General features: G+C 51.2%; 35 protein-coding genes. 14 read left to right on the forward strand and 21 right to left on the reverse strand.

Annotated elements, in window-relative coordinates; all coding sequences use genetic code 11:
* Positions 1-377: 377 nt before the first annotated feature.
* Together AACZ40_RS08785 and AACZ40_RS08790 are read left to right on the forward strand one after the other, a co-directional pair.
* Positions 378-2201, forward strand: coding sequence for a GspE/PulE family protein (locus AACZ40_RS08785; RefSeq protein WP_291171098.1), 1824 nt, complete (start codon positions 378-380; stop codon positions 2199-2201).
* A gap of 61 nt (positions 2202-2262) precedes the next feature.
* Entirely contained in the window at positions 2263-2925 is a 663-nt protein-coding gene (locus AACZ40_RS08790; protein ID WP_291171100.1) for a CvpA family protein, read from the forward strand.
* A gap of 27 nt (positions 2926-2952) precedes the next feature.
* Here AACZ40_RS08790 and rdgB read toward each other — a convergent pair whose 3' ends face one another.
* Positions 2953-3573 carry an RdgB/HAM1 family non-canonical purine NTP pyrophosphatase gene (rdgB, locus tag AACZ40_RS08795; RefSeq protein WP_291171102.1) on the reverse strand — a complete coding sequence of 207 codons (621 nt, stop codon included), beginning with the start codon at positions 3571-3573 and terminating at the stop codon, positions 2953-2955.
* Between the two features lie 151 nt (positions 3574-3724).
* Positions 3725-4795 (reverse strand): hypothetical protein, encoded by a 1071-nt coding sequence (locus AACZ40_RS08800; RefSeq protein ID WP_291171104.1) that lies wholly within the window; start codon positions 4793-4795, stop codon positions 3725-3727.
* Between the two features lie 342 nt (positions 4796-5137).
* Between AACZ40_RS08800 and AACZ40_RS08805 the strand changes: the two genes are divergently transcribed.
* A complete protein-coding gene (locus AACZ40_RS08805) occupies positions 5138-5833 on the forward strand; it encodes a YfcE family phosphodiesterase (RefSeq protein WP_291171106.1) in 696 nt (231 codons plus the stop codon).
* A gap of 16 nt (positions 5834-5849) precedes the next feature.
* On the opposite strand, the gene AACZ40_RS08810 is transcribed toward AACZ40_RS08805, so the two are convergent.
* Together AACZ40_RS08810 and AACZ40_RS08815 are read right to left on the reverse strand one after the other, a co-directional pair.
* Positions 5850-7274: a class II fumarate hydratase gene (locus tag AACZ40_RS08810; RefSeq protein WP_291171108.1), complete on the reverse strand. Its 1425-nt coding sequence runs from the start codon at positions 7272-7274 to the stop codon at positions 5850-5852.
* Between the two features lie 136 nt (positions 7275-7410).
* Positions 7411-10419 carry a PVC-type heme-binding CxxCH protein gene (locus AACZ40_RS08815; RefSeq protein WP_291171110.1) on the reverse strand — a complete coding sequence of 1003 codons (3009 nt, stop codon included), beginning with the start codon at positions 10417-10419 and terminating at the stop codon, positions 7411-7413.
* 333 nt (positions 10420-10752) lie between these two features.
* On the opposite strand from AACZ40_RS08815, the gene AACZ40_RS08820 reads away from it, so the two are divergent.
* The gene (locus AACZ40_RS08820) at positions 10753-11682 is read left to right on the forward strand and encodes an SMP-30/gluconolactonase/LRE family protein (protein ID WP_339674080.1); all 930 of its coding nucleotides are present in this window, start codon (positions 10753-10755) and stop codon (positions 11680-11682) included.
* An 84-nt stretch (positions 11683-11766) separates the two neighbouring features.
* Here AACZ40_RS08820 and AACZ40_RS08825 read toward each other — a convergent pair whose 3' ends face one another.
* The 8 genes from AACZ40_RS08825 to AACZ40_RS08860 form a co-directional block, all read right to left on the reverse strand.
* Positions 11767-12921, reverse strand: coding sequence for a PilT/PilU family type 4a pilus ATPase (locus AACZ40_RS08825; protein WP_291171113.1), 1155 nt, complete (start codon positions 12919-12921; stop codon positions 11767-11769).
* A 238-nt stretch (positions 12922-13159) separates the two neighbouring features.
* Positions 13160-13954: an imidazole glycerol phosphate synthase subunit HisF gene (gene hisF, locus AACZ40_RS08830; protein WP_291171115.1), complete on the reverse strand. Its 795-nt coding sequence runs from the start codon at positions 13952-13954 to the stop codon at positions 13160-13162.
* A gap of 276 nt (positions 13955-14230) precedes the next feature.
* Positions 14231-14752 (reverse strand): carboxypeptidase regulatory-like domain-containing protein, encoded by a 522-nt coding sequence (locus tag AACZ40_RS08835; RefSeq protein WP_291171117.1) that lies wholly within the window; start codon positions 14750-14752, stop codon positions 14231-14233.
* A 118-nt stretch (positions 14753-14870) separates the two neighbouring features.
* Positions 14871-15812, reverse strand: a complete 942-nt coding sequence (locus AACZ40_RS08840; RefSeq protein ID WP_291171118.1) for a DUF1559 domain-containing protein — start codon at positions 15810-15812, stop codon at positions 14871-14873.
* A 999-nt stretch (positions 15813-16811) separates the two neighbouring features.
* Positions 16812-17339 (reverse strand): carboxypeptidase regulatory-like domain-containing protein, encoded by a 528-nt coding sequence (locus AACZ40_RS08845; protein ID WP_291171120.1) that lies wholly within the window; start codon positions 17337-17339, stop codon positions 16812-16814.
* Positions 17340-17463: 124 nt separating this feature from the next.
* Positions 17464-18405: a DUF1559 domain-containing protein gene (locus AACZ40_RS08850; RefSeq protein ID WP_291171121.1), complete on the reverse strand. Its 942-nt coding sequence runs from the start codon at positions 18403-18405 to the stop codon at positions 17464-17466.
* A 1102-nt stretch (positions 18406-19507) separates the two neighbouring features.
* Positions 19508-20551, reverse strand: a complete 1044-nt coding sequence (locus tag AACZ40_RS08855) for a DUF1559 domain-containing protein (protein WP_291171123.1) — start codon at positions 20549-20551, stop codon at positions 19508-19510.
* Between the two features lie 674 nt (positions 20552-21225).
* The gene (locus AACZ40_RS08860; protein WP_291171125.1) at positions 21226-22296 is read right to left on the reverse strand and encodes a DUF1559 domain-containing protein; all 1071 of its coding nucleotides are present in this window, start codon (positions 22294-22296) and stop codon (positions 21226-21228) included.
* Positions 22297-23079: 783 nt separating this feature from the next.
* Here AACZ40_RS08860 and AACZ40_RS08865 point away from each other — a divergent pair.
* Both AACZ40_RS08865 and AACZ40_RS08870 read left to right on the forward strand, forming a co-directional pair.
* Positions 23080-24255 carry a sialidase family protein gene (locus tag AACZ40_RS08865; RefSeq protein WP_291171127.1) on the forward strand — a complete coding sequence of 392 codons (1176 nt, stop codon included), beginning with the start codon at positions 23080-23082 and terminating at the stop codon, positions 24253-24255.
* 184 nt (positions 24256-24439) lie between these two features.
* Positions 24440-25786 carry a right-handed parallel beta-helix repeat-containing protein gene (locus AACZ40_RS08870; RefSeq protein ID WP_291171129.1) on the forward strand — a complete coding sequence of 449 codons (1347 nt, stop codon included), beginning with the start codon at positions 24440-24442 and terminating at the stop codon, positions 25784-25786.
* Positions 25787-25852: 66 nt separating this feature from the next.
* Here the strand turns inward: AACZ40_RS08870 and AACZ40_RS08875 are convergent, their stop codons facing one another.
* Together AACZ40_RS08875 and AACZ40_RS08880 are read right to left on the reverse strand one after the other, a co-directional pair.
* Positions 25853-27091 carry an aminotransferase class I/II-fold pyridoxal phosphate-dependent enzyme gene (locus AACZ40_RS08875; protein ID WP_291171131.1) on the reverse strand — a complete coding sequence of 413 codons (1239 nt, stop codon included), beginning with the start codon at positions 27089-27091 and terminating at the stop codon, positions 25853-25855.
* Positions 27092-27327: 236 nt separating this feature from the next.
* On the reverse strand, positions 27328-28428 hold the full coding sequence (locus AACZ40_RS08880; protein WP_291171132.1) for a peptidylprolyl isomerase: 1101 nt from the start codon (positions 28426-28428) through the stop codon (positions 27328-27330).
* 665 nt (positions 28429-29093) lie between these two features.
* Here AACZ40_RS08880 and AACZ40_RS08885 point away from each other — a divergent pair.
* Entirely contained in the window at positions 29094-30185 is a 1092-nt protein-coding gene (locus AACZ40_RS08885; RefSeq protein WP_291171134.1) for an SPFH domain-containing protein, read from the forward strand.
* 95 nt (positions 30186-30280) lie between these two features.
* Positions 30281-31444, forward strand: a complete 1164-nt coding sequence (locus tag AACZ40_RS08890) for a glycosyltransferase family 4 protein (RefSeq protein ID WP_291171136.1) — start codon at positions 30281-30283, stop codon at positions 31442-31444.
* 19 nt (positions 31445-31463) lie between these two features.
* On the opposite strand, the gene AACZ40_RS08895 is transcribed toward AACZ40_RS08890, so the two are convergent.
* The 5 genes from AACZ40_RS08895 to AACZ40_RS08915 form a co-directional block, all read right to left on the reverse strand.
* Complete coding sequence (locus AACZ40_RS08895; RefSeq protein ID WP_291171138.1) at positions 31464-32678, reverse strand: VCBS repeat-containing protein; 1215 nt, start codon at positions 32676-32678, stop codon at positions 31464-31466.
* Positions 32675-33781 (reverse strand): hypothetical protein, encoded by a 1107-nt coding sequence (locus AACZ40_RS08900; protein ID WP_291171140.1) that lies wholly within the window; start codon positions 33779-33781, stop codon positions 32675-32677. Before AACZ40_RS08900 ends, AACZ40_RS08895 begins: the two co-directional genes overlap by 4 nt.
* Before the next feature lie 26 nt (positions 33782-33807).
* On the reverse strand, positions 33808-34140 hold the full coding sequence (locus AACZ40_RS08905; RefSeq protein WP_291171143.1) for a hypothetical protein: 333 nt from the start codon (positions 34138-34140) through the stop codon (positions 33808-33810).
* Positions 34141-35082: a DUF1559 domain-containing protein gene (locus tag AACZ40_RS08910; RefSeq protein ID WP_291171145.1), complete on the reverse strand. Its 942-nt coding sequence runs from the start codon at positions 35080-35082 to the stop codon at positions 34141-34143.
* A gap of 163 nt (positions 35083-35245) precedes the next feature.
* Positions 35246-35437: a hypothetical protein gene (locus AACZ40_RS08915; protein ID WP_291171147.1), complete on the reverse strand. Its 192-nt coding sequence runs from the start codon at positions 35435-35437 to the stop codon at positions 35246-35248.
* 165 nt (positions 35438-35602) lie between these two features.
* Here AACZ40_RS08915 and AACZ40_RS08920 point away from each other — a divergent pair, with 165 nt between their 5' ends.
* The 6 genes from AACZ40_RS08920 to AACZ40_RS08945 all read left to right on the forward strand — a co-directional run bounded on the left by AACZ40_RS08920 (position 35603) and on the right by AACZ40_RS08945 (position 42587).
* Positions 35603-36418, forward strand: coding sequence for a Nif3-like dinuclear metal center hexameric protein (locus AACZ40_RS08920; protein ID WP_291171149.1), 816 nt, complete (start codon positions 35603-35605; stop codon positions 36416-36418).
* Positions 36419-36628: 210 nt separating this feature from the next.
* The gene (gene lysS / locus AACZ40_RS08925) at positions 36629-38110 is read left to right on the forward strand and encodes a lysine--tRNA ligase (RefSeq protein WP_291171150.1); all 1482 of its coding nucleotides are present in this window, start codon (positions 36629-36631) and stop codon (positions 38108-38110) included.
* 65 nt (positions 38111-38175) lie between these two features.
* Entirely contained in the window at positions 38176-39771 is a 1596-nt protein-coding gene (locus AACZ40_RS08930; protein ID WP_291171152.1) for an FtsX-like permease family protein, read from the forward strand.
* Positions 39772-39852: 81 nt separating this feature from the next.
* On the forward strand, positions 39853-40599 hold the full coding sequence (locus tag AACZ40_RS08935) for an ABC transporter ATP-binding protein (protein WP_291171155.1): 747 nt from the start codon (positions 39853-39855) through the stop codon (positions 40597-40599).
* Positions 40600-40784: 185 nt separating this feature from the next.
* Entirely contained in the window at positions 40785-41642 is an 858-nt protein-coding gene (gene ilvE / locus AACZ40_RS08940) for a branched-chain-amino-acid transaminase (RefSeq protein WP_291171157.1), read from the forward strand.
* Positions 41643-41828: 186 nt separating this feature from the next.
* Positions 41829-42587 carry a YHS domain-containing protein gene (locus AACZ40_RS08945; protein WP_291171159.1) on the forward strand — a complete coding sequence of 253 codons (759 nt, stop codon included), beginning with the start codon at positions 41829-41831 and terminating at the stop codon, positions 42585-42587.
* Between the two features lie 118 nt (positions 42588-42705).
* On the opposite strand, the gene AACZ40_RS08950 is transcribed toward AACZ40_RS08945, so the two are convergent.
* On the reverse strand, positions 42706-43116 hold the full coding sequence (locus AACZ40_RS08950) for a hypothetical protein (RefSeq protein ID WP_339674103.1): 411 nt from the start codon (positions 43114-43116) through the stop codon (positions 42706-42708).
* A gap of 213 nt (positions 43117-43329) precedes the next feature.
* Complete coding sequence (locus AACZ40_RS08955) at positions 43330-43527, reverse strand: hypothetical protein (protein WP_291171162.1); 198 nt, start codon at positions 43525-43527, stop codon at positions 43330-43332.
* Positions 43528-43773: the final 246 nt, after the last annotated feature.

The raw sequence follows: 43773 nt of genomic DNA on the forward strand, positions 1-43773 counted from the left end.
CACGCGCGCGACCCAAAACAGCGCTTATCGCCAGCGGCGCGGCGGGGTCAAGTGCAATCTGCTCAGTATGACTTTCTGATTCCCCCCGTTGTGTGCCGAATTTACACTTTCCCTTTCGGGGGACTTACCGTTAAGATGTGTAGTATATACTTGTATTGTTAGAGCCGGAAAAATATTCGAGCCCCCACAAATGGCACAGTTCGTATAAACCACAGGGGAAAAGGGTGTTCTGCGGGAGAATTCCCGAGAATGCCGTTTCTTCCGAGGCAGATATTGATTAAATTCAACCCCTTGTAATATCTCATTTTATAGTGATCTAAGCCCGAATCCGGGTGGACCTGATTTGATTATCAGCCCAAAATTTGAGGAACAACAGCGTGAAATCTATCTGGGCCTATCTGTTCATCTTTCTGTGTGTGGTGCTCTGTTCGGCGGAACTGCCTGCACAATCGGAAACGGATGGTAGCAACGACAACCAGGGTCAGGCCGCGCGTCCTTCGACCTCCATGTCTGCCGCACGGGGTGAATACCCGCCGTTACCGGTTCCGTTCTTTCGGGGAAATGATCCCCGGTTTGTGGGTACGCAGGGCTTTTATTTCAGCCTGTGGAAGTTCATTCCGGTGGTGTTGCTGTTTCTGCTGTGGGCGAAGACTTCGTACTGGGTGGATGATGACAGCCGAAGCCTGAAGTGTAATACGGAGTTCTGGAGTTCGCTGATCCTGGTCATCGGCGGACTGGGTTTTCTGCTCGTGTTCTGTATGCCGAGTTTTGCCTTCGGGTTTGTGGTTCTGGCTTTGGCCTATGGGGGTCCCCTGGGCTTTTATATTCATGAGCGAAACGGGAAGGTACCTGCTTCCAGCCGCGTGATGACACCCAGTCATATTCGGAATATGACCCTGCGATATCTGGCGCAGATGGGGATTCGCGTGGGTGGTACCAAAACTCAGCAGTCGGCAGTGGGTCCTGATATCCGGTTTGTGGGCAAGTCCTCTACCGGTCGTGGGGATGACCCGACCAGTTCGCGACGGGTGGAAAACTCACGTGGTTTTCTGGCGGCTAAGGAACTGATTCACGATGCGATCATGCGTCGGGCGACGGACGTGCATCTGGAGCCGAAAGAAGATGAGTATGGTGTGCGTTTACGTATTGACGGGGTGATGTATCCCACGGAAGGCTTTGACCGGGGTGTCGGCGAGGCGGTGTTGAACATCTTCAAGGTGCTGGGTGCGATGGACATTACCGAGAAACGGCGTCCCCAGGACGGTAGTTTCCGGGCGATCATGCCTGACCGTGAGATCGACTTTCGTCTGGCCAGCCAGGGAACCCGGTATGGTGAAAAGATGAGTTTGCGTATTCTGGACCAGACGAACTCGATTGCCTCACTGGCCGAGCTGGGAATCCGCAAGCAACTGGTTGACAAGCTGAAGGGCATCGTCAAACAGCCGCATGGCCTGTTTTTATGCTGTGGTCCGACCGGTGCGGGTAAATCGACGACCCTGTTTGCCGCCTTGCATGAGATCGATCCTTACCAGCGAAACATTATTACGATTGAAGACCCGGTTGAATACCGGATTGATAACGTCTCGCAGATTGAGATCAACCAGAAAGCGGGCCAGACGTTTGCGGAATCGCTGCGAAGTATTCTGCGTCAGGACCCGGATGTGGTGATGATCGGGGAAATTCGAGATGCGGAAACCGCGCGGATTGCCTGCCAGGCAGCAAATACCGGTCACATGGTGTTTTCGACGGTTCACGCGAATGACACGTTTACGGCACTGTATCGACTGATTGACCTGGAAGTGGAGCCGTTCATGCTGGCCAGTTCTTTGTCGGCATTACTGGCACAGCGACTGGCGCGGCGGCTGTGCCCGGACTGTAAAGAAGAGTACCAGCCGAATCCGGAGTTTTTGAAGAAGGCCAATCTGCCTCCCGATAAAGTGAAGTCCTTTTATCGACAGCCGAAAAATCCGGAAGGGGTCTGCCCGACCTGTGGCGGCCTGGGATATATGGGGCGAATCAGTGTGGTTGAGCTGCTCGATTTTAACGAGCGGATGCGGGATATGATTCGCGATACGGCCAATATTTCTCAGTTGAAAGCGCAGGCCCGGAAGAACGGCATGTTGTATATGAAGGAAGAGGGTTTGAGGCTGGTCGTCAAGGGGGTCACTTCCATCGATGAACTGCTGCGTGTTGTGAAATAATTAACGTCGGCTTTATTTTTATTATACCTGTTAGCGAATATAGATATTCTGGACTGCAAACATGATCGACATCTTACTGCTGGCCATTGTGGGGATTGTAACCTGGTGTGTTGCCAGCGAAGGCGCCTGGGGCGCCGGTTTTATCTTCGTCTCCGTCCTGCTGGCAGGTCTGCTGGCGATGAACTTTTTTGAACCTCTGGCGACGTTTCTGTCAAATAATATCACGAATTCCTATGCCTGGCAGCAGCGGTGGGACATCATTGCGCTGGTCGGTCTGTTTGTGGGTTTCATCTTTCTGTTTCGAGAGCTCACGGTTCGCATTGCGCCCGCCTACATGCAGGTGCATCCGCTGGTTCACGAAGTGTCCCGCTGGGGCTTTGCCGTGATGACGGGTTATATTGCGATGGCATTTCTGCTGACGGCACTGCATACGGCACCCCTGCCGCGCGAGTTTGCCGGGTTCACTCCCGAGCGTAAGAACCTTCTGGGGATGGTTGCTCCCGATCGGGAATGGCTGGGTTTCACACAGTATGTTTCGGAAAAATCGATGCGTAAAGGAACGTTCGGGCATCTGTTTGACGGGCCGGAATACTCGTTTCCCCAGCAGGAAAACCAGATCTGGCCTTCGTTTCCGATTCGCTATGCGACACGCCGCGGGCAGGGGGGCGCCATGGGAGCCGCGGCGAAACCGGCGTCGGGAGACAAAGCAGACCGTTCATTCTGAGCCGGGTTGCCGGGAAGACCGGATGATTTAACTCTGCTGATTTTGAAACAGTCGCACCAGCTGCGGAATGAAACGTTCAAACGCCCGCGCACGATGACTGAGGTGCTGTTTGACGATGGGTGCCAGCTCGCCGAACGTTTTATGCAGCTCGATGATTTCGAAATAGGGATCGTAGCCGAACCCGTTCTGTCCGCGGGCAGCTTCGGTCATGCGACCCCGGCAGCGGGCTTCGACCTGCAGGCAGATTTCTCCGGTGGGATCGGCTAAAGCGACGTTGCAGATATAAGCGGCGGTTCGTTTTTCCAGGGGAACGCCACTCAGTTCCTGCAGCATCTTCTGGTTGTTCTTTTCGTCGGTGGCATCTTCGCCGCTGAAGCGTGCAGAATAGATTCCCGGTGCGCCATCGAGGGCATCGATCATCAGCCCGCTGTCTTCACCAATGGTCCAGTGAGAAAGCGTCCGCGCGGTCTGCGAAGCTTTTTTGGCAGCGTTCTCGCCGAAGGTATTGCCGTCTTCGACGACTTCTTCGGCCTGCGGGAAATCAGCCACGCTTTGAACCTGAATGCCATGCGGGGCCAGGAGTTCAGAAATTTCACCGGCCTTTTTCTGATTTCGACTGGCGAGTACGATGAGCGGATAGTGAGACATGGATCTGTTTTCAATAGAGACATCAATCAAAGGCGACAAACGGGGGAAAGCGCGGCGCAAAAAAAAGCCTTCCCGGGTAGAGGCACTTTATCAGGCCTGATTACTGGAGGGAAGGCTGCTGCTATGATTGAATGACGGGTTCCCGAAGCGTTTACTTTGCGCGGGGGACCTGCATCAGATTTGGTTTAGGATCGAAGACCCAGGATGCCAGGGGGGGCGCGCCTGCTGATGCGCCGGGAATGATGAAGTATTCGGACGTCATGGCTTCCACACCGGTTTCCGGGTGCGGTCTCATTTTTGAGCCAAACAGTTTGGCATAGGCTTCGATGCGGGGGTCCTGGGGAGAATCGAAAGACCCGACAGTGACGATCGAACGATATTTTTCATGCAGTACGTAGGCATCAATGTCAGTCGCATTACCGGCAGGGAAGCCATGTTTTTTCGCTTCACGCAACGCCTTGGTTAAGAGCCAGGCATTTTGTGCGGCTTTATCCAGGCTGTTACTGACCGTTTCAGATTCCGAAGCATTGGCAAATCGTGAAGTGGCTGTTTCCGTGACGGAATTTCCATAGAAAGAAGCGATGACCAGGGAGAATTTGCCTTTGTTATTCAGCAGCGAGTATTCCACTCCGGAATTCAGTTTGGCGATGAGCGGATCCTGTTTTCGCTTGGCGACTTCCTGTGGTGAGAGCAACGGGTTGATCGTGAGGAAGGCACCACTCAAGGGTCCGGGCTGGCCGGGAGTCTGTTTGTAGACGCCATTTTCGGTAATGACTTCGGGTTTGAAGTGCTTGATAAACTGGAGTGTCTTCTGTGCGACTTCGTCTTCACTGTCGGGATAGTTACCCGCGATGACGGAAATCATGGCGCGCTGGGCGGCATAGCTGCGGCGTTCTTCCCGACCCAGACGGTCGAGTGTGTTGAAACGCTGAATGACCGATTCCTGGCTGAAGGTGTAGGCAGGAATGCCGCGTTTGCGGAGTTCATAGACCATTTCATCGGCGGCTTCCTGGGCGCTTAAACCTTTGGATCGCCTGCTTTCGGGAATGTCGCTTAGACCGGCGACCATGATCATCCACGGTCCATGCCGTTTGGTCAGCTTGTATTTCTTACCTTTGACGGCTTCAATGCGGGCTTCTGCGACAGGCAGAAAACTGGTCGCGCAGACCGTGATGGCGATGGTAATAATCAGACATTGTTTAAGCAGTTGCATGGTCCGCATATCAGTATCCCTTCTGAACAGCGTCCGAACCGGATGGAATTAAATGGAATGATTGAGACTTGATTTCCGGCTTCATCCTGAAGGGAAACAGTCGTCTCAAGTTTAGACTGGGGTCGTGGTGATGTTGAGTTGCCTCAGACATGCGGCGGGAGTCTAGCAGTTCTGCAAAAATGAGTCCAGAGCTGATTTTTGCTGTCCGTTTTGAGGGACAGGAGCCGGGAAAAAGGATCTGGCGCTGCGGTGACTGAGAGAAATCAATTCCCAAGTGCGGTGGAGTTATCTATAATCTAAGTAATTGTATAATAATAAGATAACGACTTTGTTGATTCCGGATGATGGTCAATGCGTGTGCTTGTAGTTTCAGATATTCATTCCAACTGGGTGGCACTCTCTTCGATTCAGGAAGAGTTCGATTATTGTCTGTGCGTCGGGGATCTGGTGGATTACGGAACCGATCCGCTGCCTTGCATTGAATGGGTCAAAGAGCATGCTACCGCCTGTGTGCGCGGGAACCATGATCATGCCGTCGCGCAAAGAGTGGAAGCGAAAGGCTCAACCGGCTTTCGCAGGCTGGCATGTGTGACACGACCGTTGCATTGGGAGCTGCTGGATCGTGTCAGAATGAAATACCTGGCACGCTTGCCGATTTCACAGCAGATTACCATTGAGGGAGTCACGTTCTATCTGGTGCATGGCACGCCTCGCGATCCGCTGGATGAGTACCTGGGTGATAATGAAGCCGCCTGGACAGCCCGCCTGCAGGGCATCAATGCGAACTTTATCTGTGTGGGGCATACTCACATTCCGTTTCACCTGGACCTGGGGGACAAGCAGGTGATTAATCCCGGCAGTGTCGGTCAGCCCCGGGATGGCGATCCGCGGATCTCCTACGCGATCATTGAAGACGGCAAAGTCACAATGAAACGTCAGGAGTATGATATTCAGGCCGCTATCCGCCAGATCGAAGCAGCAGGCCTGTCAGGAGAAGCACTGGAGATGGCCTCCAGTGTGCTCCTTAACGGCCGAATGACTTCTTAATGATCCAACTCGACAGTTACGCATGCGGTTCGGTCATGCTCATTGGATCGAGGGCTTCTTTGAGTGTCTCCGCCGGCAGGATTTCCTGTTCGGTGCAGAGTTCTCGAATCGTCTTGCCTGACTTGAATGCTTCTTTCGCTAACGCCGAAGCTTTTTCATAGCCGATATACGGGTTCAGACTGGTGACCATGGAGAGACTGTTTTCGACGGCCGCGTTACAGGCTTCTTCGTTGGCTTCCATGTTTTCCAGGCAGAGCTTCTCGAATTCATTGCAGGAATTGGCCAGCAGGTGAATGCTTTCCAGGGCGGTGAATCCCATGACGGGCATCATGATATTCAGCTGGAACTGTCCTCCGGCGGCCCCGGACATGGTAATGGTCTGATCGTTGCCGATGACCCGGGTGGTGGCCTGCATCATGCTTTCGCACATGACTGGATTCACTTTGCCGGGCATAATGGAACTGCCGGGCTGCAGGTCGGGAATTTTGACTTCGTAAAATCCACAACGGGGGCCCGAGCCGAGCCAGCGGATGTTGTTGGAAACATTAAACAGTGTAGTGGCGATGGTTTTTAAGATCGCATGGCATTCCACCAGCCCGTCCCGCTGCGCATTGGCTTCAAAGTGATCGGCTGCTTCGACGAATGAGATGCCGGTGAGCTTTGCGAGTTCCACACTCACGCGATGACCGAATTCCGGATGAGTATTGATGCCGGAACCGACGGCGGTGCCTCCCACGGGTAACTCATAAACGGCAGCCGCTGCCTGGTAAGCACGTTCCACACTGAGTTCGAGCTGGCGGGCGAACCCACCAAATTCCTGTCCCAGGCGGAGTGGTGTGGCATCGGCGAGGTGCGTGCGGCCGATCTTAATGATCTGATCCCAGTCTTTGGCTTTCTGCGCCAGGCTGGCTGTCAGCTTTTCGAGGCCGGGAATCAACTGATTATGAATGCTGGAGGCGACGGCAACATGGATGGCAGTCGGGAAGGTGTCGTTGGTGCTCTGTCCCATATTCACATGGTCGTTGGGGTGGACGGACTTCTCGGGAGCAAAGCGGTCCTGTCCCAGAATTTCAATCGCCCGGTTACTGATGACTTCATTCACGTTCATGTTGCTCGAAGTCCCGGAGCCGGTCTGGTAAACGTCGATCGGAAACTGATCGTCGAATTTTCCATCGGCGACTTCGGTGGCAGCATCGATCAGTGCTTTGATCTGCTCATCATTCAGCGGATTTTTTCCACTGCCCGAAAGTTTTCCGATGTCACGGTTTGCATGGGCTGCGGCCAGCTTGACCTGACCCATGGCATGAATCAGGCTGGGAGGCAGGGTATTGCCGGAGATCTGAAAATTCTCAACGGCCCGTTGCGTCTGTGCACCGTAGTACGCTTCTGCTGGAACCTGTACTTCACCCATCGAATCACGTTCGGTTCGAAACCCCGACATGGTCTGTTTCCCGTCTCATTTAAAGTTGTCTATTGTGAATGTAAAAAGAGCCGACCTCCCTCAGTGGGCAGGCCGGCTTCAATTCTAGCAAGTTATCCTGTTTTCTCAATCGCCGCCCGGTTCGGGCGGGAAAATGTTAAGGGAGAGGCTGAGAGCTGCGGAGGTAGCTGAACAGGTCCCGGACTTCTTTCTCAGAAAGCTTATCGAGCAGTCCCTCGGGCATCAGCGATTTCTTCTGTGGCAGCATTTCGTCAATATTCTCGCGTTCCACGGTAATGCTCTGGCCGTCGGCGCTGCGGATGACGATCACATTATTATCCTGATCCGCAAGGAAGCCGTTCACGGTTCGCCCGTCTTCAGTGACGATCAGGTAAGTTTCAAAACCTTCGCGGATTTCGTTGGAAGGGTTGATGATATTCACCAGCATGCGACCCACGTCATCGCGTTTGAATGCCGTCAGATCAGGGCCGATTTCTCCTCCGTCGCCGAACAGCTTATGGCATTTACCACAGTTCTTCTGGAACAGCTTTTCCCCGGCGTAGCGATCGGGTTCTTCTGTTGCTGCCGAGAGCATTTTCTGTTGCGCGGCGATCTGCTGCTGCATCTGTTCGGTGGTGGCTCCGGCGATGGAACCGAAGTGTTTCGCGATGAGAGCGGTGATGCCTTCATCGCTGTAGACCGTCATTTTGCGGGCTGTTTCTACGGGCACGGTGTCTTTATTGATTTTACCCGCATCGATGGCCTGCAGGAATTCGAGAGCCCAGGGTTTGCGGATGGAAACCAGGGTCTGGGCGGCACTGCGGAGATCGTCGGACATGTTGGGATATTGTGAACTGACTACTTTGCCGATCGATTCATCCGGATATTGCTGCAGGGCGCTGATCGCGGCGATCTGCATCTGCAGGTCACTGGAATTCTGAATAATCTTCAACAGCAGGGGGACCGACTGCGGGACTTTGACTTCGCCGAGAATCTGAATCAGGTCGAGGCGTTTCTGGTTATCGGCTTTGGAGTCGGCGACGATCTTCAGCGCTTTTTCAACGGCCTCCTGATCACCCTGCCGCAGACCCAGCGACAGAGACTGTCCGCCGTATTTAGACATGGCCGCGATCAGTTCTTTAGGGAAACTGGTTTGCGAGCGACCTTTCATGGCAGTCTCAAAACCTGACATCAGGATTTCGGCATGCGATTTTTCGGGAGCAAGTTCCAGCAGGCGGGCACAGACCAGTAAGTCATTCCGCGAACCGGTTGATGCGAATCGTCGCATGATGCGCTCGAGGATGTATTTCTCCACAAGCGGATACTGCCAGACTTCTGGTTTTTCAAAATACGCGAGCAGTTCCTTCCTGTTCTCAGCAACCCGTTTTTCCAGAGACCACCAGAGGATCAGCGGGATATGCACGTCGTCCAGGTCTTCGGAGCGGCTCAACAGATTAAAGGCGATCGGCAGACCGGGTTCTGCAGGCAGTCGTTTGGAGGAACTGGCGAGCTGACTGCGAACCTGCACGTGCGGCTCGGTCAAAGCTAATGCAATCAGTTGCTGGCCGATTTCCGGGGAGACACGCTGGTCATCACAGAGCAGCCGAATAGTCCAGGCCCTGACGTGTGGGTCGGAATGCTGCAGTGATTTCTGTGCGACACCTTCGTCAAAACCGCCACTCAGGTTCAACGCCCAGAGTGCTTCCAGGGCAGACTGACCGTCAGATGAGAACAGTTTCTGTTTGAGTGCCGGGATGACGCTGGCGTCTTTGCGATCACCAAACAGGCGGAGTGCCTGCTGACGAAACCATTTGTTGGGATGGTCCAGCACGGCGATCAGTTCCTGTGATGACTTCTTGCCGAGATCGAAAGGAGTTAGTGGGCTGGCATCTTTGGCGGTGAGTCGATAGATGCGGCCATCATCCTTTTCCACCTGGCCGGAATAATGCTGGCCATGGGCAATCTGATGTTCGTACATGTCACAGAAATAAATCGCGCCATCCGGGCCGAGTTTAATATCGACGGGCCGGAAGCGTTTATCTGTGGTGGCGACCGGACGTTGCAGGTCTTCGGTCTGATAAGAGGATCCGTCGGCGGTGATTTCACTTTCGACCACGCGTCCCTGCAGCGGTTCGATTCCGAACAGGTGTCCCCAGTATTTTTTGGGGAGCGTTTCGGCTTCATAGATAATGAAGTTGTGAGTGAATCGCGGTACTTTGGCGTTCTTCATGGCCTGGAAATAACCGAAGGCATACGGATTGGACAGAGGTCCGTGTTTGCCGAAACCCTTCTGGTAGTAGCTGCCTTGAGTGTAATGGAAGCCCCGCGTGTTGCCTCCGTTGTGTCCGGAGTAGAGGCGTCCTTTGTCATCGAACTCCACGCCGAATGCATTTCCGCCCCCCTCGGCAAAAACTTCATAGATCTGTTTCTCGGGGTGATAACGCCAGATCAACTGGCCGAGTGTCTGAATGGCTTCCTTGTCTTTCTGCCCGGGCTTTTTCACTTTCCCGGAAACAGTACTTCCCTGTGACGAATAGAGCCAGCCATCGGGTCCCCAGCGGAGACTGTTGACGACGGAGTGCGTGTCTTCCAGGCCGAAGCCTTCGAGGTGCACGACGGGATCGCCGTCGGGAACATCATCGTTATCGTGATCGGGATAAAATAACAGATAGGGCGGGTTCAACACCCAGACGCCGCCTCGGCCTTTGACAAATGAAGAAGCAATATTCAAACCGTCCACGAACGTTTTATGCTTATCGTATTTTCCATCGCCGTTGGTGTCTTCATGGATGGTGATTTTGTCGGCCCCCTGTTCATGGTGTGGCGGAGGCAGGGGGATTTTGTCGTAGACGGCGCGATGGTGTTTATCTTTACTGAGGATTTTCAATCCTTCGGGATAGGGGTATTGCAGGTAGTTGATGACCCACATACGACCGCGTTCATCAAAGTTTTGAAAGATGGGCTGCCGGACCTGGGGCTCGGCGAGTACCTGTTCGATCTTAAGATCATCGGGAACGGTGAATTGCTTGAGTGAGTCCGCCGGGCTGAAAAATTCGCCTCCCGTATTATTGGGTGGCGGCACCGGGGGAGCGGCCTGAGCTGACGAAAACAGAGGCCACAGGACAGGTGTGACAGCCAGCAGCATGAACAGGCGATGGTTCATCATTCTGAATCTTTCTTGTTGGATCATGCAGTGAGTCTAAATCAGATCGGGGCGGGATGCAGATTCTGACCCGCAGGAAAGCTCTCCCGCGGCGGGATCAATCTCGTTGAGAATCTGTTAACCAGTCTGAAGGGAGCGTCTGCCAAAATCAAGTAACCGATCAAGAATGCAGGCCGGTTTCTCTGTCGCCCGTGCCATTATCTTCCCAGTTCTGCTGGTTTTCGAGTGATCTGACGTGGTAAAGGACTCCTGTGTTTTCTTACGATAAATGATGGCCAATTCCTTAATGGCAATTTGTGGTTTTTGTTAAATCGTTTCTTTCAGGACCGGATACATATGTTACAACGAATCACGCTGATGACCGTCGTATTGAGTATATTACTCACTGTTCAGATGGGATGGGCTCAACAGAAAGCGGCCGAAACTCACCCACGGCCTGCAACCGTGGCCGAGAACGCGAAGTTGCAGGAAGAGTATGCTGCGAAAGCATTTTTCGAAGGCCCCATCTGGGACCCGGTGGGCAAGCAGTTGTATTTCACTTCGTTCGTGGATAAAGACACGAAGATTTTGCGCCTGGAGGAACGGGGGAAAGCAAGTGTCTGGCTGGATCATACTAAAGGAATCAACGGGACATGGCTGTCGCTGGAGGGGCGGATGCTGGGGGCACAGGCCTATGGTCAGCATGTCATGAGTTACGCTTTCGGCGAGTCCGGACCCGCTGACACGATTGTGATTGCAGAGAACCCGAAATGGAACCAGCCGAACGATGTCTGTCAGACGCCGAATGGCAATATCTATTTTACCGACCCCGATTTCAAGAACCGCAAAACCAGTGCCGTGTATGTGAAAACAACGGCAGGCGAAGGGAAAAAAATCATCACCAGTATGCCGGTTCCCAATGGCGTGATCGCTTCGAATGACGGGAAGACCCTGTATGTGGGGGACAGCCATGAAAAGCTGTGGCGCAGTTTTCCGATCCTGGCAGACGGGACGGTCGGGGAAGGGATGCTGTTTTTTGATCCGGAGACCTCACGCCAAGATTCTCCTGACGGCATGAGCATTGATGCGGAAGGCAACCTGTATCTTTCCGGACGGGGTGGCGTCTGGGTGGCCAGTCCTGAGGGTAAGTCACTGGGGTTGATCCCAGTTCCGGAGTTCTGCTCGAATGTGACCTTTGGAGGTACGGAAGGGAAGACACTGTATTTCACCTGTGCCAACAAAGTCTACAGCCTGCAGATGAAGGTGAAAGGGGGACAGTTTCGCTAAACTGTGATCGGAAATGTCCATGAAAAAACAGGCGCTGTCCCGATGCGACAGCGCCTGTTTTGATTGAAATCGGAACAAGCGAACTTACAGAATCGCGGCCCCTTTGACGTCGATCCCTTTGAGAACCATCTTCAGTTCTTCGACGTTCGGTGAAATTTCGAACGCGTCGGCACGGCTGATGAATTCACGATCGATGAATCCTTTCAGGCTGTCGTTGAACTGCTGCATGCCTTCATCTTTACCGATGCGGATGGCGGCGGATAGTTTTTCATCATGTTCTTCCAGTACCAGTTTACGGACGGTCGGGTTGAACGTCATGATTTCGACGATGGGAACTCGCCCCGGTTTATCGACAATGGTCTTGAGCAGTTTCTGCGCGACGATCGCCCGCATGTTGAATGCCAGACTGCCTCGCAGCGCTTTATGCATATCCTGGGGGAACAGGTCGAGAATACGTCCGATACAACTGGGCGCGTTGGAAGCGTGAATGGTTCCAAACACAAGGTGCCCCGTTTCCGCAGCATGGATCGCGGTCGAGAAGGTTTCCATGTCACGCATTTCGCCCACCAGCATGATGTCGGGGTCCTGACGCACGGCGTGCTTCATCGCGATTTCGAAGTCTTTCACATCGATGCCGACCTCGCGCTGATTGATCAGACACTTGTTCTGTGTGTAGACGAATTCGATCGGGTCTTCAATCGTCAGAATGTGTTTGCGGTAATGGTCATTCACCCAGTTCAACATGGAGGCGATCGTGGTACTTTTACCACTACCCGTCACGCCGGCCAGCAGTACCATGCCCTGGTCGAACTTACATAAAGACTCCATCACGGGAGGCAGATACAAGCCATCGAAGTTGGGGATCGAGCGTTCGATTTTACGGGAGACCATGCCGGGAAAACCGAGCTGGATAAACAGGTTCACACGGAAACGCCAGGGTTCGCCTTCGTGTTCAACCACATACGAAAAGTCAGCTCCCCCTTCTTCGTGGAAGATTTTCTGGTTACGTTCATCCATCATCGGCATGAAGAGTGCCATCATCTGGTCCCGGTCGATCGGTTCCATCTGCAGTTCCCGCAGCGTTCCTTTGACACGCAGGATCGGTGCTTTGCCGACCTGCATGTGCAAGTCGGAGCCGCCATGCTTGATCAGCTGACGGAAGACTTTATCAATTTCGTTTTCAACGCGCCCCGTGATGGGATTGACGTCTTTGGGGGTCGCAGGAACTGTTGTCGCCATAAACAAACTCCACTTATTTCTAACGCTGTATTCTGCTGCAAGAGCGAGCAGCGGACTTGACAGGAATTGCTGATCTGAATTGAGACGAAGAGATCTGACACCTCATCCTCACCACGGCCTCCTGAGGCCGCTATTACTATTTTGAGGACTCTGAAGGAACATGCAAGCTTCAATTCCCGCGTTACCGGTAAATTTGTTGCTCTCCCGCAGAAACGGGTAGACCTGTTCCGGTTACCGGTTACACCCGATCCAGGCTGACTTCGCTTTTGAAGCGGATCGGAATTCCCCGTTCCGCCAGGTAGTGTTTCGTTTCATCAACAGGATGGGTCCCGTAGTGAAAAATGCTGGCAGCCAGTGCCGCGCTGGCTTTGCCTTCAGTCAGAATCTGATATAAGTGTTCAGGGCAGCCCGCTCCTCCGCTGGCGACCACGGGAATGGTGACGGCTTCGGCGACGGCGCGGGTCATCGGCAAATCGTAGCCGTCCTTGGTTCCGTCGGCATCCATGGATGTCAGTACGATTTCTCCGGCTCCCAGGTCTTCCACTTCCTGTGCCCATTCGATGGCTTCCAGACCCGTGGGAACCCGCCCGCCGTTCACGTGGACTTCCCAGAATTCTTTGCCATCTTTCTGGACCCGTTTGGGATCAATATTAACGACAATACACTGGCTGCCAAATCTCAGAGCGGCTTCACGGATCAGATCCGGATTTTTGACGGCGGAAGAGTTGATGGAGACTTTGTCACAACCGGCTTTGAGCAGTGCGCGGATATCATCGAGGGTGCGAATTCCGCCGCCTACCGTCAGTGGCATGAAAATAACTTCCGAGGTCCGGCGGACAATATCGAGAATAATCTCACGTTCTTCATGGCTGGCGGTGATGTCCAGAAAGACGAGTTCGTCAGCACCCTGTTCCTCATAACGGGCGGCGACTTCGACCGGATCTCCTGCGTCCTGAAGATTGACAAAGTTGACCCCTTTAACCACCCGACCTGCATGGACATCGAGGCAGGGTATGATTCGTTTTGCCAGCATGAATGAGAGCCTTGGTTCTGTAGTGGGAAGCGAATGTGAATCGCCTGGCAGGGATGGAAATATTGTGATATTTAATCTGTTTAAAAGATTAATCGATGGGTAATGGATTGAACAGTCTGCCGAGGCGGAATTCTGAGGGGCGAGCAGACCGATGTGTACAGGCAAAAAACGCAGCCCCATAATTGAGACTGCGAATGAAATCGAGCGGATGAGATCGCCTCAAAAGCGAACGTAACAGTCAGATAGTTAGCCACCGTGAGACAGCCAGGACGTTGATTATGTTGATTTCAGATCAAAGTTAATCGTATTGTCACCCCCGGTGACATCTGCCTTCAATTCTGTTTTCGAATTATATTTTGCGGGGATAGGGTCTTCATCCCCTTTTTTGGGCTTAGGGCGTGGCCTTCTTTGAGTCACATCTCCATCTGATTCCACGGGGGGAGTATCAATATCGGTGGTATCTGACATATCTACATTGGCCAGATCGGCATCGCCGCTGATGGTTTCATCAAGTGGCTTACCCGTGGTGATCTTTACTGTGTGACTGCCTACCAGGGCGCCTTTAGAGTCGCCCGGATAGGAGAGTTCATACTTACCACTGTCATCGGTTCGCCCTGTCGAGGGATTCCCTTTTTCCGGGACAAAGACCACGATTGCATCAGGCAGAGGTGTGCCATCCATCGTGACGACTCCAGTGACCGTTCCAAGATCCACCGAATCGCCGCCAGAACATCCCACACAAAAGACAGAAACAGATACCAGCAGGAACTTCGCTGTCATACTTTTAATAAAATACATATTTCTCCTCATTAGGCCTGATTACATAAGGTTCGATTCTGGCGGGCTGTCACGAAGTTAAAGATTCCGGTTTCACCAGGGGGTGAAACCGGAAAATGGCAGGTTTTACAGTGCTGCTTTAATACTCGCCCAGGACGTTTTTGTCATTGATGCCTGCGAGATACACCAGAGTATCTCCATTGACATTTTCGCTGATAAATTGGATCCGACCATCGCCGAAAAGAAAATGACAACCTCCCGTATGAGAGCTACTCAGTGTCCATTCATACTTGGTACCCGTCGTATTGTTGATACCATTAATGAGATAGATCGTGGAAAAATCGGGAGCCGTTGCTGAACCCTGATAGGTTCTAACAATCGCAGAATGGTAAGGCCAGTTTGCAATATTACCAGAAGTGCCAGTAGTATTAGATGCCCCAATCCAGACACCCCCTGCCGGGATTCCTTCTGTGGTTCTTTCGCCCACCATAATTACATTGCTGACGCCATCGGTAAAGTCACGGATTCGGTTTACCGAGTTGTTGTTAAAGGGCCCAGTATAACAGGTACCTGTGGTTGCACCAGGTTTAACATTACACGGCGAATAAATCGCGGGATAGTTTGACTTGCCAAAAGAACCAATGTTGGTGTTGATTCCTTCCATGGGGTCAGAAGGGCAGATGAATGCTGGCAGGATGGTTTTAACGAGAGCCAGCTGTGGAGGATTTCCCGTGTAATTGGCTCGCCAGGGAGCATTCATATTGATCTGATTATAAAGTGAAGCCTGATCCATAAAGGGGAGAATCATCACACTCCAGGCGAGGTAACTGTCCGTATCAGGATCGTAAGTTGTATTCCGGAGTGTCTCGACCTGCATTTGTGGAAATGAACGATGTGTTTCGTGGTAGTTGTGTAAAGCCAGACCAATCTGCTTCAGGTTGTTTTTGCAGGTACTCCTGCGAGCTGCTTCACGTGCCTGTTGAACAGCGGGTAACAGCAGTGCAATCAAAATCGCGATGATCGCAATCACAACCAGAAGCTCAATCAGGGTGAAGCCCCGTTTTGATGTGAGTCGTTTCATCTTTACCTCCAGCATAGAAAGAAATTAAGAGAAAGGAATAAATTACTCTCTCGAACTCTCGTTTCAGTTTTCAATTTAGATTGAAAGCAGAGGTAGTTGCATCACGATATTAAGCGATTTAGAAAATTTCATATCCAAAAGGACAAAGCTTGGGGATGCCGGATACCTAATTTGATAACTAGAGCGCGAAAACGATATTTAACCAGGTAAAAACTGCCAGAATTTGCAGTTTGATGAACACAATAAGCGTATTGGCGAAAGCCGGGAAAGAACTGTAGTGAATTACTGTCTGATTGTAAGAAACAAAAAATTAAAATGTCAAACAAATTCTATGAAGGAACAAATATTTATCACAAATAAGTTTCGTTTAGAAAAAGAAAGGTGGGCATATTTAAATGGAATCGATTGCTTTAGTGGATCTCATGTGGATTACTCAACACAAATGGATGCGGTTGAAAAACTCTGAGAAAATTTCCGCGCAAATAAAATGACACCAAGGGTTTTTGCGGTTAACCATTTGGCACTTGGAAGTAACTTCAAGGGAAGCGAGCCCTGATGGTTGAGCTATAAAGAGCGGACACTTGAGAGGTGAAACTCAAATGGGACTTCAGTGCGGAAGAATAATGAGTAAATCGATTTTGTGGTATCCGCGATGCGCATCGCGGAATGAGGCCGGACCCTGATCGCAGAAAATTGCGCGTCTGAACCATCTTTAATGGTGCACCCAACATCGCATCCAATTTTCGAGGTGCAGTTCATCATCCGAGAGCAGTTGTGCTTCAACTGAACTTCAGGTCCGCAGGTCCACTACCTTGAGCGTACCCTGCCTTGCTACAGCATCACAGGCGGAACCTGAGGCTGCAGGCTGGATGAAGTGAAGTCGTTTCGCGATTTTCTGAGAATTAAAGTTCTACTGTATCAAAGCGACGGTTTACACAGATTCAGGTAATTCACTACGCTTATTGAGACGTCCCGCTTCTGATACAGGATCAGCTTTGGCTACTCTGAATTCAGCTCAAAATCGATTGTATTTTCTCCTGCCGAGACGTTTTTGGTCAGTTCTGTCTGCGAATTATATCTGGCAGGGATCGGTTCATATTTTCCTTTCTGTGTTGAAGTAACGACTGATCTCTGGGTGACATCACCATCCGATTCGGGAGGGGGAGTATCAATATCAGTCGTATCTGACATTTTTACATTGGACAGATCAGTATCACTGTCCATTTCTTCGTCCAGTTCGTTTGATTCCCGTGTAGTGATCTTAATCGTATGGTTGCCTACAATCGCTCCTCTGGAATTTCCCAGATAAACGAGATCGTAGTTCCCCTCTTCGTCGGTTCTGCCAGAAGAAGGATTTCCCTTCTCAGGTACAAAAACAATAATGGCATCTGCGAGTGGCTCGCCATCCATGGTGACCACTCCCGAGACACTGCCTAGTTCAACTTTATCTCCTTCAGAGCATCCCAGGCTGCAGGCTGTTAACGTAACCAGGAAATAAGTCCATGGCATTCTGGATATGTAACGCATCGTATTTCTCTACGACCGGGGTTGCTTGAAGAAGTAGTTTTCTGTTGATCTTCAGAGATTAGAGATTTCGGTTATACCAGAAATATAGTGAAAGCGGAAAAACAAAGTTCGTTTCAAAAAGCGATTAGAATTCGCCAATGACATTTTTATCATTGATGGCAGCCAGGTAAACCAGTGTGTCACCATCGATATTTTCGCTGATGAAGCGGACACTCCCGTCTCCCATGACGAAGTGGCAACCACCTGCATGAGAACTACTGAGCGACCAGGCATACCTCAGACCATCATTGTTGTTGATGCCATTGATCAGGTAGATTGTGGATGGATCGGGAGTCGCTGCTGCACTCTGATAGGTTCGCACAATCGCATTGCACCAGGGCCAGTTGCCATAATTTCCTGCATTTCCATTGTTACGTAACTCGGAACCGATCCAGATTGCTCCCGAACCACGGTCTTCTGTCGTTCGTTCCCCAACCATGATTACATTACTGGGGCCATCGGTAAAATCCCGTAAGCGTGTGGGAGTATGATTGTTGAATGGCCCGGAATAACAGGAACCGGTTGTGTTGCCAGGTTTAATGTTACAGGGAGAGTAGATAGCCGGGTAATTCAATTTACCCCAGGAACCGATATTCTTGTTGATCCCTTCCATGGGATCGGAAGGACAGTTGAACGGCGGAATGATGGTCTTAACGAGCGCTGGCTGGAGTACCGTTTTTGATGCATCACGCCAGGGGGCGTTCATGTTAATCTTGTTATAAAGAGGTGCCTGGTCCATGAAAGGCAATATCATGACACTCCAGGAGAGATAGCTTTCTGTGGGAATATCATGATCAACTTTCCTTAAGCTTTCCACGTGCATCTGGGGGAACGTTCGATGCGTTTCATGGTAGTTGTGCAACGCCAGACCAATCTGTTTCAGATTGTTCTTACAGGTACTTCTGCGGGCTGCTTCACGCGCCTGCTGCACAGCGGGTAACAGAAGAGCAATCAGAATCGCGATGATCGCAATCACGACCAGGAGTTCAATCAGGGTGAAACCCCGTTTTGGTGTGAGTCGTTTCATCTTCACCTCCGGCATTAGTTAGAGCTATATGAGAAATGATAGGCCTTTCCCACTCTCATCTGGCCTTTCAGCGATTCGAAAACGGTATTGCGCACAAAACTAAATAAGGTGTTGACGTAAAATCTGCGCACAGTCAAATTTCAGTTAGCTGTAAAGAGCGACTTGTGTTAGTTCAGATAAGAGTAAGAAATTTGAAAGTTATAACGACAAAATTAACTACCAGAATCGGTAGATTAAGTCTCACAGTTTTATGGCGAATGCCTGTCAGAGTTGTTGGAAAAGACATGTCTCATTAAAAGCCAGATAATTAATTTGTCAACATGTTTCTATTTGTATTTATCGATTATTTCAGCTCAAAAATGAATAAAATATCATATCTGCAGCGACACCCTGAGTTTATGAGAGAAGAAATTCTTCGGAAAAATATAGAATTCGCGAAACTTCATTCGAGCCAGCGTGTTGTTGATCGCCACGATGTTCTGTAGGAGTGAAAAAAGGAGGGAAATCACTTTCAAATATGAATATAAAATCGTTTCTCTGTCACAGCAATCGTTGCCCGTGCTTCTATCGGAAAGTAATACTTATCTATCGACCCGGAATTTAAATCGAACTGAAAAACGGGATACAATTGGGAAGCCAGCGCAACCCAGATGAGCCCAGTGGCTCGCCGCACGAAGAATTTCAATCTGAATTCGTATGCCTTATTGATAAAGCGGGGGATCTGCAGTGTTAAAAAAATAACCGCCGTGGAGTAAATCATGCACACGGCGGTATGGCTGCCAGGAGAGAACTCTCCTGTCTGAATCTTGGGAATAAAATGGAGACAGGAGATTCTGTTTTCTGTTCCAGCCGCGAGTATTACGGAGGAAGTGCCAGAGAGCTTTCGTCTCCCACCTGGGCAGGAGGTTTACTTTGATCTTCTGCCGTTTCAGAATTTCCCGAACATCCCTGAGTCAGGGATAGCAGTGGCAGGCAGAAGAAGATGAATAAGCATTTGTGAAACTTGCTCACAATGATCTCCTTACATGTAATATGGATTACGCGAAAAACCCTTGAAAATATTCTGACAGAGCTCTGTTATTAAATAGAAAGTGAGATCGAATTAATATTCACCCAGAACCTGACCATCATTGATGCGTGTCAATAATGCATACGTGTTTTTGTCCATATTCTCAGTGAGAAAGCGAACCGATCCATCTCCCATCAGAACATGGATGCCGCCTTCGTGAACACTAGATGCTACATTGACGTAAAATCTGCTGTCTGCAGTAGTACCAGCGCCTGTCATTCCCACAACCTGAATGGGGCCATTGATGTGATAACGCGCGTTGTTGATATGGTTGGCGTCGATATTCGGATGGTTGACCGCAAACGTTCCATGTCGTCTATAGCCGGCCCAGATCGGTGAGTATGCATCGTCAGATCTGCCTGAAATCGCTCCTTCGCAAACTGCGATTGTGGCACTGAGTCCATCTTTCACGTCTTTGATTTTAGCAGCACCATTATGGCCAAACATGCCACGATAGCGAATCCCTGTGCGTCCATCCGCCAGATTACTGGTACTGTCTTTGTAGGCAGAATAGATATTTCCGTCTACCCAGCCATTTCCATGACCGCCTGCGCAGAACAGATAATTTGCTCTGGCATGGTTCGCGATAAACCCATCGGCATCGGTTCTGACTTCAATGTCTTCACCTTCATCCGAGGGGCAAAGCAGGATGGGGATTTTCGTCTGGACCAGTGCGCTGTTGGCGTTTGGCCAGCCTCCCACAACATCTGTAAACAGGCCGCGAAAATGACCGTTCGTGGCGATATTGAGGTTAAACTGATTGTAGAGCGGCGCCTGATCCATATAGGGCAGTAACATGAGCCAGCCTGTGTGATTCAATGCCAGCGTCACGCTCGCAGGCAGTACTGTGCTTCCTGCATTGTTTGATCCAAGAGGGAAAATACGATGTGCTTCATGGTAGTTGTGAAGTGCCAGGCCAATCTGTTTCAGGTTGTTTTTACAGGTGGATCTTCTGGCAGCTTCCCGCGCCTGTTGTACTGCAGGCAATAAAAGGGCGATCAGAATGGCAATGATGGCAATCACCACCAGCAATTCAATTAGTGTAAAGCCAAGTTTCTGTGAACGCTTTCGGTTCATGTGACGTCTCTTTCACAAATAGGAGAAAAGTTAGAATTTAAAATATAACGAATATTTAAAACTCAAGGAGTAACTGTTTCATCTAGAGACTGAAGCAACGTGACTGTTTTAGTGATCCCATTTTTTTGATATGCAGACAATACTGGATCAATGGACTGTATGAATTACAGGTATCAAGAATGTACCGCCAAAAGTTGATATGTTTATTAGGAACCCCCAAGTCTATATATTTGTTTCGTAAGAAATCAATTAAAAATAGAAAATATGAGAAATTGAATATTAGGAAGATTTAGTAAGGGGAAATGAGAAATGTGACTGGTTCTATCCAGTAGCGCCAGGCAAATAGAAAATCGGCTGTCCCGGAGTCGGAACAGCCGATCAAAGAGGTTGTGATAGCAGTGGTTAAAATAAAGTCGTTAGCCAAAACGTCGAATCAACTTACTCTGGTGGAAGAGCCAGCGATTCCTCGTCTCCGGTTTCGACAGGGACTTCATCATCAGGCGTAGATCCCACTGAGTTTCCGGCACATCCTGAAATCGAAATAAGCAAAGACAGAATCAGAAAGAGCGGCAGTAATTTATGAAGCAGTTTCACAATTAACTCCTTATTTTACAAGAGTTCAGGATCTGTGTTACCTGTAGAACTCATGTCAAATCAAGTCTTACTTACAGGCTTTAATACTCGCCGAGAACCTGGCCGTCATTGATGCGAGTCAACAGGGCATACGTGTTCTTGTCCATATTCTCGCTTAAGAAACGAGTTGATCCATCTCCCATTAAAACATGAATTCCCCCTTCGTGCACACTGGAGGCAACACCCACATGATGTCTGTTGTCTGCTGTGGTACCAGCGCCCGTCATACCTGGTACATGAACCGGGCCATTGATGTGGTAGCGGGCATTGTTGATGTGATTCGCATCAATGTTCGGGTGGTTCACCGCGAATGTGCCATAGCGACGATAGCCTCCCCAGATGGGCGTATAAGCATCACTGGTGCGGCCACCGATGGCACCCTCACAAACGGCAATCGTTACACTGGTGCCGTCTTTAATATCCCTGATTTTAGCTGCGCCATTATAGCCGAACATGCCTCGGTATCGGATTCCGGTCCGGCCATCTGCCAGGTTACTGGCACTGGTTTTATAGATTGTCCAGAGCCTCCCACCACTCCATCCGTTACCATGTCCACCGGCACAAAATAAATAATTAGCGCGGGCATGATTTGCAATATAATTCTCGACATCTGATCGAACTTCAATGTCTTCACCTTCGTCGGAGGGGCAAATCATTACAGGTAGTTTCGTTTGTACCAATGAAGTATTAGCATTGGGCCACCCACCTACGACCCCTGTGATAGAATTGGAAGCGGAACTCGAAGGGGCACCATAATGTCCATTGGTCGCGATGTTTAAATCCAGCCGATTATAGAGCGGCGCCTGATCCAGGAATGGGAGTAACATCAACCATCCCGTATGGTTCAAGGCGAGCGTTGGTTCAGGAGAGACGTCTCGAAAGTCACCACTGCCAATCTGATTTGCTCCCATGGGAAAGACGCGATGAGTTTCATGATAATTGTGAAGTGCCAGTCCTATTTGTTTCAGATTGTTCTTACAGGTGGATCTGCGGGCAGCTTCGCGGGCCTGTTGGACAGCAGGTAACAGCAAGGCTATTAAGATTGCAATAATTGCGATAACGACGAGAAGTTCGATCAGCGTGAATCCTCGATTTGAAGAGAGCCGTTTCATCTCCACCTCCGGTTGTACAAAGAGAAATAAAAGAAATGATGATCATTTCTCACTCTTATCCGGCCTTCAAGCGAATTGAAAACAGCAATGCACATAAACCCTGAACGTGCAACGAGTCACAGAAGAATCTGAGCACAGTTAAATTTCAGTTAGCTGTAAAGAGCGACTAAATTAGAAATTTACAGATAAGAAATAAGAAATTCGCATATAACAAAAAAACTATCTGAATAGATAGAACAATGCGTATCGTTTTTTGGCGAGTGCCTGCTCGATTTTTCTGAAAAGATAATAACTATTAAAAACCAGGGAATGAAATTGTCAACATGTTTCTATTTGCATTTATCGAATATTCCAACTGATAATTTAAGGGATGGCTATATCTATAAAGATATAGCAAGTTTATGAGAAAAGAAATTCTTCGAAAATATTTGGGATTTGCGAAACTTAATTTGAGTTTCTGTGTTGCCCTGCCTCATGGTACTTTTTTAGGTGAAAAGAGAATGCGAATCACTTTCCAGTTTAACCAAAAATGGTTCCTCGGTGATTGCAATTGTCGCTATGCTTCTATACAGCGGCGAAACATTTCTAAAGAACGTTTTAATAATTGTGGACGCGAGCTTGATGATGGACCTGCGCTGTTGTCCAATCAGAGTATCTGTCTTTAGAGTATCTGTCTTTGTAGAAAAATAAATCATTGGCTGGTGAGTGTCTGGAAGTTTTGCAGGTGTTTCCCCTGCTGGACACGTTTGATGCTCAACGCTCGAACAATAACGAGGATCTGAAATGAAAATACATCGTCTGTGTCAGCCTGTTGTGTGTGTCGCTCTGATTGCTGGTCTGTTCCAAATTCCTGTTGGGCTGGCGGACGAAAGTGAAAAATCAGCCTCGGCGGAATCGGGAACCGTTCAACGTGTCCTGCGACTGCCTGCGAGCGAGAATAATCCCCGCAACAGTGAAGGGGACTTCATTACTTTGAAGGATGGACGCATTTTGTTTGTCTATACTCATTTCACAGAAGGCGCTGCAGATCACTCTTCCGCTTACCTGGCTGGCCGCTACTCATCCGATGGAGGCAAAACCTGGACGCAGGAAGATGAGACCATCATTGAAAATGATGGCAAGCAGAACATCATGTCGGTTTCGCTGCTGCGTCTGCAGGACGGACGGATTGCTCTGTTTTATGCCCGAAAAAATTCGCTCCATGATCTGCTGCCGGTCATGCGTATCAGCGCTGATGAAGGTGCCAGCTGGAGTGAGCCGGTTGAGATCATTCCGCAAAACGAAGTCGGGTACTATGTGCTGAATAATGATCGCGTCGTGCAGTTGAAAAATGGTCGTATTGTGGTTCCGCTGGCGCTGCATCAGAATCTTCCGGGCTCAGATCGTTTTAACCCGAATGCGAAATTTCTCTGCTACTACTCTGACGATCAGGGAAAAACGTGGCAGCGGGGAAAGGATGTGGTTGTCCAGACGCAACCGGGTGCCAAACAGCCTTACATGCAGGAGCCCGGTCTGGTCGAACTGAAAGACGGAACCCTGATGGGTTTCTGCCGAACGAACGGAGGCAGTCAGTATGTTGCATTTTCAAAAGATGGCGGCCAGACATTTTCTGAACTGAAACCGTCAAACATCATCTCGCCTGTTTCACCCGCATCCATTGAACGCATTCCGTCGACCGGTGATCTGCTGCTGGTCTGGAATAATCACGAGGGGATCGACGCAACGTTGCGCGGCAAGCGGACACCCTTATCACTGGCCATTTCCCGGGACGAAGGCAAGACCTGGCAGCAGGCTCAGAATATCGAAACCAATCCGAATGGCTGGTACTGTTACACGGCGATAGAATTCACCAAAGACGGTGTTTTGCTGGGGCATTGTGCCGGGGATCGCACGAAAAATAACGGACTGGCGGAGTCACAAATCACATTCGTCCCACTCTCTGCCATTTATGGAAAGTAGGTGAGGCACGGAATTGTGTCCTCTTTTATCAGGAATAAAGCCGATCGTACCAGAAAAAGAACCGATCGGATTGATCTCTGAGATCGTGCTTGAATTCGCGGAATGAATCAGGGAAACTGATAAACAAGAAACTTAAAAATCCTCCTCACATTCCTGCCTCGGATCATTTTACCGGAGTCAACTGATGAATCCATTGTCCCTGTCCCGTCGTCGGTTTTTAGGTACTGCTGTTGGTAGCGGACTGGGGATGCTCTCGCTGAGCCCGCTGGTCCATGCGGGTCTGCCGACTGTGAAAGATCCCCGGGCGACTGACGGCGATTCCCGGTTCGAACCCGACTGGAAAGAACGTCTTTCGATTTCCGTTGGTCCGAAATCTGGAGACATTATCGGGACGGGTGACAAAGCACTGCAGGCGGCCATCGACTACATCGCTGCCAAAGGGGGAGGCACGGTCCGACTGCTGCCGGGAACCTTTACGCTGCGAAATGCCTTGCATCTGCCTGCGGAGATTCGACTGCAGGGAAGCGGCCCGGAAACGATCATCACAAAAGGGGCCTCAGAAACGGTGGCGCTCTCTGAAGATTCTGACTGGTACGATCAGGAAATTACGCTGGAGAAGTCGTCGGGATTTCAGGTAGGTGACGGGGTGGTTCTGGTTGTAAAGAATCCGAGTACCGGCAGCCAGGATGTGATTAAACGCACGCTGGTCGCACGCTCGGGAAATCGATTCAAATTGAACGAGGGACTCCGCAAGAATGTATGGCTCTCCGGAAGGCCCACCGTGTCATCGCTGTTTCCGTTATTAACCAGCGAATATACAAAAAATGTCCTGATCGAAAATCTGACCTTGGACGGGAATCGAGAAAACAATACCAATCTGAATGGCAACTATGGTGGCTGTATCTTTCTGCAGGACTGCAATCGTTACACGATTCGGAACGTCACCACGCGAAATTATAACGGGGACGGCATCAGCTTTCAGATCTGTCACGATGTGAAGGTCGAGAACTGCCACAGCCATGACAATGCCGACCTGGGCGTTCATCCGGGATCCGGATCCCAGCGACCTTTGATTGTGAACAGTCGCTTCGAGAATAACCACATCGGTCTGTTCTGGTGCTGGGGTGTGAAATATGGCCTGGCTGAGAAAAACCAGCTGAAAGGCAACGACATCAGTATTTCGATCGGCCATAACGATACCGATAATGTGATGCGAGAAAATATCATCCGCGACAGCAACCAGGTCGGCATTCTGTTCCGCAATGATGCCCGCGGGAAAAACTTCTGGGCCAATCGCAATACGGTCGTCAAGAATCAGATTATCAACAGCGGAGCCGCGGACGGTGTCGCCATTGATATTACCGGCAAAACATCCGATCTGACAATCACCGGTAACATCATCAGCGAAGAACGCCAGCCCGAGCAGCGCACCGGGATCCGTATTGGACCCGATGCCGGCACGATCAAACTGGCCGAGAATCAGATTCAGGGGTTTATGAAATCGGTTGACGATCAGCGACCGACGGCCTGAGCTCTCTGATCCCGGATGGAATCGGAGAGTGTGCCTGGAGCTTGCCTGCCGGATTACTTGCCTGTGTTACTTATCTGCAGTGATTTCTTCCGATTTCATCACTTTGCCGATCTGCTTGACTGCCTGACGGAGTCGCTGTGAGTTTTCGACGATCGCCATCCGCAGATAGCCTTCGCCGTCTTCGCCAAACCCACGCCCCGGGCTGACAGCAACACCACCTTCGTCGAGCAGTTTCATTGCGAAATCGATTGACCCCATCTTAGCCCAGGGTTCCGGGATTTTGGCCCAGACGAACATGCCCGCTTTGGGGCGATCGATTTCCCAGCCGAGGCGTTCCAGGCCATCGCAGAAGACATCGCGTCGCATCTGGTATTCGGCGGCGATACTGTCGACAGCTGCTTCACAGTGTCGCATGGCGACGATGGCAGCAATTTGCACAGGCTGGAACAGGCCGTAATCGTAATAACCTTTAATGGTCGAGAGGGCACGGACCATTTCCGAATTCCCTGAGCAGAAGCCGATACGCCAGCCGGCCATGCTGAAACCTTTACTCATGGTCGTAAATTCCACGCCGACTTCGGTGGCACCGGGAGTCGCGAGGAAACTGGGAGCCTTGTAACCATCAAAGCAGATGTCGGCATAAGCGAAATCGCTGATGACCAGGAATGAATACTTGCGTGCCAGTCGAACCAGCTCAACGTAGAAGTCCTGTTCAATGACGGTGGCGCTGGGATTGTGGGGGAAGTTCACCACGACGACTTTGGGTTTGGGATACAGGTGCTCGCAGGTGTAGGCGATGTTCGAAAGGAACTGATCGGGCTGGCGGACGTCGAGTTCGATGACGTTTCCTGCAGCCAGCATCACAGCGTAAACATGGACCGGGAACGAGGGGGAAGGCACGATTGCCGTATCTCCTGGTCCCATCAATGCAAGGCACATGTGGCTGAATCCCTCTTTGGAGCCGATACAGGTCACGACTTCCGTATCCGGATCGAGGCGGACCCCATATTTTTTCCAGTAGCGGGACGTCACTTCTTTTCTGAGGTTGGCAATCCCGTTGGCGACAGAATAGCGGTGATTCCGGGGGTCGGAAAGCGCTTCTGACATTTTCTCGACAATCAGCGGGTCGGGCGGATCCGTCGGGTTCCCCATCCCCAGGTCAATCACATCCACGCCCGCCACACGTTTCTGGTATTTCAGCTTATTGATTTTTCCAAAAAGGTAAGGGGGTAAACGCTTTACACGTTCAGCAACGGGGATGGTAAAGCCGTCGTCTGAAGAAGGAACTTCCGATTCGCCACGCATAATGAAAAGACTGCCTGTTCTACAAGGAATATTTATCGACTATCTGCCAGGACGACAAATTCGCTCACGGAGCGGGATCTGGCCTGGCTGAAACCATTTTACGCGATCACACCAGAAAATGCGCCTGATGAATGTGACATATTTTTCTCAGATTGATCAGCACATAAAAAAACGTGTGTCAGTAAATCAGGACTGACACACGCAAAGTCTAACTGGTTCTCTGTTTCAGGAGTGAATTACCGGGCAGCACCGTTCAGTCCCTGTGTGGGGCTGGGGATGGCCTGGTTGACCTGACCATTGCTGAAGTTCGTGCCTGAAGTCTGTGAGACACCACCGGTGGTTGAACCTGTAATGTAGTTGTCGACACGCGTCTGCTCTTTGAGTTTGGCAAACACGCGGGCGACCGCTTCCTGGGTCTGTTCTTCAGTCAACTGGTCAACCAGCTGGTTTTTCACTTCTTCAAGGCTGCTCACAATGGGTTCGGTCCGGCCTTCGCAGAGCAGAATCGCATAACGGCTCAGACCAATCTGTACGATACCGGAGACTTCCCCTTCTTTGAGTTTGAAGGCGGCTTTCCAGAGGCTTTCATTTTCAGAAAACTGAGGAATCGGCTGGATCGCACCACCCAGGGCACGGCTGTTTGGCTCGATGGAATAGTCACGGGCAAACCGTTCAAAGTCGGCAGGGTTCTTTTTGACATCATCCCAGACTTTCTGAGCCCGGCTCAGGTTGTCCATCATGATCATGCGGGCTTTGACGCGAGGGCCGTAATCCCGGACGAAGGCTTTCTGTACCTGTTCCTGGGTCAGGTTGGTGCGTTGCCCTGCCAGTTTTCGCAGTGCCAGCATGGGCCAGATTACGTTGCGACGATACTGGTTGGGATTCATTTTACGCTCAGCCTGCAGCATTTCGTACCAGGTTTTGGTATCCAGGTTGAAGCGTTTGGCGATCTTTTCCACTTCGGCATGCACTTCTGCCTGCTCGACGTTCACGCCGGCTTTCTGACAGGCCTGTTCGATGATGGCCCGGTTGATCACATTTTCCAGAACTTCCGGTCCATACAGGGCGATACACTCACGAGCCAGTTCGTCTTCGCTGATCACCACGCTGCCGACTTTGGCAACCGGTTGCGAGCGAGCCGAGGGCTGATTTCCGGAAATGCGGACCGTACCCGCAGATTTGTCTTCACCGGCGGCACCAGTTTTGGCATTGAATGTCTGGAACAAGAGGACGCCAGCGAGAAGAACCAGTCCTGTCCCGGCTGCGAAAAAGATGATTTTTCGTTTTGAGTTTGTCTTGGCTTTGGTCGCATGCGGGTTTGGGAATGGGTCGCCCATTGCTAAAAATCTCCATGTTTTGTATCCGACGCGGGGGAATCATGTGATTGACTGAATTCAGCCACCAGCGACTGGCACTGAATATGACGATCCTGCTTGGGGGCTGTTGATCGTCAGGCAGCGATTCCGAACAGGTCAAAACAGACGGCTTCGGAGCCACTAATCACGTTGATACTTTGTCGTCAGAAGATTTACGAAACTTCCATGTCTCAAGCTCTACCGTTAGAGCGCGGCGGAAATGTAAAACTTTCAACGAAACAGGTCAACAGCAATTTATGGAACCTGATATCTGTATACATCCGGGGCTGCAAAGTCCGTTTTTTCGCCCCGATCGCTTTGAGCTACAGCTGTTTTTTACGGATTATTTGATCCAGCGGGTGATGGAATGCGTTCTCCAGAGACCCGCTTCCCGTGAGACGTTGATTCCAGCTGAAAAAACAGAACAGGCAGCGAGTCCGATTTTTGATTATTCAGCAGGTCAGTGATTTCTTTGATTGCGATCAAAGTTGAGAGCGGGTTACAATCAGGTGACAGGCAGCCCGCCTGTCGGCATTTCCCAGTTGCGCCAGACAAAATCAGCAGGCTCAGTCAGGCAGATCATTCGAACAGACCAGATTCAACAATCAGCAGTAACAGAGACGAGGGACATCAATATGGGATTCTGGATGGATAAACTGCGAGCCGAGCTCGTAGATATCATTGAGTGGATCGATGATTCAAAACATACCCTGACCTGGCGGTTTCCCCGTTATCAGAACGAAATTAAAAATGGTGCCCAGCTGATTGTCCGGCCCGGACAGATGGCTTTGTTTGTGCATCGCGGGCAGGTGGCCGATGTATTTGAGCCGGGAAATTATGAGCTCAAAACCGATAACCTGCCAATCCTGGCGACCCTGCAGGGTTGGAAACATGGTTTCAACAGCCCGTTCCGCTCGGAAGTTTATTTCGTCAACACCACACAGATTACTGACCTGAAATGGGGAACCCCCAATCCCATCATGCTTCGCGATCCGGAATTCGGCCCAATTCGTCTCCGCGCTTTCGGGAACTATTCACTCAAAGCCAACGATCCACGAATCCTGGTGAAGGAACTGGTGGGCACCAATGCGGAATTCCATTCAGAAGAGATCAACGAACTGTTACGCTCCATCATCAACAGCTCGTTTGCCGACCTGATCGGGGAATCAAAATATGCGGCGCTGGACCTCGCTTCGAAATACACCGAGATTTCTCTGGAACTGAAAAAACTGGTCAACGAGCGGATTGATGACGAATATGGTCTGGAAACCCCGCAGCTGCTGATTGTGAATATCTCACTGCCGGAAACAGTAGAAAAAGCCCTGGATACCCGGACCAGCATGGGTGTAATTGGCGATATGAACAAATTCCAGCAGTTCCAGATGGGACAGGCGATGCTCTCGGCTGCCGAAAATCCTTCCGGGGGAGGCGCAGCAGATGGAATGGGACTGGGTATGGGATTCGCAATGGCGAACCGGATGATGCAGTCTCCCGGAATGGGAGCCCCCGGTCAGATGACACCGCCGCCGCCACCAGCAGCCTGGCATGTCGCCGTGAATGGTCAGTCGCAGGGACCCTATTCCCTGGAGCAGATTTCACAGGGAATCGCCGGCGGGCAGATTACCGATCAGACGCATGTCTGGTCAGCCGGAATGTCAGGCTGGTTACCGGCGAGCCAGGTGCCTCAGCTCGCGACTTACTTTCAGGCGACACCACCTCCCCCTCCACCGGCTGGTTAAGCGAACATGATTTCCGAGAACGTGGATGGCATGAAAGTGATACTGACAGTGAAATCAGTCTGCCCCGGGCAGAGAGATCAGAGGCTGGTGTTTGCGTGAGAGTCGCTCATATTATCACTCGTATGATTATCGGCGGCGCGCAGCAGAATACGCTTTACACGGTCGAAGATCAGTACCGGGATTACCAGGATGAAGTGATCCTGATGACCGGGCCCACTGATGGCCCGGAGGGGACGCTCATTCCCCGCGCAGAGCAGGGGGGCTTTGATCTGCAGATCCTCCCGCATCTGACGCGGAGTATCAGTCCGCTGAATGACTGGCGTGCGTATCGGGAGCTGATTACTGCTTTGCGGAATTACCAGCCCGATCTGGTTCACACACACAGTTCCAAAGCGGGAATTCTGGGACGGGCTGCCGCGTGGAAACTGAAGCTGCCGACCGTACATACGATCCATGGCGCTGCCTTTCATTTCGGCCAGTCCCCCGTGAATTATCATGCATACATCGCTGCAGAGAAGTGGGCCGCCCGGCGTTGTGACCGGCTCATCAGCGTCTGTGATGCCATGACCGATCAGTACGTAGCCGCAGGTATTACTGCCAGGGACCGCTGCGATACCGTCTACAGTGGCATGGAAGTGGAACCGTTTCTGACACCGCCTCGACCGCCGGAAGAAGTGCGTCGTGAACTGGGGATCCAGCCGGGGCAGATCGTCATCGGCAAAGTGGCGCGGCTGTTTCATCTGAAAGGGCACAAATATCTGATCGAAGCGGCAAAGCAGGTGGTCGATGCGCAGCCCGAGGTCCGGTTCTTGCTGATCGGCGATGGCATTCTTCGGGCGGAATTCGCAGCGCGGATTGCTGAGCTGGGGCTGTCGGAACATTTTATTTTCGCTGGACTGGTTCCCCCCGAACGCGTTCCGGAACTGATTCACGCGATGGACATTGTCGTACATACCAGTGTCTGGGAAGGGCTGGCCCGGGTGCTGCCCCAGGGGTTAATCGCTGGCAAGCCCGTCGTTTCCTACGATGTGGACGGAGCGCGTGAAGTGGTGATCCCTGGTGAAACCGGTTATCTGCTGCCACCCGAGTCGATTGAACCACTGGCACAGGCGTTAATTGAGCTCGCCGCTGATCCGGAAAAACGACAGCGGTTCGGTGAGACGGGACGCGAGCGCTTTACCGATCAGTTTCGTCACCAGACCATGACCCGCCGACTACGCGAAATTTATCAGCGGGTCCTGGATGAACGTCAGGCTTGATTGAAGTCGCTGGTCCGATCTATTTCTGGATCAGGACATTCACCCCTTTTTTGTTGGAGAGGACGATATCGGGGCGTCCATCACCGTTCATGTCCGCCATGGAGAACTGGGTCCCTACGCCTGTGTCATTGCCGGCTTCGATTTTGTGCGGAATGATTTCCGGGGCGGCGTTTTTGTTGCGTTTGATTTCATACCAGTACATCACGACCGGTTCTTTTCCACCCGGATCTTTTCCATTGTGGGCGAAGAACCGTTTGCCGGTCACCATGTCTCGCTGTCCGTCGCCGTTCATATCAATGAAGTGCATGGCGTGCGTCTGGGAATAACTTTTATCAATCAGGTGCGCTTTGAATTTAGGCTCATCTCCGCCGGAAAGGTTTTCAAACCACCAGACACCAAACTCGTGAGCAGAACTGCCGATGATGTCCATGTCGCCATCCATGTCGAGGTCTTCCACGTGCAGATCAGCCATTTTTTCAGAGGGTTCTGATCCACTCACGCTCAGTGTAAACGGGTGGAATTCCCACAGGCTTTCTTCCAGGACTTCCGGTGCTTCCCACCAGCCATTGGGGATCAGCACATCCTGGCGTCCGTCTTTGTTGAAGTCACCAACACCCAGTCCGTGGTAATATTTGAATGTTCCGTTCTTCATGGGATCGCCGGGTTTGCTGATCGGCGTGAAGGTCCATTTTTTGTCAGCCAGGTCGGGAGAGGGAATTTCCAGGTAACCCATCTGCTGTTCAGGCTGAGATCCGAAAATCAGCTCGGGTTTGCCATCACCGGTCAGATCAGCAAACTGAGGCGTCTCATTACAGATGCTGTGCCAGATCAGGTGTTCTTTCCAGTGACCTGATTCATTTTTTGGGTTTTCATACCAGTAAAACTCTTTGCCGGGAAAGCTGACATAAATGAAATCGGTCCAGCCATCCTGGTTAATGTCATATGCAAAATTGCAGAAGCTGTCACTATATCCTACACCGGCGACGAATTTTCCCGGTTTGCGGATTTCGTGCATTTTCCAGTCGGGGGCTTCGTACCAGACGTCGCCGGCGATGACATCCATCTTACCATCTTTATTCACGTCAGCTGCTGCAGAACCTTCCGAACGGAAAGCGGCATCCAGTTGCTGTCGCTGCCAGGTTTTGCCGGCGGAAAGTGTCAGCGGAGCAGTCAGCAAAACCAGCAGCGTGAAGACGGAGCAAAGACTCAGTCGATGGTAGATGTGATTGTTCATTTATGAGTTCCTGTTGTTAACTTGCGAACGCGGTAAGTTTCACTGTCTCCGATGTAGACGTTCCCGTTTGGACCCACATACACGCCATGCGGTCGTGCCAGGCGACACTGCGCCGGGTCGCCATCGGGGCCATCCCCTTTTTTACCGTCTCCGACGGCGGTTTCAATCGTACCATCTTTTTTACGGATGACGCGAATGGTGTGACTTTCCGTATCAGCCAGGTAGATGTCTCCATTGGGTGCGACGGAAATTCCTTTCGGGCCGGAAAGTGTCGCTTTCTCAGCAGGGCCGCCATGTCCCGTATATCCTTTTTTACCCGTGCCGGCGATGTGATGTAAAGTCTGATCCTCCAGATCGATGCGATATACCTTGTTTCCTTCACGCAACGCGAGATACAGAGAACCCTTCTTGGAGCCATCGGCGAAAAAGTCCAGGGCCCGGGGACCGTTGAGTGGAGTGCCTTCGACTTTCGCGCCATCGGGAGTGGGCTTCCGTTCCCCCGTACCGGAAAATGTGCTGACAGTGCCGGTTGTCAGATCGACGCGTCGAATCCGGTGATTACCGATGTCGCAGATGTAGAGATTGTTGTCATTATCCAGCGCAATCGAATGCGGACGCGAGAATGTGGCGTTTGTTGCCGGGCCACCATCTCCGGAGAAGCCTTTTTCGCCTGTGCCGGCGACGGTGGAAATCTTTCCTGTTTTAGCATCGACGCGCCGAACGATGTTATTAACCATCTCGACAAAGTACATGTTGCCTGCTTTGTCGAAGCGGACTTCATAAGGCTCATTGAGTTCTGCTTCCAGAGCCGCTCCCGTGTCGCCGCTGTAGCCTTTTTTTCCCGTACCGGCAACGGTCGAGATCTTTCCGGTTTTTTCATCAATGCGACGGATGACGTGACTTTTGATTTCACAGACATACAGTGCCCCGTCCGGTCCCAGGCTCAGGCCATAGGGTTCGCCGACCTGGGCTTCTACCGCGGGCCCACCATCGCCGGTATGGCCGACTTTTCCTGTGCCGGCAATCGTCTTGACGGTTTGTGCAGAAACAGACGTTGTGAACAGGCTGAGCAGCAGGACTGCAGGTAACATCAATCGGTGCATATTGTCATTCCAGATGAAGAGTATTTTTATTGTTGAGGAAGATCGTCAAACGGTCGCTCTGGATCATCGTGTTTGAAGATCAGATAGCGGCCCGCGTTCGGATTCTGTTTTAACAGTTCGGCCGGCGTAATCAGGGCGTGTCCTTTGCTCTGTTTGTCGATGACCAGTATTTTAACACCTGCAAGATGATCTTGCTTCTTGAAAAACTGCTCAAGTAGAATATTATCGGGTTTCCCTTTTTCATCCAGGACGACAACATACTCGGCGGAAGGCTGAGGTACAAAGGGGCGTTCTTCTGCACACCCGGTGTAGAGCAGACAGAGTGCTGACAGCAAAAACAGGTGATGCGGGATACGCATTTAATGCACGCCTCCCATCTCGGCTTCCAGTTTATCTTTGTTGCTGAACAGGATGTTACTGTCCATCGGCCCGAACCAGCCGATCTGATATTTCCTGGGGTCTCCTCCATAGGCTGACGTGCCGGTTCCCGACATGACTGCTGAGGTCACACGTCCGTCTGCCCAGCCGATATTGGCTATGATTCCCGTGTGTCGGAAATGGATCGAAGGATCAGGACGCCAGGGGGTTTCCTCAAAAGTGGGAGGTACTGGAGGTGTTGAGTCAGGCGAGCCCCAGTTGTCGATAAAGAAAGGGGGTTCGATAAAGCTGTACTCAATGATGTGTAAATCAGGAAAGCCCTGCGCCAGGGCGGCGTCAGAAAATGCGACCGTCCGTGCCAGGCTGCCGATTTCCCGCATGTTCGTGGCGACCATGTTGTTAGTGGGATATGTATTCTTCCAGGATGTTCCCCCCAGATAAGCCTGGTTGTAACCGTAACCTCCGGTTCCCCCTTCAAATGCATTGGCCACAGTGCCGTGCGCGGCAAAGTTTCCAAAGGTCGGGCATTTTTTGATACCAGTGCTCTGTTCGAGAAAGGGAGCCAGTGGCCCCAGGTGCGCCTGAAACTTTGTGGTCGCATCGTTGGTGGTGCGTTCCCCGTGCCAGCGTTTTTTACCGCCCAGCCCTACATGCGAGTCGGGAGCCGCACGAGGCCAGTATCCGCCATTGGAATCCGCATACATATGACAGGCCAGCACAATCTGACGCAGGTTATTTTTACACTGTGCCATCCGGGCGGCTTCGCGTGCCTGTTGAACGGCAGGCAGCAGCAATGCGACCAGAATCGCGATGATGGCGATGACGACCAGGAGCTCAATCAGGGTAAAGCCACGCTTGTGGAACGTTCTGGCAGGCTGCTGGTCAATCTGGGGAGAGGTAGAGGGAGAGTTCGAAAAATACATTCTGAAGGTTACTTTGTGGTTAGAGTGCTTCTTTGCAGGTGAAAAACATCACTCAACATTCTAACCATTTGCCATCTTGACTGTCTTGTCAGTCAACGGAATTCAAGCGTGGTAAACTTCATTTTTACCGAAAAAGCAGTCTGAAGGTGAACGTTTTCGGAAATTATTCCGTTGCCGTCTCTGCCTGATTTTGCTTTGCAATGATTTCGCGCTCTTTCTTCAGGCACAGGGCGATGAAAGTGCCTGAGATCGCAGCCTGGGCGATCAGATAGACCAGGATCTGTGGTCCGTTCAGAATGATACAGGCGCCGAAGGCGATGACAAACAGAGTAATCAAACGTGCTTTCAGACTCATGGACCTGACCTTGTTTTATTTCGAAGAAAGGAATCTGTTGTCTTTGGTTACACAAAGTATAGTGCTGTATGATACATTGATCAATTCAGATTTGATATCTCCAGAGACCCGGACACCCGATTTCTGGAAAACAGACACTTCAGGAGACCCGGAGTAAAAATCACCATGACGGATGTTGCAGCAATTCAGGAATATCTGACGCACCTCGCTCCCCCCGCTCTGGCGGAGAGCTGGGATAATGTCGGTTTATTAACGGGGGACCAAAATCAGCCGGTCAGCCGGATACTCACCTGCCTGACGTTGACCCCGGATGTGGCCGCTGAAGCGATTGCTGAAAACGCGGATTTAATCATCAGCCATCACCCGATCCTGTTTCGCCCGATACAGCAGATTACCTCAAACACCGTAGAAGGCAAAATGCTGCTGGCCCTGATCCAGGCAGAAATTTCCGTTTACAGCCCGCATACATCCTATGACAGTGCCGAACAGGGGATCAACTGGCAACTGGCCCAACTGCTGGGACTGGAAGATATCGGGATTCTCAGGCCACTGAATTCCACTGCAGAACCGGAACTGCCCGAGCAGGGGGCAGGGCGTTTCGGCTCATTGCCGGCTGAGTTTACGCTGGCGCAGGTCAATCAGTTAATCAAGCAGGCACTCAAGATCGACGCACTGCAGTTTGTGGGAGATCCTGGTCTGAAAGTGCAACGGGTCGGCATTGCCTGTGGGGCAGCTGCAGAATTTCTAAAAGATGCCCACCAACACGACTGTCAGGTTCTGTTGACCGGCGAAGCCCGTTTTCATGCCTGCCTGGAAGCGCGGGCTTTGGGAATGGGATTGATTCTGCCCGGTCACTACGCTACCGAGCGTCCGGCGATGGAGCAGATGGCTCACCTGCTGCAGCAACAGTTTCCAAAATTGACGACCTGGGCGAGTCAAAAAGAGACAGATCCCCTGCAGTGGGATTGTGATGGAGAGTAAAAAATGAGTCAAATCGGTGATTCAGGGCTGATTTAGATGGCACTATGTATATTCCATCCTGGTTGCCATTGACCTGATCGGCAGATTTCGCCATTATCCCCCCTCTCTCAGTCGTTTAGATCCTCTTTTTTGACACACTCTCTGAACACAATTTAGTTCCCAGGTGTCTCAATCTGTAACAACCAGCTCACTTAAGACTTAAAAATTTCGATGTCCAACGCGAAACCCAACCGTTTTGAAGCAGAACGGATTAAAAAGTTAGAGAAAATACAGTCACTCGGATTTGATCCCTGGGGTCAGCGGTTTGACGGCCATATTCCGATCGCTGACGCACGTACGCAGGCCCCGGAAGCATCTGGAGAAGACGGGGAAGAAGTACGAATCGCGGGCCGCATCATGCTGCGGCGTAAAGCGGGGAAACTCCGTTTTTATGACATCAAAGACTGGACCGGCAAAATCCAGTTGCTCTTTTCCCGCGGTGATCTGACCGATGCCCAGTGGGAACTGATGGGAACACTCGATCTGGGCGACCTGATCGGCATTGATGGCTGTCTGCGACGGACCGAGACCGGCGAGATTTCTGTCTTCGTGAAAGAGCTGACCGTACTTTGTAAATCCCTGGCACAGCCTCCAGAAAAACATCACAGCGTGAAAGATGTCGAACTGCTGCTGCGACAACGCTCACTGGATCTGATTTATACCGAAGGCGTTCTGGAAAAGATGCTCAAGCGGAGTCAGATCATTGATTCCGTGCGGCAGACGCTCCGTAATCACAAGTACGCGGAAGTCGAAACCCCGGTCTTGCATGCCGTCGCCGGTGGAGCTGCAGCGCGGCCCTTTATTACCCATCACAATACGCTCGATATCCAACTCTACATGCGGATTGCCCTGGAACTGCACCTCAAGCGATTGATGGTCGGCGGGATCGAACGCGTGTATGAAATCGGACGCGTCTTCCGTAATGAAGGCATTGACGCGACACACAATCCCGAATTCACGATGATCGAAATCTACCAGGCGTATGGCAATTATGAAACGATGATGGATCTGACTGAAGCCATCGTCACCGACGCCGTCAAAACGATCAGCGAAACCATGGAACTTCCCTGGGGCGAAGATGAAACGATTGACTTCAGCGGCCCCTGGGAACGGAAAAAATATCTCGACCTCGTCAGAGAGCACGCCGGCTGTGATCCGTCTGACCCGGCTGCGGTTGCCGCCGTGGCAAAACAGCATGGGATTGAAACGGAAAACGTGCACCCCGACGTGGTTCTGAACGAAGTGTTTGAAGCCACCTGCGAAAAACATCTGACCGGGCCTGTATTCGTCATTGATTACCCCGCCTCGATCTGTCCGCTGACCAAGCGGAAGCAGGCTGATCCCAATATTGCCGAGCGGTTCGAACTGTTCGTGCAGGGGATGGAGCTGGCGAATGCATATACCGAACTGAATGACCCGCTACTGCAGGAAGAATTATTCCAGACTCAACTGTCCGGTCTTTCAGAAGAAGACTCGATGGCGAAGATGGATACAGATTTTATTAAAGCGTTAAAGGTTGGTATGCCACCGGCTGGAGGGCTGGGAATCGGGATTGACCGTCTCGTGATGTTGCTGACGAACAGTCACAGCATTCGCGACGTCATCTACTTCCCACTGCTTCGACCGGAAGGTCAGCCTTCACAACCTGAGTAAACCATGGATGACCCCGGCAATCAGCTTTTGATTGTCGACTGAAAATCAGCCAAAGGATTGGCCGTATGTACAAATCACTGCTATGCCTGCGTTATTTGAGAACCCGCTATATTGCGCTGGCCAGTATCATCAGCATGACCCTGGGCGTGGCGACCATGATTGTCGTCAACAGTGTGATGGATGGTTTCAGCACGGATATGCGAACCCGTCTGCGAGGCATCCTCGCGGATGTGATTGTGGAAACCAATTCACTGGACGGCGAACCCGTTACCAAAGATATCAAGAACAGTATCCAGCGTGCCATTGGTGATGATATTGCGGGGATGACGGAGACCGTCGAAATTTATGCCATGCTCAGCGTGCAATATGGTTCGCAGTGGCAGAGCAAGCCGGTCACCCTGATCGGCATCGATCCCGAAACCAAAGCCACCGTCGGTCCGTTGGCCCAGTATCTGGAACATACGAAAGACAACGACATTCCCAACTGGGAACTCTCGCCGGAAGCGATGGCCTACCGCAAGGAATGGACCACGCGCGCCCAATGGATGGTCGAACGCTGGAATCACAATCCCCCGCCGATCGAACAGAACGAACAGGTGTCTTTCGAAGAACCGGTCGAGTCGAGTGAGCCACTGCCGGCACCAAAGTTCGCCAATGAGTCAGAGACGGCATCCCCCTTTGATCAGACGCCGAAACCGAAAGGTACTCATAAAGCAAATCCAACGGCCAATCCCTTCGGCGAAGACCTGAAGGTGTCCGCTTTTGAAGAAAAAGAAGAACGGGATCCCAGCAGTCCACTGCCGGGCCGCGTGTATATCGGGTATGGTCTGGTGAGTTTTCCTTATGAAGATCCGGAAACCGGTAAAACGGAAACGTTCCAGATTGTCAAACCAGGAGATGATGTCAAAATCAGTACGGTCACTGCCGGACAACCGCCCGAGCCGACACACTTTAACGCGACGGTCGTTGATCTGTTCAAGAGTAACATGAGCGAGCACGACAGCAGCCTGGTCTTCTGTAATCTCGAATACCTGCAGGAAATGCGAGGCATGATCGGCGGCGGGGAGAAATCGATCACATCAATTCAAATTAAACTGAAACGTCCGGAAGATGCCGCCATGGTCGTCAGCAAGCTGGAAGAAGCACTGCCTGCCAGCAAGTTTCGCGTGCGGACCTGGGAAGACAAACAGGGACCGTTGCTGGCTGCCGTCGAAGTCGAATCTGCGATCCTGAATGTGCTGCTGTTTCTGATTATTGCCGTCGCCGGCTTTGGAATCCTGGCGATCTTCTTCATGATCACAATCGAAAAGACACGCGATATCGGCGTGCTCAAAGCATTGGGTGCCAGCTCAAACGGCATCATGTCGATCTTCCTGTCCTATGGCCTGGCTTTAGGCCTGGTGGGGAGTGGGGTTGGTGTAATTGTCGGTCTGTTGTTTGTGAGATACATCAATGAAATTGAAAAGGCGATTACCTGGATCACCGGGCGAAAAGTATTCGACCAGCGCATTTATTACTTCCCTGAAATTTCGACTCACGTGAATCCAATGATGGTCTTCTGGGTCGCCATTGGTGCGATGGTGATTGCCGTGCTTGCCAGTATTTTACCCGCGCGAAAAGCTGCTCGATTCCATCCTGTGGAGTCACTGCGTTACGAATAACGATTTGCTCGTTGAGCCACTTTGTGAAACACGGAAAAGTATCATCCACTGTTGTTTCCCGTTTATGTCGAGTATGAATTCATGACTGAGACCTTATCCATGCCTCATCCCCAGCTATCGGCGATTGCCATCGAAAAGGCTTATCGAAAAGACAAACACAAAGTTCCCGTGCTGCGGGGCATTGATGTGGATGTTCAGAAGGCGGAGTTCCTGTCGATCGTGGGACAGTCCGGATCAGGAAAAAGCACGCTGATGCATCTGTTTGGACTCCTTGATTCTCCCGACATCGGCGAAATCCAGCTGGAAGGCCAGCGGATTGATGATCTGCCCGATCATGCCCGCGATCAGATTCGCAACCGGGTGTTCGGCTTTATTTTCCAGTTTTATCATCTGCTGCCTGAGCTGAATCTACTGGAAAATGTCCTTTCCCCGCTGATGATCCGGTACTCGACATGGGAATACTGGAAGCAGAAAAAGAAGTTTCGTGAGGACGCGTTAGAGATTATTGAAAAAGTGGGTCTGTCGCATCGAATCAAGCACCGCCCATCAGAAATGTCGGGTGGAGAAATGCAGCGGGCCGCCATTGCCCGGGCCTTGATTGCCAAGCCCCAGATCCTGCTGGCGGACGAGCCTACCGGAAATCTGGATAGTAGTACCGGTAAAGAAATTATGAACCTGCTGACCAACTTGAATGAGCAGGAACAGCTGACTATCATCATGGTGACGCACGACAATTCGATCGCCGCCCAGGCGCATCGAACGGTTCGTCTGCTGGAAGGTCAGATTGAGGTTCTGGGGAAATCCCACGCCACTTCCGTTCCCGCTTAGTGACAAACGATCAGCGTACCGCTGCTGGTTTGAACCACTGTCGCCCGCGTTGTGTCAATGGCGTACGCCGTTGCACGTGATGCTTCTGACGGAGATGGATTTCACTGAATTCAACGTCGGATTAATCTTCCGTCAAAACCAGCCAGCCGTACCTCGGCCTATTTTGAGAATGGTACCAGATTCCAATGTCGCTCCAAGTTTATATTGACGGAAAACTGCTTCCCAAGGAAGAAGCAAAGATCAGTGTATTTGATCATGGTCTGCTATATGGTGACGGCGTATTCGAAGGCATTCGCGTCTATAATAAAAAAGTGTTTCTGATCCAGGAGCACATCGATCGCCTGTATGAAAGCGCCCTGGCGATTCGCCTGGTAATCCCCCTGTCGAAAGAGGAAATGGTTTCGGCCATCAATGAAACGGTCGCCGCCAACAAGATAGAAGATGGCTACATCCGACTGGTCATCACGCGCGGAGCGGGTTCTCTGGGTCTGGATATTCGCCGCACCAGCCATCCACAGGTCATCATCATTGCGGATAACATTTCCCTTTACGATCCGCAGCTGTATATTGACGGTCTGAAAATCATCACTGCCGCCACGATTCGCAATCACCCGGCTGCATTGTCTTCCCGCGTGAAGTCACTCAATTATCTGAACAATATCCTCGCGAAAATTGAAGGCACCGATGCCGGCTGTATCGAGGCATTGATGCTGAACCACAAAGGGGAAGTCGCGGAATGTACCGGCGACAATATTTTCATTGTGAAAAATGGTGTGTTGAAGACCCCGTCTGTGGATGCCGGGATTCTGGAAGGCATCACTCGCAATGCCGTGATCAGGCTGGCTGAGCAGTCGGGAATCACCGTCGACCAGTCACCGTTTACGCGTCACGATATTTTCGTGGCTGACGAATGCTTCCTGACAGGATCTGCTGCGGAAGTGATCCCTGTGGTGGAACTCGATGGCCGCCAGATCGGGACTGGCAAGCCAGGGCCGATGACGAAAGATCTCAACGAAAAATTCAAACAGCTCACGCGGGAATAACAGTGCTGCAGCGCAGGTTGAGATTCCGGAATCAGTCGAAATCGGCCTGTGATCTGAATGCCTGTTGCATGAGTCTTTTCCTGTGATACGATAAGAATTCGCCGGTTAGCGCGACCTGTTGGTGCTGTCCTGGTGTTAATTCTCTCAGTGAATTTGAATTGATCTGTCCTGTCCGGAAACCTGCTCATGCGAATTTCAAGACCCGCTGTCCGTATTCTGAGTGTGTCACTGCTGCTGTTCTGTGTGGCTGTTGTGCAGGGTGAACCAGCCGATAATGCTGCCCCTGAAGCGAAAAAAGATCCACAGACGGTCAAGCAGGCTTTAGCAGAGTTCAATTCCCTGATTGGTGGCTGGCGCGGGGTCGGCATGATTAAACGCAATTCCCGCAAAGGGGCCTGGTCGGAAAATGCAGAGTGGGTCTGGAAATTTAAACCCGAATCCACCAGCATTGACTACGAGATCACCGATGGGAAATTCCTCAAATCCGCGTCCCTCAGTTATGACCCGGAACAGAAGCGATACCAACTTGCGACCATTCTTCCGGATGGGGCCAAACGCGATTATACGGGAACGTTAAATAAAGACACCCTGATCCTCGAGTCAGCCCCCGATTCAGAAGGAGCCATCTATCGAATTTCGATCCGCCGCCTGAATGAAAAACGGACCCTCGTACTGTTTGAGCAGCGTAACCAGGGGCAGTCATTTTATTACCGCCTGGCCGAAGTCGGTTACACCAGAGAAGGAACCCGGCTGGCAGATCCCGGGAGCGGCGGACCGGAGTGTATCGTCACCGGTGGTGCAGGAACAATTCAAGTCAGCTACCAGGGAAAGACGTATTACGTCTGTTGCAGCGGCTGTAAGCAGGCTTTCGATGAAGATCCCGAAACGTATATCGAGGAAGCGAAACAGAAAGCAGAAGCACGCCGGAAACAGAAGTCGGACTGAATCGAACTGTGGTTAAGCAGGATCCCCGTGCGACTGTGTGCATTTCTAATGCAGCGTCTCCTGGTCATTGGGACCCGAGAATAATCGTACGAGAGATGCTTTGCCAAAATGGGATGCGTTAGAAATTTTCCAGGGAAGAGCCCAGTTCACCCGTGGCTTTGTCCTCAGGAGCTTCTTCCAGAATGACTTCTGTTTCAGCCAGATCCGTGCGCGGCAGCGGAATTCGTTCCTCGGTAGCCGATTTTTTTGACATCGGATTCAGCCACCTGGGGAGCCGGGTAAATCGGGATGATTCTTCTGCTTTGGTCTGAATGATGGCTGGCTCAAGCTCAACAGGTTGCTGCTGTGAGACATTTTGCACCGGAGTCGCCTGCTTGTCCTTCTTCGTATAAAATTCCAACCCGAAAAAAGGTGAGCGGCTGTTACTGTCCATCTGGAACCATTTGTTTCCCAGACCTTGACATCCCGTCTGTGCGCAGAATAAGAGCGTCAGGACGCATAATACTCTGGTTGATCGTAGCCCGTTCATTTGTTGACTTATTCCATCCTTGTCCAAGTCAAATACGCTTTACATCAGTGCTGCCCGAAATCCGATACATCCCACTGACCTTGTGGTCAACCTGGATTTCGTCTTCTATCGTCATCGACTGATTCTGAAGACAGAATTCCTGAATTTCCCGTTTCAGTAAGACTTGCAGGGAAATAGTCTGCCCCAGGTCGATTTATCTTAACAGTTGCCGAATTATTCTTCTGCAGATTCTTCTGCGAGACGGTTTTCGATTTCCTCTTCCGTTTCGACAGGAGGTTCACTCTGCCTGGGAACGCCGCGAAATGCGAGTTTGCTTGTGATCGGGCCGTCATTTCCCATCTGGCAGCCCGTCCAGGTCATGACGCACAGCAGAGAACAGCAGGCAGCAAGGCGTAATTGTAGACGCATCATTGGGATTCCCTTCCCAGTAAATATGAACAATACCCCCTACGATATTCGGGGCGTTTCATAGCAGGAATTGGTTTTCAGGTGAAGAGCGTTTTTCAGATCCCTGGCAGCGAATTCTGATTTTCGACCTCATTTCAGGGCTTTCTGCAAATCTGTTGCCGAATCTCCACATGTTGTTTTGAGACATCTTTGCACTAACTTAAAAACTTTCAACAGGTTACGTGATATTAACCGACTGGTGCTCCGGGC

The organism is uncultured Gimesia sp. (assembly GCF_963972345.1).
In the GTDB taxonomy this organism is placed as follows: domain Bacteria; phylum Planctomycetota; class Planctomycetia; order Planctomycetales; family Planctomycetaceae; genus Gimesia.

Bases quoted from the DNA above. Each gene is read 5' to 3' on its own strand.
- AACZ40_RS08815 (WP_291171110.1), bottom strand. From the start codon at position 10,419: ATGATGAACCATCGCCTGTTCATGCTGCTGGCTGTCACACCTGTCCTG.
- AACZ40_RS08835 (WP_291171117.1), bottom strand. From the start codon at position 14,752: ATGTATTTTATTAAAAGTATGACAGCGAAGTTCCTGCTGGTATCTGTT.
- AACZ40_RS08945 (WP_291171159.1), top strand. From the start codon at position 41,829: ATGCGAATTTCAAGACCCGCTGTCCGTATTCTGAGTGTGTCACTGCTG.
- AACZ40_RS08935 (WP_291171155.1), top strand. From the start codon at position 39,853: ATGACTGAGACCTTATCCATGCCTCATCCCCAGCTATCGGCGATTGCC.
- hisF (WP_291171115.1), bottom strand. From the start codon at position 13,954: ATGCTGGCAAAACGAATCATACCCTGCCTCGATGTCCATGCAGGTCGG.
- AACZ40_RS08860 (WP_291171125.1), bottom strand. From the start codon at position 22,296: ATGAAACGGCTCTCTTCAAATCGAGGATTCACGCTGATCGAACTTCTC.
- AACZ40_RS08895 (WP_291171138.1), bottom strand. From the start codon at position 32,678: ATGAACAATCACATCTACCATCGACTGAGTCTTTGCTCCGTCTTCACG.
- AACZ40_RS08930 (WP_291171152.1), top strand. From the start codon at position 38,176: ATGTACAAATCACTGCTATGCCTGCGTTATTTGAGAACCCGCTATATT.
- AACZ40_RS08910 (WP_291171145.1), bottom strand. From the start codon at position 35,082: ATGTATTTTTCGAACTCTCCCTCTACCTCTCCCCAGATTGACCAGCAG.
- rdgB (WP_291171102.1), bottom strand. From the start codon at position 3,573: ATGTCTCACTATCCGCTCATCGTACTCGCCAGTCGAAATCAGAAAAAG.
- AACZ40_RS08875 (WP_291171131.1), bottom strand. From the start codon at position 27,091: ATGCGTGGCGAATCGGAAGTTCCTTCTTCAGACGACGGCTTTACCATC.
- AACZ40_RS08880 (WP_291171132.1), bottom strand. From the start codon at position 28,428: ATGGGCGACCCATTCCCAAACCCGCATGCGACCAAAGCCAAGACAAAC.
- AACZ40_RS08825 (WP_291171113.1), bottom strand. From the start codon at position 12,921: ATGGCGACAACAGTTCCTGCGACCCCCAAAGACGTCAATCCCATCACG.
- AACZ40_RS08905 (WP_291171143.1), bottom strand. From the start codon at position 34,140: ATGCGTATCCCGCATCACCTGTTTTTGCTGTCAGCACTCTGTCTGCTC.
- AACZ40_RS08885 (WP_291171134.1), top strand. From the start codon at position 29,094: ATGGATAAACTGCGAGCCGAGCTCGTAGATATCATTGAGTGGATCGAT.
- AACZ40_RS08955 (WP_291171162.1), bottom strand. From the start codon at position 43,527: ATGATGCGTCTACAATTACGCCTTGCTGCCTGCTGTTCTCTGCTGTGC.
- AACZ40_RS08820 (WP_339674080.1), top strand. From the start codon at position 10,753: ATGTTACAACGAATCACGCTGATGACCGTCGTATTGAGTATATTACTC.
- AACZ40_RS08845 (WP_291171120.1), bottom strand. From the start codon at position 17,339: ATGCGTTACATATCCAGAATGCCATGGACTTATTTCCTGGTTACGTTA.
- AACZ40_RS08810 (WP_291171108.1), bottom strand. From the start codon at position 7,274: ATGTCGGGGTTTCGAACCGAACGTGATTCGATGGGTGAAGTACAGGTT.
- AACZ40_RS08840 (WP_291171118.1), bottom strand. From the start codon at position 15,812: ATGAAACGACTCACATCAAAACGGGGCTTCACCCTGATTGAGCTTCTG.
- AACZ40_RS08870 (WP_291171129.1), top strand. From the start codon at position 24,440: ATGAATCCATTGTCCCTGTCCCGTCGTCGGTTTTTAGGTACTGCTGTT.
- AACZ40_RS08800 (WP_291171104.1), bottom strand. From the start codon at position 4,795: ATGCGGACCATGCAACTGCTTAAACAATGTCTGATTATTACCATCGCC.
- AACZ40_RS08950 (WP_339674103.1), bottom strand. From the start codon at position 43,116: ATGAACGGGCTACGATCAACCAGAGTATTATGCGTCCTGACGCTCTTA.
- AACZ40_RS08790 (WP_291171100.1), top strand. From the start codon at position 2,263: ATGATCGACATCTTACTGCTGGCCATTGTGGGGATTGTAACCTGGTGT.
- AACZ40_RS08865 (WP_291171127.1), top strand. From the start codon at position 23,080: ATGAAAATACATCGTCTGTGTCAGCCTGTTGTGTGTGTCGCTCTGATT.
- AACZ40_RS08805 (WP_291171106.1), top strand. From the start codon at position 5,138: ATGCGTGTGCTTGTAGTTTCAGATATTCATTCCAACTGGGTGGCACTC.
- lysS (WP_291171150.1), top strand. From the start codon at position 36,629: ATGTCCAACGCGAAACCCAACCGTTTTGAAGCAGAACGGATTAAAAAG.
- AACZ40_RS08920 (WP_291171149.1), top strand. From the start codon at position 35,603: ATGACGGATGTTGCAGCAATTCAGGAATATCTGACGCACCTCGCTCCC.
- AACZ40_RS08855 (WP_291171123.1), bottom strand. From the start codon at position 20,551: ATGAACCGAAAGCGTTCACAGAAACTTGGCTTTACACTAATTGAATTG.
- ilvE (WP_291171157.1), top strand. From the start codon at position 40,785: ATGTCGCTCCAAGTTTATATTGACGGAAAACTGCTTCCCAAGGAAGAA.
- AACZ40_RS08915 (WP_291171147.1), bottom strand. From the start codon at position 35,437: ATGAGTCTGAAAGCACGTTTGATTACTCTGTTTGTCATCGCCTTCGGC.
- AACZ40_RS08900 (WP_291171140.1), bottom strand. From the start codon at position 33,781: ATGCACCGATTGATGTTACCTGCAGTCCTGCTGCTCAGCCTGTTCACA.
- AACZ40_RS08850 (WP_291171121.1), bottom strand. From the start codon at position 18,405: ATGAAACGACTCACACCAAAACGGGGTTTCACCCTGATTGAACTCCTG.